Raw genomic sequence first — 57,671 nt, 5'->3', positions numbered from 1 at the left:
CAAGACCACCGTCAAGGAGCTGCTGGCCGCCATCCTGGGGCGGCGTGGCGCGACGCTGGCCACCCGGGGCAACCTCAACAACGATATCGGCGCGCCGCTGACGCTGCTCGAGCTGGCCCCCGAGCATCGCCAGGCGGTGGTGGAGCTGGGCGCCAACCATGTGGGTGAGATCGCCTGGACAGTGGCCCTGGCCGAGCCGGCGGTGGCGGTGATCACCAATGTCACCGGCGCCCATGTCGGCGAGTTCGGCGGCATGGGGCGCATCGCCCAGGCCAAGGCGGAGATCCTCGCCGGCCTGCCCGCCGACGGGGTGGCGGTGCTCAATCGTGACGATGCCTACTTCGCCACCTGGGCGTGCCTGGCCGCCCCCCGGGAGGTGCTCGACTTCGGCCTGGGCGAGGAGGCCAGGGTCGGCGCCCGGGCGCTGGCCTGCGATGCCCTCGGGCGCTATGCTTTCACGCTTGTCGTCGACGGCCACGAGCAGGGGCGCGTCGAACTCCGCCTGATGGGGCGCCACAACCTGGCCAATGCCCTGGCCGCCGCCGCCGCCGCCCTGGCCCTGGGCGTGCCTGCCGCCGAGGTGGTGGCGGGGCTGGAGGCGGTGGCGCCCATGCCGGGGCGCCTCGCCGTAGAGACGGGGGTCAAGGGCTCGCGGTTGCTGGACGATACCTATAACGCCAACCCCGGCGCGGTGAAGGCGGCGCTGGACCTGCTGGTCACGCTGCCCGGGCCGCACTGGTGCCTGCTGGGCGCCATGGGCGAGTTGGGAGAGGCGTCCGAGCGGTTGCATGCCGAGATCGGGCGCCACGCACGGGAATTGGGGATCGCTTTCCTGGGCACCCTCGGCGAGGCGGCGTGGCCCGCCAGCCGGGCCTTCGGCGAGGGTGGGTGCCACTTCGACGAGCGCGAGGCGCTGGTGCGCCACGTCCTCGACCATCTTCCCCGCGGGGCCAGCGTGCTGGTCAAGGGGTCGCGCAGCGCCGCCATGGAGCGCGTGGTGGCGGCGCTGCGCGAGGACACAACAGAGTGAACGCGATACATGCTCCTCTTTCTGGCTGACTTCCTGGCGCAGCACTTCAGCGCCTTCAACGTCTTCAACTACCTCACCCTGAGGATGATCCTGGGCACGCTCACCGCCCTGGTGCTCTGTCTGTGGCTGGGACCGGTGATGATCCGTCGCCTGGTCGAACGGCAGATCGGCCAGGCGGTGCGCGATGACGGCCCCCAGTCGCACCTCTCCAAGGCCGGCACCCCGACCATGGGCGGGGCCATGATCCTCATGGCCATCGCCGTGAGTAGCCTGCTGTGGGGCGACCTGGCCAACCACTACGTGTGGATCGTGCTGGCCGTGACCCTGGGCTTCGGCGCCATCGGCTGGGTCGACGACTATCGCAAGGTGGTGGAGAAGAACCCCCGTGGCCTGCCGGCGCGCTGGAAGTACTTCTGGCAGTCGCTGATCGGCCTGGTCGCCGCCGTGCTGCTCTACCTCACGGCGGCCTCGCCGGTGGAGACCAGCCTGATCGTGCCGCTGTTCAAGGACGTGGTGCTGCAACTGGGCGTCCTCTACGTGGTGCTCACCTACCTGGTGATCGTGGGCAGCTCCAACGCCGTGAACCTCACCGACGGCCTCGACGGCCTGGCGATCATGCCCACGGTGCTGGTGGCCATGGGCCTGGCGGTGTTCGCCTACGCCAGCGGCAACGCGGTGTTCGCCGACTACCTGCAGATCCCCAACATCCCCGGCGCCGGCGAGCTGGCGGTGTTCTGTGCCACCATCGCCGGCGCCGGGCTGGGCTTTTTGTGGTTCAACACCTACCCCGCCCAGGTGTTCATGGGCGACGTGGGGGCGCTCGCCCTGGGCGCGGCCCTGGGCGTGGTAGCGGTGATCGTGCGCCAGGAGATCGTGCTCTTCGTCATGGGCGGCATCTTCGTCATGGAGACCGTCTCGGTGATCCTCCAGGTGGGCTCCTACAAGCTCACCGGCCGGCGCATCTTCCGCATGGCCCCGCTGCATCACCACTACGAGCTCAAGGGCTGGCCGGAGCCGAGGGTCATCGTGCGCTTCTGGATCATCACCGTGGTGCTGGTGCTGATCGGCCTGGCCACCCTCAAGGTGCGCTGATGCATTCCGACGGCACGAGCGAGGCAGGGGGCATGGTCAGGATACCCGAAGGCATCACCCTGGTGGTGGGGCTGGGGCTCTCGGGGCGCGCCATCTGCCGCCACCTGGGGCGGCGAGGGGTGCCCTTCATGGTCGCCGATACCCGCGCGGCTCCCCCCGGGCTGGACGACTTCCGTGCCGCCCATCCCGGCGTGGCGGTGCACCTGGGACCGCTGACCGGGCTCGATCTCGCCACGGTGGAGGAGGTGGTGGTGAGCCCCGGGGTGGATCCGGGCACCCCGGGGCTCGAGGCACTGGCCGGACGCACCCGCGCGGCCACCGGCGAGCCCCTGGTGGTGGGCGAGATGGCGCTCTTCGTGCGCGAGGCCCGCGCGCCCATCGCCGCCATCACCGGGGCCAACGCCAAGTCCACTGTCACCACCCTGGTCGGCGAGATGGCCCGCGAGGCGGGGGTGCACGTGGCGGTGGGCGGCAACCTGGGGACCCCGGCCCTGGACCTGCTCGACGCGGCGCCCGACGCGGAGCTCTTCGTGCTCGAGCTCTCCAGCTTCCAGCTCGAGACCACGCCGCGGCTGGGCGCCGAGACGGCGGCCTTCCTCAACCTCTCCGAGGACCACCTGGACCGCCACGGCGACATGGCCGGCTACCGCGCCGCCAAGCTGGGCATCTTCCGCGGCGCCCGCCATGCCGTGGTCAACGCCGAGGATCCCATGACCTGGCCCGATGCCCCCGTGCCGGCCCTGGATCGCTTCACCACGGGCGCCCCCGCGGGCGACGACTGGGGCATCGCCGGCCGCGAGGGCCGCGATTGGCTGATGCACGGTACGACGCCGCTGATGCCGGCCGCCGAGGTGCGCCTGCCGGGACGCCACAACCAGGCCAATGCCCTGGCGGCCCTGGCCATGGGCCACCGCCTGGGCCTGCCGCTGGCGGCCATGTGCGCGGTGCTGCGATGCTTCCCGGGCCTGCCGCACCGCGGCGAGCTGGTGGCCGAGGCCGGCGGGGTGCGCTGGATCAACGACTCCAAGGGCACCAACGTGGGCGCGACCCTGGCCGCCATCGCCGGGCTCGGGCCCACCCTCGAGGGGCGACTGATCCTGCTGGCCGGGGGCGTGGGCAAGGGCGCCGACTTCACGCCGCTGGCCGCGCCCCTGGCGCGCTTCGGCCGCGAGGCGATCCTGTTCGGTGAGGATGCCGCGAGCCTGGAGGCCGCCCTGGTCGGGCAGCTGCCCCTGACGCGCGCCGATGACCTGGAAGCCGCCCTGCAGAGGGCGGCGGCCATCGCTGCGCCAGGCGACTGCGTGCTGCTCTCGCCGGCCTGCGCCAGCCTCGACCAGTTTCCCGGTTTCGCAGCGCGTGGCGATGCCTTCCGTCGCTGGGTGACCCGCCACCTGGCGGAGGAGGGCGCATGAGTCGTCTGGCCCGACTGCGCGAATCCCTCTCCACCCGCGACCAGCCCTGCGACGGCTGGCTGCTGGTGGCCGCCCTGGCGCTGATGCTGGTGGGCTGGGTAATGGTGACCTCGGCGTCCTCCGAGGTGGCGGCGAGCCTCACCGGCAACGCCTGGTACTTCAGTATCCGTCACGGCATCTTCCTGGTCGCGGCGCTGGTCGTGGCGGCCGGCGTATTGCGGGTGCCGCTGGCCTGGTGGAAGGCCAACGGCCCGCTGCTGCTGCTGACGGGCCTCGTCCTGCTGGCGCTGGTGCTGCTGGTGGGGCGCGAGATCAACGGCAGCAAGCGCTGGCTCTCCCTGCCCGGCGTGCCCTTCAACCTCCAGGCCTCCGAGCTGGCCAAGCTGTTCCTGATCGTCTACCTGGCCGGCTACCTGGAGCGCTTCCTGGCCGAGGTGCGCGGGCAGTGGGGGGCCTTCCTGCGTCCCCTGGTGGTACTCGGCCTGTTCGGCGTGCTGCTGATCCTCGAGCCCGACTATGGCGCCGTGGTGGTGATGACCGGCTGCGTGATGGGCATGCTGCTGATGGCCGGCGCGCCCTGGGGGCGCTTTTTGCTGCTGGCGCTGCTGGTGGCGGCGTGTGGCGCCCTGCTGGCGATCGCCGAACCCTATCGCCTGGCACGCCTGACCAGTTTCGTCGATCCCTGGGCCGACCAGTTCGCCAGCGGTTACCAGCTGACCCAGGCGCTGATTGCCTTCGGTCGCGGCAGCTGGCTGGGGATGGGCCTGGGCAACAGCGTCCAGAAGCTCTTCTACCTGCCCGAGGCGCATACCGACTTCGTGTTCGCCGTGCTGGCCGAGGAGCTGGGGCTGTTCGGCGCGGTGGGGGTGATCGGGCTGTTCGCCCTGCTGGTGTGGCGCGCCATGGCCGTGGGACGACGTGCCGAGCTGGCGGGGCTGCCCTTCGCCGCCTACCTCAGCTACGGCATCGCCCTGGTGATCGGTGCCCAGGCCTTCATCAACATCGCGGTGAGCAGCGGCATGCTGCCCACCAAGGGGCTGACCCTGCCGCTGCTCAGCTACGGCGGCTCGAGCCTGCTGGTGTGCGCCATCATGGTGGCGCTGCTGCTGCGCGCCGATATCGAGACCCGGCGCGCCGCGCGCCGCGCCCGACCCACCGCGTCCCGCAATCGGCCGGGCGGGCGTCCCGAACCTTCCGACAGCCGAGGAGCCGCCCCGTGAACCAGTCCCCCCCGCGACGCGCCCTGATCATGGCCGGCGGCACCGGCGGTCACGTCATTCCCGCGCTCTCCCTGGCCCGCGGCCTGCAGGCCCGTGGCGTCGAGGTGGCCTGGCTGGGCAGCCCGCGCGGCATCGAGAACCGCCTGGTGCCCGAGGCCGACATCCCGCTGCACCGCATCGCCGTGGCCGGCCTGCGCGGCAAGGGCGCCGCCGGCTGGCTGCTGGCCCCCTTCAACCTGACGCGGGCGGTGTGGCAGGCGTGGCGGGTGATCCGCACCTTCGATCCCCAGCTGGTGGTGGGATTGGGCGGCTTCGCCAGCGGTCCCGGGGGGCTCGCCGCCTGGCTGGCCAGGCGCCCGCTGGTGATCCACGAGCAGAACGCCGTGGCGGGGCTGACCAACCGCTCCCTGGCCCGGCTGGCGCGGCGGGTCTATGCCGCCTTTCCCCAGGCCTTCCCCGGGCGCTCGGAGGTGGTCGGCAACCCGGTGCGGATGGAGATCGCCGCCCTGGGCGAGGCGTCGCGGGGCGCCGCCGAGATGGCCGGGCGTCGCCTGCGCCTGCTGGTGGTGGGCGGCTCCCTGGGCGCCCAGGCGCTGAACGAGCGCCTGCCCGAGGCCCTGGCCCGACTCCCCGAGGCCGCGCGCCCCGAGGTGCGCCACCAGGCGGGCCGCGACAAGGACGCGACGACCCGGGAGGCCTATGAGCGGCACGGCCTCGAAGCGGACGTCACGGCCTTTATCGATGACATGGCCGGGGCCTACGCCTGGGCGGACCTGGTGGTGTGTCGCGCTGGGGCGCTGACCGTGGCGGAGCTGGCCGCCGCGGCCAAGCCGGCGCTCTTCGTGCCCTTCCCCCACGCCGTTGACGACCACCAGACCGCCAACGCCCGGGCCCTGGTGGAGGAGGGCGCCGCCGGGCTGCTGCCCCAGACGGATCTTACCGCGGCGACGCTGGCCGAGCGCCTGGCGACGCTGCTCGACCCCGACACACTCGCCACCATGGCGGCGCAGGCGCGGGCCTGTGCGCATCTCGACGCCGTCGAGCGCCTGGTGGCCGGCTGCATGGAGACAGGTTTTGAGCGATAGCAGATCACGCCCGGTGCCCGGCCAGGCCGTCCCGGCACCCAATGGCCGGGGCCTGGGCATGCGCCGCATCCGGCACATCCATTTCGTGGGCATCGGCGGTGCCGGCATGTGCGGCATCGCCGAGGTGCTCGCCAACCAGGGCTATGCCGTCAGCGGCAGCGACCTCCGCGAGTCGGCGGTGGTGGCGCGCCTGCGCCAGTGCGGCATCCGCGTGGCCATCGGCCACGCCGCCGAGCACGTCGCCGGCGCCGACGTGGTGGTGGTCTCCACCGCGGTGGACGAGGCCAATCCGGAGATCCGCTGGGCCCATGATCACCGCGTGCCGGTGGTGCGCCGCGCCGAAATGCTCGCCGAGCTGATGCGCTTCCGCCACGGCATCGCCGTGGCCGGCACCCACGGCAAGACCACCACCACCAGCCTCACCGCCACCCTGCTGGGCGAGGGTGGCCTCGACCCGACCTTCGTGATCGGCGGCCGGCTGACCAGCGCCGGCACCAACGCGCGCCTGGGCGAGGGCGACTACCTGGTGGCCGAGGCCGACGAGTCCGACGCCTCCTTCCTGCACCTCCAGCCCATGGTGGCCATCGTCACCAACATCGACGCCGACCACATGGCCACCTACGGCGGCGACTTCGAGAAGCTCAAGGGCACCTTCCTGGAGTTCCTGCACAACCTGCCGTTCTACGGCCTGGCGATCCTGTGCATCGACGACGACGACGTGCGCGGCCTGCTCGACCGGGTCAGCCGCCAGTTCGTCACCTATGGCTTCAGCGAGGACGCCGACTACCGGATCGAGGACTTCGTCCAGGCGGAAGGGGAGGTGCGCTTCACCGCCCGGCGGCCCGGCGACCTGGCGCCGTTGCCCGTGCGCCTGGCCATGCCCGGCCACCACAACGCCCTCAATGCCCTGGCCGCCATCGCCGTGGCCACGGATGCCGGGGTGGACGACGCCGCCATCCTGCACGGCCTGGCCGGCTTCCAGGGGGTGGGACGGCGTTTCCAGGTCCACGGCCACTTCGCGGCCCCGGGCGGGGCGGGCGAGGTGATGCTGGTGGACGACTACGGCCACCATCCCCGCGAGGTGGAGATGGTGATCCGGGCGGTGCGCGCCGGTTGGCCCGAGCGCCGCCTGGTGATGGTCTATCAGCCCCATCGCTACACCCGCACCCGCGACCTCTACGAGGACTTCGTGCGGGTGCTGGCCGGCGTCGACACCCTGCTGCTGCTCGACGTCTACAGCGCCGGCGAGGCGCCGATCCCCGGCGCCGAGGGGCGCAGCCTGGCGGGTTCGATCCGTCAGCGCGGCGGCGTCGACCCGATCTTCGTCCAGGACAAGGCCGAGCTGCCCGAGCTGCTGAGCAAGGTGCTGCGCCCCGACGACATCCTGATCACCCAGGGCGCCGGCGACGTCGGCGGCATCTCGCTGGCGCTGGCCGAGGCGGCGCTCAAGCTCGACGAGGTGACCCTATGAGCCTGGTGAACGACCTGGGACGCGTGGTGGTGCTCTATGGCGGCGACTCCGCCGAGCGTGAGGTGTCGCTGAAGAGCGGCCACGCCGTGCTCACGGCCCTGCGGGGCGCCGGCGTGGATGCCATCGGCTACGACCCCGCCGAGGGGGGACTGGTGGGGCTGGAGGCGCTGAATCCCGATCGGGTCTTCATTGCCCTGCACGGCCGCGGCGGCGAGGACGGTACCCTGCAGGGGGCGCTCGAGCTGCTCGGCATTCCCTATACCGGCAGCGGGGTGCTGGCCTCGGCGCTGGGCATGGACAAGCAGCGCACCAAGCTGGTCTGGCAGGCGCTGGGCCTGCCGACTCCCGAAGCGGAGATGCTCGGTCCCGATGCCGACTGGGGGGCGGTGGTGGCGCGGCTCGGCCTGCCGCTGATCGTCAAGCCGGTGCACGAGGGCTCGACCCTGGGCATCAGCATCGTCGAGGATGCCGAGGCGCTGGCGACGGCCTACCGCGAGGCGGCCCGCTTCGACGCTCGGGTGATGGCCGAGCGCTTCGTCCAGGGCGACGAGTACACGGTGTCGCTGCTCGGTGACGAAGTGCTGCCGGCGATCCGCGTCGAGGCGGCCGGCGGTTTCTATGACTACGCGGCCAAGTACCTTTCCGACGCTACCCGCTATCACCTGCCGTGCGGGCTCGGCGAGGCCGTGGAGGTCGAGCTCGGCGAGCTCTGCCGCCAGGCCTTCGCCGCGGTGGGCGGCGAGGGCTGGGGGCGCGTGGACGTGATGCGCGACGGCGAGGGGCGCTTCTGGCTGATCGAGGTCAATACCTCCCCGGGCATGACCGACCACAGCCTGGTGCCCCAGGCGGCGGCCCATGTGGGCATCGATTTCGCGGCCCTGGTGCTGCGCATCCTCGCCACCACCCTGGAGCCCCGCCGGGCATGAGGCGTCGCGGCGGCCTGCTCGGCGTGGTCCTGCTGCTGGTGCTGTTCGGCGCCGGCGGCAGGGCGCTGTGGCTGTGGCTCGATCGTCCCATCGAGCGGGTATCGATTCGCGGCGAGCTCGGCCATGTCAGTGCCGACTACCTGCGCGACCGGCTGGCGCCGCTGCTGCGCGGTCGCACCTGGTTGTCGGTGGACGTGGCCGAGCTGCGCGAGTCGGCGCTGGCCATCGACTGGATCGCCGAGGTGCGGGTCAGCCGCCAGTGGCCCGATGCCCTGACCTTCGAGCTGGTGGAGCAGGTGCCGGTGGCGCGCTGGAACGACGATCATCTGCTCAATCCCCGGGGCGAGCCCTTCGCCCTGGGGCCGGTGTCGCCTCCCGGCGACCTCCCCGATCTGGCCGGTCCCCCGGGCAGCGGCGCCGAGGTGCTGGCCTACCACGAACGCCTGGCCGCGCGCTTCGTCGAACTGGGGCTGGAACTCTCCCAGTTGCGTCTCGAGCCGCGCGGTGCCTGGCGCTTCCAATTGGACGACGGCGTCTGGGTGATGCTGGGGCGCAACGATCGCGAGGCGAGGCTGGCCAGGCTCACCGCGGCCTGGCGTCGACAACTCGGCGATCAGGCGTCGCATATTCGCTACATCGATCTGCGTTACCCCAACGGGGTGGCGGTCGCCTGGCACGGTGAAAGTGATCCGGACGGCCTCGACGAGGCGGAGGAGGGCTAGCTCCCTTTTCCCGGCGAAAGGCGCATGTCGAAGGGCATACGCCTGTTTCTTTCGCGACAAAATCACCGTATCGTGGAAGGGCTTTTTCGCGTCGGGGTGGAGGATCAACCCGTGTTGTTCCTATAATTGGCCCCAGGTTCATTTTTTGTGTTGCAGGCCCCAGATGCGGGCCAGTGTTCGAGGAGACTTCCCGACTCATGGCAGGCTCATCCAACGTGTCCAATATGGTAGTCGGGCTGGATATCGGAACGTCCAAGGTGGTGGCGATCGTGGGACAGCCCACCGATGACGGGGGTATCGAGATCGCCGGTATCGGCTCACACCCCTCCCGGGGCATGAAGAAGGGGGTGGTGATCAACATCGAGTCCACGGTGCAGTCGATCCAGCGCGCCGTGGAGGAAGCCGAACTCATGGCCGGCTGCGACATCCACTCCGTCTATGTGGGTGTCGCCGGCAGTCATATCAGTTCCATGAACTCCGACGGGGTGGTGGCGATCAAGGAGCGCGAGGTCACCCCCTCCGACATCGATCGCGTCATCGACTCCGCCCGGGCCCGGGCGATCTCCGAGGGGCAACGGGTGCTGCACGTGCTGCCCCAGGAGTTCGCCATCGATGCCCAGGGCGGCATCCGCGAACCGCTCGGCATGTCCGGCGTGCGCCTGGAGGCGCGGGTCCATCTGGTTACCGCGGCCCTCAACGCGGTGCAGAACATCGAGAAGTGCGTGCGCCGCTGCGGCCTGGAAGTGGATGCCATCATCCTCGAACAGCTCGCCTCCAGCATGGCGGTGCTCACCGAGGACGAGCGCGAACTCGGCGTGTGCATGGTCGACATCGGGGGCGGCACCACCGACATCGCGGTGTTCACCGAGGGGGCCATCCGCTACACCGCGGTGATTCCCATCGCCGGCGACCAGGTCACCAACGACATCGCCATGGCCTTGCGCACTCCGACCCAGCACGCCGAGGAGATCAAGGTCAAGTATGCCTGCGCGCTCACCCAGCTGGCCGCCAGCGACGAGATGATCAAGGTACCGAGCGTCGGCGACCGCCCCGCCCGGGACCTCTCCCGCCAGGCGCTGGCCGAGGTGGTGGAGCCGCGCTACGAGGAACTATTCACCCTGGTTCGCGACGAGCTGCGCCGCAGCGGCTACGAGGACCTGGTGGCCGCCGGGGTGGTGCTCACCGGCGGCACCGCGCGCATGGAGGGCGTGGTGGAGCTGGCCGAGGAGATCTTCCACATGCCGGTCCGCATCGCCTGCCCGCAGAACGTCCGCGGGCTGGCCGATGTGGTGCGCAACCCGATTTATTCGACCGGAGTCGGTTTGCTACATTACGCTCTGCAGGAGGCACGGCAGGGGCACGGTCGACAGGCACAGGGCAGCAGCGTGATGTCCGCACAGCCCAGGCGCGAGGACGCCGCTCGTCGCGGCGACAGGGACGGTTTCTCGGCGCTGGCACGGCTGAAGGGCTGGTTGAAAGGAAATTTCTGACAGGATCGCCAGCGGCGGTCCAGGAGACGGGGCAAATGTTCGAACTGGTAGATAGTGCACCCTCTAGCAGCGCGGTCATCAAGGTGATCGGTGTCGGCGGCGGTGGCGGTAATGCCGTCAACCACATGGTCGAGAGCAACATCGAGGGCGTCGAGTTCATCTGCGCCAATACCGATGCCCAGGCGCTCAAGCGAGTCGCGGCCAAGACCGTGCTGCAGCTCGGCAGCGATATCACCAAGGGGCTCGGTGCCGGCGCCAACCCCGACGTGGGGCGACAGGCGGCCATGGAGGACCGCGAGCGCATCGCCGAACTGATCAGCGGGGCCGACATGGTGTTCATCACCGCCGGCATGGGCGGTGGTACCGGCACCGGCGGCGCTCCGGTGGTGGCCCAGGTGGCCAAGGAGCTGGGCATCCTCACCGTGGCCGTGGTGACGCGCCCCTTCCCCTTCGAGGGCCCCAAGCGCATGCGCGCCGCCGAGGAGGGCATGAAGGAGCTCTCCGAGCACGTCGACTCCCTGATCACCATACCCAACGAGAAGCTGCTCTCGGTGCTGGGCAAGAGCGCCAGCCTGCTGTCCGCCTTCAGCGCCGCCAACGACGTCCTGCTGGGCGCCGTCCAGGGCATCGCCGAGCTGATCACCAGCCCCGGCATCATCAACGTCGACTTCGCCGATGTGCGTACCGTGATGTCCGAGATGGGCATGGCGATGATGGGCACCGGCGGTGCCACCGGCGAGAACCGCGCCCGCGAGGCCGCCGAGAAGGCGATCCGCAGCCCGCTGCTGGAGGACATCGACCTCCATGGCGCGCGTGGCATCCTGGTCAACATCACCGCCGGCCCTGACCTCTCCATCGGCGAGTTCAACGACGTGGGTGCCACCGTCCAGGAGTTCGCCTCTCAGGACGCTACCATCGTGGTGGGTACGTCCATCGACATGGAGATGAGCGACGAGCTGCGCGTCACCGTGGTGGCCGCCGGCCTCGACGGGCGCCAGCAGCAGAAGGCGACCAGCCGCGAGGGCGTCAAGCGTGCCGAGGTCGGTGACTATCGCCAGCGTCCGGCGGCGCAGCCAGCGGTCAGCCGCCAGCAGGCCGCCGCGGCACGTAGCCAGGAACCGGAGGAGGCCGCCAAACCGCGCCCCGAGAAGCGCCGTTCCCAGGAGCTCGACGACTACCTCGATATCCCGGCCTTCCTGCGTCGCCAGGCCGATTGAGGCAACCTATCGAGGCCATGCGTCTTGCCGGATGAGGTTTTTTTGTTGAAACGTCCGTTCGGTGTTATAGTGAACGGTGTTTGATAATCCGACAACAGCCCTGGCCACTGCCCATGATCAGACAACGCACCCTGAAGAACGTCATCCGCGCCACCGGCGTCGGCCTGCACTCCGGCAAGAAGGTCTACATGGCCCTGCGTCCGGCGCCCGTGGATACCGGCATCGTTTTCGTGCGCACCGATCTGGAGCCCGAGGTACAGGTTCCCGGCCGGGCGGAGCTGGTGACCGACACCACCCTGTGCACCGCCCTGACCCACGAAGGCGCCAAGGTGGCCACCGTCGAGCACCTGATGTCGGCGCTGGCCGGCCTCGGCATCGACAACGCCTATGTGGATCTGAGTGCCCCGGAGGTGCCGATCATGGATGGCAGCGCCGGCCCCTTCGTGTTCCTGATCCAGTCCGCGGGCATCAGCGAGCAGAACGCGGCGAAGAAGTTCATCCGCATCAAGCGCGAGGTGACGGTGCGCGACGGCGACAAGGAGGCCACCTTCCGCCCCCATCGGGGCTTCAAGGTGGCGTTCACCATCGACTTCGATCACCCCGTCTTCGAGGACCAGACCCAGACCGCGGTGGTGGACTTCTCCACCACCTCCTTCGTCAAGGAGGTCTCCCGCGCCCGCACCTTCGGTTTCATGCGCGACCTGGAGCACCTGCGCTCGAACAACCTGGCCCTGGGTGGCAGCCTGGACAACGCCATCGTCGTGGACGACTATCGCATCGTCAACGAGGGCGGCCTGCGCTACGACGACGAGTTCGTCAAGCACAAGGTGCTGGACGCCATCGGCGACCTCTACCAGCTGGGCCACAGCCTGATCGGCGAGTTCCACGGCGTGAAATCCGGTCATGCCCTGAACAACCAGCTGTGCCGGGCCCTGATGGCCCAGCCCGACGCCTACGAGATCGTCACCTTCGAGGAGGAGACCGCGGCCGCCCCGATCTCCTACGCCGCGCCGGCCATGGCCTGAACCCGGCTGCGCCGGGAGCTGTAAGCCATAAGCTTGAAGAGCGCCGCTTCGCGGCTGGAAGCTTGAAGAAAAACAACCCCGCTGGGTCTGCCAGCGGGGTTGTTTCATAACAGGCTGAGGCTATGCTGCGTTCCAGCTTCGAGCTTATGGCTCGCGCTCGGCGTGGGCCGCCAGCCGCTCCAGGGCCTGCCTGAGGCGCGGGTCCTCGACGTCGGCGGCGCAGCTGGAGAGCTCGTCGGCGGCATGGACGGGAAGGTGGCGCACCTGGCGTGGCGGGACCTTCACCGGGCGCACCGGGCGTACCTTGAAGTGGAAGCCGGTGACCGCCTCGAACCCCGGCAACTGGTGGAGCAGCTCGAGCAGGCGGGCCTGCTCGTAGCGCAGCCGGGTCAGCCACACCGCGCGGTCGGTGAGCAGGGTGAGGCGGCCGTCGCGATAGCCGCCCACGTGGAGATGCTCGGCGAACTCGGCCGGCAGATGGTCGCGCAGGTGGGCCTGGGCGCGCTCGATGAGCCGCGCCGAGCGCATCAGCGAGCCGAGCTCGCCACGCCCTTCCAGCAGGCGGGACATGGGCTGGGCGCGAAAGCGCTTAACCTTTATACTCATGGGCTTGTTTCTCGCGGCGCGACTCGAAGAGGGCGGGCCGTGATGCCGAACATTCGGGACCCTATGGGTCCGTCAGCCTAGCACGCCCGGGAGTCCGTCGACAGCATGTCCGCTATCGCCAGCCGCCAGCCCCTTCGCCCGGCCCGGTCCGCCTCGATGCGGCGGCCGGCGCGCTGGTGGCTGGCTGGCCTGCTGGTGGGCTGCCTGCTGCCGGCCGGCCTGGCCCAGGGGGATGCCCTGCGCCAGGCCGAGCGCCTGGTGCAGGTGTGCATCCTGGCCCCGGCGTTGATTCGCGCCAGCTCGCGGCTCCAGGCGCGCCGCCGCGCCTCTCGCCGCTGGCCCCCGCGGCGCTCTCCCCACACCCGCCAGCGCCTGTCGAGCCGCCGGCCCATTGCGCCGTGCCGGCGATCCGCCGCCGCCCATGATGTCCTGACCCGGCGTGGGCCGCCCCCTGCGTGGGCAAGCTGAATCCCGACCCATGGCCGGCCGCCGGATGGCGGCTGGCACGATGCCACACGCAGACCCAGGACCCTTCATGATCAATTCCCTGTTACGCAAGGTCGTCGGCTCCAAGAACGACCGCGAGGTCAAGCGCATGAGCCGGCTCGTCGAGCGCAGCACCGCCCTGGAGGCGGAGCTCGAGGCGCTGGACGATGCCGCCCTGCAGGCGCGCACCGACGACTTCCGCTCCCGCCTGGAGGCCGGCGGGACCCTGGACGACCTGCTCACCGAGGCCTTCGCCACGGTGCGCGAGGCGAGCAAGCGCGTCATGGGCATGCGCCACTTCGACGTCCAGTTGATCGGCGGCATGACCCTCCACAACGGGCGCATCGCCGAGATGAAGACCGGCGAGGGCAAGACCCTGGTGGCCACCCTGGCCGTCTACCTCAACGCCCTGCCGGGCAAGGGCGTCCACGTGGTCACCGTGAACGATTACCTGGCGAGTCGCGACGCCGAGTGGATGCGCCCCCTCTACGAGTTCCTGGGCCTCTCGGTGGGCGTGATCTTCGCCGGCCAGACGCCGGAGCAGAAGCGCGCCGCCTACGCCTGCGACATCACCTACGGCACCAACAACGAGTTCGGCTTCGACTACCTGCGCGACAACATGGCCTTCTCCCTTGAGGACAAGGTGCAGCGCGCCTTGAACTTCGCCATCGTCGATGAGGTGGACTCGATCCTCATCGACGAGGCGCGCACGCCGCTGATCATCTCCGGGGCGGTGGACGAGAATACCGAGCTCTATCGGGTGGTCGACCGCCTGGCAATGCATCTGGTCAAGGGGGAGGTGTCGGAAGACGCGGACGCCCCGGTCAACGGCGACTTCACCCTCGATGAGAAGCACAAGCAGGTGGAAATCACCGAGGCCGGACACAACAAGGTCGAGGAACTGATGCGCGGCGAAGGGCTGCTGGGCGAGGAGGACTCCCTCTACGCGGCCCAGAACCTCAACCTGCTGCAGCACATGCACTCGGCGCTGCGTGCCCGCCACCTCTACCACCGCGACGTCGACTACATCGTCAACGACGGCCAGGTGGTGATCGTCGACGAGCACACCGGTCGCAGCATGCCCGGCCGGCGCTGGTCCGAGGGCCTGCACCAGGCGGTGGAGGCCAAGGAGGGCGTGGCGGTACAGCGCGAGAGCCAGACCCTGGCCTCCACTACCTTCCAGAACTACTTTCGCCTCTACGACAAGCTGGCCGGCATGACCGGTACCGCCGATACCGAGGCCTTCGAGTTCCACCAGATCTATGGCCTGGACGTGGTGGTGATCCCCACCAACAAGCCGCTGATCCGCGAGGACCTCAACGACCTGGTCTACCTCACCGCCGAGGAGAAGTTCGAGGCGATCATCGAGGACGTGCAGGCCGAGACCGCCGCCGGCCGTCCGGTGCTGGTGGGTACTGCCTCCATCGAGACCTCCGAGTACCTGGCCGGGCTGATGCGCCAGGCGGGGATGACCTTCAACGTGCTCAACGCCAAGCAGCACCAGAGCGAGGCGGAGATCATCGCCCAGGCGGGACGTCCCGGGGCGATCACCATCGCCACCAACATGGCCGGCCGCGGCACCGACATCGTGCTGGGGGGCAACTGGGAGGCCGAGGCGGCCAAGCTGGAGGACCCGACCCCCGAACGGATCGAGCGGCTCAAGGCCGAGTGGCAGGCACGCCACGAGGCCGTGCTGGCCGCCGGGGGGCTGCACGTGGTCGGCTCGGAGCGCCATGAGTCGCGGCGCATCGACAACCAGCTGCGCGGTCGCGCCGGTCGTCAGGGCGACCCCGGCTCGACGCGCTTCTTCCTGTCGCTGGAAGACAACTTGATGCGTCTGTTCGGCTCCGACCGGGTGCAGCGCATGATGAAGGCGCTGGGCCTGGAGCGCGGCGAGGCGATCGAGCACAAGATGGTCTCCAACGCCGTGGAGCGCGCCCAGAAGAAGGTCGAGGGACGCAACTTCGACATCCGCAAGCAGCTGCTCGAGTACGACGACGTGGCCAACGACCAGCGCCGGGTGATCTACGAGCAGCGCAACGAGATCCTCGCCGCCGAAGAGGTCGCCGAGGCGGTGGCGGGCATCCGCGAGGAGGTACTGGACCTCGCCATCAGCGACTATGTGCCGCCCCAGAGCCTGCCGGAGCAGTGGGACCTGGCGGGCCTCCAGGACTACCTCCGCAGCGAGTTCAACTTGGATGCCCCGGTGGTGCAGTGGGCCGAGGAGGACGAGCGCTTTCACGAGGAGCAGCTACGCGAGCGCCTGCAGACCCTGCACCGCGAGGCCTACGAGGCCAAGGTGGAGCAGGCCGGCACCGAGCTGATGCGGCGCTTCGAGAAGCAGGTGATGCTGCAGGTGCTTGACACCCGCTGGAAGGAGCACCTGCAGTCCATGGATCACCTGCGTCGGGGCATCCATCTGCGCGGCTATGCGCAGAAGAACCCCAAGCAGGAGTACAAGCGCGAGTCCTTCGAGCTGTTCCAGGCGCTGCTGACCAACATCAAGGCCGACGTGACACGCATCCTCAGCCATGTGCAGGTGCGTCGCCCGGAGGAGGTCGAGGAGCTCGAGCGCAAGCGCCGCGAGGCGCTGGAGCGCGAGAGGGCCGCGGCAGCGAGCCGCCATGACGCCCCCGAGGCGGCCACCGCCGGGGAGGGCGAGCGTGGCGAGGCCCCGGTACCGCCCGGCGCCGACGGTCGCCCGCTGCGTCGCGAGGGGCCCAAGGTGGGGCGCAACGACCCCTGTCCCTGCGGTTCCGGCAAGAAATACAAGCAGTGCTGCGGCAAGCTGAGCTGATCGGCCCGCGCGAACCAGACAGGAGACGAGACGATGGCAGTGGGTGACGCGAGCTTTCCCGAGATGCCGGCGATTCCCGGGATCCGCCTGGGCACCGCCATGGCGGGGATCAAGAAGCCCGACCGCCGCGACCTGGTGGTGATCGAGATGCCCGAGGGCGCCCGGGTGGCGGGCACCTTTACCCGCAACGCCTTCTGCGCCGCGCCGGTGACGGTGGCCCGCGAGCACCTCGCGGCCGGCGTCGCCCGGGGCGAGGGTGCACGTTACCTGGTAATCAATACCGGCAACGCCAACGCCGGCACCGGCGAGGAGGGCCTGCGCGACGCCCGCGCCACCTGTGCCGAGCTGGCTCGCCTGGCCGGGGTGCCGGCGCAGGCCGTGCTGCCGTTCTCCACCGGGGTGATCGGCGAGACGCTGCCCATGCAGCGGCTGCTGGCCGGCCTGCCGGCGGCGCTGGAGGGGCTCGACGACGGCGCCGGGGCATGGCGGCTGGCGGGCGAGGGCATCCTCACCACCGATACCCGCCCCAAGGGCGCCAGCATCACCCTGGACCTGGGCGACGCGACGGTGACGATCAACGGCATCGCCAAGGGCTCGGGCATGATCCAGCCCAACATGGCTACCATGCTGGCCTTCGTGGCCACCGACGCCACCCTCGATCAGGGCCTGCTGCAGACGCTGCTGCGCGAGACGGTGGAGCGCTCCTTCAACTGCATCACCGTGGACGGTGACACTTCCACCAACGACGCCTGCATGCTGATCAGCACGGGCCAGGGGCCGGTGCTGGCCGACGAGGAGGCGATCGCGGTGTTTCGCGACGGCCTGCAGCGGGTGATGACCGAGCTGGCCCAGGCGATCATTCGCGACGCCGAGGGCGCCACCAAGTTCGTCACCCTGCAGGTCAACGGCGCCACCACGCGCCGCGAGGCCCTCGACGTGGCCTTCACCGTGGCCCATTCGCCGCTGGTCAAGACCGCCCTCTATGCCTCCGACGCCAACTGGGGGCGCATCCTGGCCGCGGTGGGACGGGCCCCGGTGGACGACTTCGACGTCTCCCGCGTGACCATCGATCTGGGCGAGGTGCGCCTGGTGGCGGGCGGCGGTCGCGCCCCCGGCTACACCGAGGAGGCGGGCAGCGCGGTGATGGCCAGGGATGAAATCACCATCCGCATCGACCTGGGGCGCGGCGAGGAGAGCGCCACGGTGTGGACCTCCGATCTCTCCCAGGACTACGTGAGCATCAACGCCGACTACCGCAGCTAGGAGCCCGTCGAACTTAACGCTGATCTACCGCGAAATCCGAATCTCTCGCGACGATCGCTCAAATCCGACAGGCTCCTTGGGGTCGGGCCGGCCGTACAGTTCCCGCGCGGCAGCGCGGTCAAGTTGGAAAGGTGAATGAACGCAATGGTGAAGAGAAGGGTGCATGTGGCGGCCGCCGCCATCATCGGCGCCGATGGTCGCGAGGTGCTGATCGCGCGTCGCCCGAGCAACGTCGACCACGGTGGCCTTTGGGAGTTTCCCGGCGGCAAGCTGGCGCCCTACGAGACGGGGCTGGGTGGCCTCAAGCGCGAGCTGCACGAGGAGCTGGGCGTGGAGATCCAGCGGGCGCAGCCGTTGATCCGCATCCACCATGAGTATCCCGACAAGCACATCCTGCTGGATGTCTGGCAGGTGCATGATTTCTCCGGCGAGCCCTTCGGCCGCGAGGGACAGGCGGTGCGCTGGGTGCCCATGCAGGAACTGGTCAACTACCCCTTCCCGGCCGCCAACCTGCCGATCCTGCGCGCGGTGATGCTGCCCACCGAGTACCTGATCACCGGCGAGGAAGAGGATGAGGCGCTCTTCGCCCGGCGCCTGGAGCGTGCCCTGGTGGAAGACGGCGTGCGCCTGGTGCAGCTGCGCGCCAAGCAGCTGGACGAGGCCGCCTACCTGGCCCGCGCCGAGGGTGCCGTGGCGATCTGCCACCGCCACGGCGCACGCCTGCTGCTCAACGGCGAGCCGGAACTGCTCGAGAGCGTCGATGCCGATGGCATCCATCTCACCAGCGAACGCCTGATGTCCCTGGAGCGGCGTCCCATCACCGACGGCAAGTGGCTATCGGCGTCCACCCATGACCGCAGGCAACTGGTCCAGGCGGGCCGCGTGGGTTGCGACTTCGTGACCCTCTCGCCGCTACGCACCACGCCGTCGCATCCGGAGGTGCCGCCCATGGGCTGGCATGACTTCCAGGAACTGGTGGAGCGTGCCGCCATGCCGGTGTTCGCCCTGGGCGGCATGACCCGCTTCGATGCCAACCATGCCCGGGCCGTGGGCGCCCAGGGCATCGCCTCGATCCGCGACTTCTGGAAATGAACCGCCCGGGCGCCGCCCGCCGGTCCCGACGCGACTCGCCCCGCCGATCGGCGGGGCGAGTCGTAGCGGGGAGGCAAAAAGCGGACGCCCGGGCAAGGCCCGGGCGTCATGCGCTGTGGCTGTGGGCCCGCGCTCAGTTGACCGCGGCGATGGCCTTGGCCAGGTAGGACAGGTTCTCCTGGGAGAAGCCGGCTACGTTGGCGCGGCCGGAACGCACCATGTAGATGCCGAACTCGTCGCGCAGGCGGTCGACCTGGTCGGGAGTCAGGCCGGTGTAGGAGAACATGCCGCGCTGCTCGGCCACGCAGTGATACTTCTGGTCGAGGCCATAGGGTTCCAGGGCCTCGACGAAGTCGCGGCGCAGGGTGTTGATGCGGTCGCGCATCTCGGTGAGTTCGTCGCGCCACACGGCGGCGAGCTCGGCGGAGCGCAGGATCTCGCTGACGATGGCGCCGCCGTGGGCCGGCGGGTTGGAGTAGTTCTCCCGGGCGACGATGGCGATCTGGGAGCGCACGTTCTCCATCTGCTCGGCGTCCTTGGCAACCAGGATCAGGCAGCCGGTGCGCTCGCAGTAGATGCCGAAGTTCTTGGAGCAGGAGCTGGTGATGATCACCTCGTCGAGGTTCTCGGCCAGCAGGCGCACCCCGTAGGCGTCCTCGTCCAGGCCCTCGCCGAAGCCCTGGTAGGCGAAGTCCACCAGCGGCAGCAGCTGGCGCTCCTGGATCACGCCCAGTACCCGTTGCCACTGCTCGCGGTTCAGGTCGAAGCCGGTGGGGTTGTGGCAGCAGGCATGCAGCACCACCACGTCGCCCTCGGGGATCTGCTTCAGCGCCGCGAGCATGCCGTCGAAGTCGAGGCGGTTCTCGGCGTCCACGTAGGGGTACTTGTGCAGCTCGATGCCGGCGGCGGTGAAGATGCCGTGGTGGTTCGGCCAGGTCGGGTCGCTGACCCAGATGCCCTTGCCGGGCAACTTCCTGGTGATGAAGTCGGCCGCCAGGCGCAGGGCGCCGGTGCCGCCCGGGGACTGGGTGGCGCTGGCGCGGCGCGCCTCGAGGATCGGCGAGCCCTCGCCCAGCACCATCGGCAGGATCACCTGGCCGTACTCCGGCGCCCCGTGGGAGCCGATGTAGGTCTTGGTGGTCTCGTTCTTGAGCAGCAGGGCCTCGGCCTCCTTGACGGCGCGCATCACCGGGGTGTTGCCCTGGGCGTCCTTGTAGACGCCGACGCCGAGATCGACCTTCTGGGGATTGGTGTCCTTCTTGAAGGCCTCGATCAGGCCGAGGATGGCATCCCCGGGCACCCGCTCAATGTGTTCGAACATTTATTTCGCTACCTCGTCGGTTCTGGCGGCAAGAATGAAGTCGTTGCTGTGCAGGCCCTTGATCTTGTGCGACCACCAGGTCACGGTGACCTTGCCCCATTCGGTCAGCAGGGCCGGATGGTGGTCCGCTTCCTCGGCGAGTTCGCCGACGCGGTCGGTGAAGGTCAGCGCCTGTCGAAAGTCGGGGAAGGTGAAGACCCGCTCCAGTTGCATGATGCCATCGCGCTCGACGATCTGCCACTCGGGCACCTCTCGGCGGTACTCCGCGATCTGCTCGTCGGTGAGCCTGGGGGAGTCGCTACGGCAGGCCTCGCACTGCTGTTGTGACAGTTGGCTCATTTGTCCTCCTCCATGTTGGTTCAGGAATGGGCGGCGCCCGACAGGGCGTCAACTCGCCCCGGCCTTCTGTGCGGCCGGCTCGAAACGCGGCGCATGGAGCCCGAGCGCCATGGCCCGGTGTACCAGGCCCATGATGTCCTGACGGGAAAGGTCGTGCAGGGTGGCGAGGTCGTCAAGCACATAGTAGAGCGGCTGCAGGATGTCGATGCGGTAGGGGGTGCGCATCGCTTCCACCGGGTCGAAGGGCAGGTGCTCCGGGACCTCGGAGAGGGCATGCAGGGTCTCCTTCGGCGAGGAGATGATGCCGCCGCCGTAGATGCGCCGTCCCGCGGGGGTGTCCACCAGGCCGAATTCCACGGTCAACCAGTAGAGCCGTGCCAGGTAGACCCGCTCCTTGTGCGTGGCCGCCTTGCCCAGGCGGCCGTAGGTGGCGGTGAACTCGGCGAAAGAGGGGTCAGTGAGCATCGGGCAGTGGCCGAAGAGCTCGTGGAAGATGTCCGGCTCCTTGAGGTAGTCCAGCTCCTCGGGGCTGCGGATGAAGGTGGCCACAGGAAAGCGGCGGCTGGCCAGCAGCTCGAAGAAGGTGTCGAAGGGGATCAGCGCCGGCACCTGGGCGGTGCGCCAGCCGCTGGTGGCCTCCAGTACCCGATCGATCTCGCCGAGCTGGGGGATGCGATCCTCGGGCAGCGCCAGGCGCTCCAGGCCGTCCAGATAGGCCTGGCAGACGCGACCCTCGATCATCGGTAGCTGACGGCGTATCAGGGTCTGCCAGGTGGCGTTCTCGGTGTCGCCGTAGGCGATATGCCCCCGGGCGTCGGGCAGCCGGGCGCGATAGCCGGTCTTGCTGACCTGGTCGCTCAGGGGGGAGGTGGGGACCTTCATGGGTTCTCCTCCGTGTCGCTGGGCTAGTTGGGCTATTTATTGAAGTCTAGGTGACGGCGGAGGAAGGCGGAGGGGCGAGTCGCCGCGGCCGGGCCGAAGCGTGCCGCTGTAAGGCTAACTTGACGGTCGTGGCGCAGGAGGCGGATCCGGGCGGCATGGGGCCGGGCCATGGGGGGTGGAGCCGACGCGGCTGTCACGTTATCTTGACACTGGAGTCACATCAGCGTGACGCCTTTTGCTTCATGAGGAGCCGACCCCGAGATGCGTCTGAGGTTTCACTGCCAGAACCGGGTGGGCATCCTGCGCGACATCGTCGCCCACTTCGCCGACTACGGCCTCAACGTGGCCCGCGGCGAGGTGGGGGGCGAGCACGGCAACGCCATCTACCTGCACGTGCCCCATCTGCTCCATGCCCAGCTCGCCACCCTCAAGCCGGAACTGGAGGCGGTGCCCGGGGTCTTCGGCGTGCGCCGGGTCAGCCTGATGCCCAGCGAGCGGCGCCACCTGGAGCTGGACGCGCTGCTCTCGTCGCTCTCCGACCCGGTGATGTCCATCGACATGGAGGGCCATATCGTCGCCGCCAACCGTGCCGCGGGGCAGCTGCTCGGGGTGCGCATCGACGAGGTGCCGGGGCTGTCGCTGGACCGTTACCTGCATGACCTGGACCTGCCGGAGCTGATCCGGCGCAACAACGCCCGGGTCAACGGCCTGCGCGTCAAGCTGCGCGACACCACCTTCCTGGCCGATATCGCTCCGCTGCACCGCGAGCATCACGACGACGTGGCGTCGCTGGCCGGGGCGGTGGTGACCCTGCACCGGGCCGAGCGCATCGGGGCGCGCATCTACCAGGTGCAGCGCCAGGAACTGCGCGGTTTCGAGGCGATCTTCCAGGCCAGCCCCAAGCTCGAGGCGTTGACCCGGGAGGCGCGGCGCATGGCGCCGCTGGACGCCCCGCTGCTGATCCAGGGCGAGACCGGTACCGGCAAGGAGCTGCTGGCGCGGGCCTGCCACCTGGCCAGCGCCCGGGGGCAGGCGCCCTTCATGGCGCTCAACTGTGCCGGCCTGCCGGAGTCCATGGCCGAGACCGAACTGTTCGGCTACGCCCCGGGGGCCTTCGAGGGGGCGCGGCCCGAGGGCAAGCTGGGCCTGCTGGAACTCACCGCCGGCGGCACCATCTTCCTCGACGAGGTGGGGGAGATGAGCCCGCGGCTGCAGGTCAAGCTGCTGCGTTTCCTGCAGGACGGTGGCTTCCGTCGGGTGGGCAGCGACGAGGAGACCTGGCTCGACGTGCGGGTGATCTGCGCCACCCAGCAGGACCTGCCGCGGCTGTGCGCCGAGGGGCGCTTCCGCCAGGACCTCTATCACCGCCTCAATGTGCTGTCGCTCACCGTGCCGCCGCTGCGCGAGTGCCGCGACGGCATTCCGGCGCTCGCCGAGCACTTCCTCGACCGCGCCGCCCGCCAGATCGGTTGCACCGTACCGACCCTCTCGCCGGCGGCGCTGGCGCGGCTCACCGCCTATCCCTGGCCCGGTAACGTACGCCAGTTGGAGAACGTGCTCTTCCAGGCGGTATCGCTGTGCGAGGGCGAGCGCCTCGAGCCGGCCCATTTGCGCCTGCCCGACGTGGGGGAGGCCGCGGAGCTCGCCGGCCTCGACCTGGAGGGGACCCTGGCCGAGATCATGGGCGCGGTGGAGCAGCGGGTGCTGGCCACCCTCTATCCGCGTCACCCCTCGAGCCGGCAACTGGCCAAGCGGCTCGGCGTCTCCCACACCACCATCGCCAACAAGCTCAAGCGCCATGGTATCGGCGGGGAAGGGAGTGAAGCATGAGGCGGGTGGCGGAATAAGCCCACCATGAGGAGGAGGAATGTCGGATACCGGATCGCCTGCACGCTTGCCACTGGGGCTGAAACTGGCCTTCACCGCCTGGATCCTGGGCTGGGCGCCCACCTACTGGGTGCTGCTGGGGCCGCAGAACTACTTCTGGCTGTGCAACCTGGCCAACTTCCTGATCCTGGTGGGCCTGTGGCGGGAACATCGCCTGCTGCTCTCCATGCAGTGGCTGGCGGTGGCCCTGGTGGGCAGCCTCTGGGCCGTGGACGTGGGCACGGCCTGGCTGACCGGCATTCATCCCATCGGCGGCACCGAGTACATGTTCGATCCCGAGCAGCCACCGCTGACCCGACTGATGTCGCTCTATCACCTGATCCTGCCGCCGGTGGCGGGCTTCGCGATCTGGCGGCTGGGCTATGATCGCCGGGCCCTGTGGTGGCAGAGCGGCCTCACCTGGCTGGTGATCCCGCTCAGTTACCTGTTGACGGATCCCGAGCGCAATATCAACTGGGTCCACGGCCCCTTCGGGCAGCATCAGGACTGGATGGCCCCCTTGCTCTATCTGGTGCTGCTGATGGGGCTCTGGCCCGTGGCGATCTACCTGCCGGTGCATCTGCTGATGATCGGCCTGCAGCATTGGCGCATCCGCCATCGCCATTGAACCTGCCGCGTTCACCCCCGGCACGCGCGAGTCGGTCTCGGGCCGTCTGCTATCGTCTGAGTTTGTGACGGTGCCGGCCCCATATGGCCTAGTATGAGCGAGAGTGCCACCAGGCAAGGGTAACGACATCCATGCGATACCCGGCAGGCAAATCCAGCAAGGCACGCCTTGACCCTCATGCCGGCTACGCCAGCTGCGGCGTTGGCGCGGTGGTCAACATGCGTGGCGAGGCGACACATGGGCTGATCGAAGACGGTCTGCGCATGCTGTGCAACCTCGATCATCGCGGGGCGCGGGGCGCCGAGGAAAACACCGGTGACGGTGCCGGCCTGCTGTTGCAGGTGCCGCACCGCTTTTTTGCCGCGGCCATCCCCGGCCTACCCGGTGCCGGCCGCTATGGCGTCGGCCAGCTCTTCCTCCCCCGGGACAAGGCGCAACGCTCCGCCATCAAGCGGCTGATGACGTCGGTCATCGAGACGCTGGGCTATCGGCTGCTCGCCTGGCGCCGTGTGCCCACCGACCATCGGGGACTGGGGCATACCGCTTTGGCCTCCGAGCCCATCGTCGAACAGTGCTTCGTGGCCCCCCGGCAGGCCATGTCGCCGGTGGCATTTGATGTTGGCCTCTACGTGCTGCGCTGCGAAATCCAGAATCGCGTGCGCGAGCGGGAACTGGGCGGCGAGGGGGCCAACCTGTTCTACATTTGCAGCCTGGACCGGCGACGCATCGTCTACAAGGGCCTGCTGACCTGTGCCCAACTGGCCAGCTACTACCCGGACCTGAGCGACTCACGGGTGGAAAGCGCGCTGGTGCTGGTGCACTCGCGTTTCTCTACCAACACTCTGGGGGCCTGGGAGTTGGCGCATCCCTATCGCAGCCTGGTCCACAACGGCGAGTTCAATACGCTCCTCGGCAATGTCAATTGGATGCGAGCACGGGAACCCCTTCTGGCAAGCGAACGCTTCGGTGCCGATATCGAGCGGATTCGTCCGGTCCTTGCCGAAGAGGGCCAGAGCGATTCCGCCGACTTCGACCATGTCCTGGAACTGCTGCTGGTCGGTGGCCGCTCGCTGCCCCATGCATTGCGCATGCTGATTCCCGAGGCCTGGGAGAAGGACCCGGCGATGGCCCCGGAACGCCGCGCCTTCTATGACTATCATTCCACCCTCATGGAGCCGTGGGATGGGCCGGCGCTGGTCGTGGCCTCGGACGGCGATGCGGTCGGCGCGGTCATCGACCGTAACGGCCTGCGCCCCTGTCGCTACTGCCTGACCCGCGACGACAAACTGATCATGGCCAGCGAAAGCGGCACCCTGGACGCCGACTTCGGCGAGATCGTGATGCAGGGACGGCTGCGCCCGGGCCAGCTCTTTTTCGCCGATACCCGCGAGGGGCGCATCGTGCCCGAGGCGGAGGTTTTCCAGCGCCTGACCGGTGCCGCTCCCTATGCCGACTGGCTGGCTCAGCACCGGCTCACGCTCGCCGACCTGGTCGCTGAAACTGCCGAGCCCGTCATCGATGCCCTCGATCCGGCCAGGCTCGCCGCCCATCAATGTGCCTTCGGCTACACGCTCGAGGGCCTGCGTGTGCTGCTGGCGCCGATGGCCGAGTCCGGCAAGGATCCACTGGGTGCGATGGGCAACGACACCCCGCTGGCGTCCCTGTCGGCGCAGCGCAAGCCGCTATTCGCCTACTTCCATCAGCTCTTCGCTCAGGTCACCAACCCGCCGCTGGACTACCTGCGCGAGGCGCTGGTCACCTCGCTGCGCTCCCACCTGGGTCATCAGCGCAATCTGTTGGGCGAGACGCCCGAGCACTGTCGCCAGTTGCTGGTCGAGAGTCCGATCCTGGATGACCGGGAATTTGCGACCCTGGCCGGGCTCGATGGCGACGGGCTGCGCGCACGGACGATCGATACCACCTATCCCCCGGGCCGGGGGATGGCCTCGGTCATCGAACGCCTGCGTCGCGCTGCCGAAGCCGCCGTCGATGCCGGTGCCACCCTCCTGGTCCTCGACGACCATCGGGTGGGACCGCAGCGGGTGGCCGTGCCCGCGCTGCTGGTGGTCGGTGCCGTCCACCATGGCCTGATTCGGGCCGGCAAACGCAGCCGAGCCTCGTTAGTGCTGTGCAGCGGCGAGCCCTATGCGGTGCATCACTACTGCACTCTGGTAGGGTATGGGGCCGATGCCATTTATCCGTGGCTGGCCTACCGCAGCCTCGAGCATCTGCACGCCGAGGGCGCACTCACTGGCGTCGAGGGCAGCGCCGCGGCGCGTCATGGCTATCGTCTCGCCATCGAGGACGGCCTGCTCAAGGTCATGGCCAAGATGGGCATTTCCAGCCTGGAGAGTTACAAGGGCGCGCAGATCTTCGAGTGCATCGGCCTGGACCAAGCGCTGGTCGATGAGTGTTTTGCCGGCACCCCGGTGCACATTCCGGGCGTCGGAATGGACATCATCGAGGACGAGACCGAGCAGGCCCATGCCGTCGCCTACAGCGACCGTATCGCCGGTAACCTGCAACTGTTGCAGGGTGGCGACTTCTACTGGCGGCGCGACGGTGAATGGCACCAGTGGAATCCCCGCACCATCGGCCATCTGCAGCAGGCGGCGCGGCACAACGACGCCGAGAGTTATCGGCGTTTCGCCGAAGCCGCCAACGACCAGAGCCGCTGTCTGCAGACGTTGCGCGGGCTGCTCGACTTCGATAGCGATTCGCAGCGCTCGATTCCGCTCGAGCGGGTCGAGCCGGTCGAGGCGATTCTCAAGCGTTTCGGCACCGGCTCGATGTCATTCGGCGCCCTGTCCCGGGAGGCCCACGAAGTCATGGCGATCGCCATGAATCGCATCGGCGGCAAGGCCGGCAGCGGCGAGGGCGGAGAACAGGTCGAGCGCTTCGGTACCGAGGCCGAGAACTCGATGAAGCAGTGTGCCTCGGGGCGCTTCGGGGTCACCGCGCACTACCTGGCGAGTGCCCGCCAGATCGAGATCAAGATGGCCCAGGGCGCCAAGCCGGGCGAGGGTGGCGAGTTGCCCGGTGGCAAGGTCGATGCGGCGATCGCCGAGGTGCGCTTCACGGTGCCCGGGGTCGGACTGATCTCGCCGCCGCCGCACCACGATATCTACTCGATCGAGGACCTGGCCCAGTTGATCCACGATCTCAAGTGCGCCAATCCCGAGGCCGAGATCCACGTCAAGCTGGTCTCCAAGGCCAATGTCGGCACCATCGCCGCCGGCGTCGCCAAGGCGCGGGCCGATGCGGTGCTGATCTCCGGCGACGCCGGCGGTACCGGGGCGGCCAAGAAGACCTCGATCAAGCATACCGGGACACCGTGGGAGCTGGGGCTGGCCGAGACCCATCGGGTGCTGATGGCCAACAACCTGCGTTCGCGCATCACCGTGCGTACCGACGGCGGCATGAAGACCGGCCGCGACGTGGCGATGGCCGCGCTACTGGGGGCCGAGGAGTTCGGCTTCGGCACCGCGCCGATGGTCGTGGTCGGTTGCCTGCTGCTGCGCAAGTGTCACTGCAATACCTGCTCGGTGGGCGTGGCGACCCAGGACCCACGACTACGTGAGCGTTTCGATGGCGAGGCCGAGCACATCATCAATTATCTGCGCTTCGTCGCCGAGGAACTGCGCGAGATCATGGCCACGCTGGGCTTCGCGTCGGTCCGCGAGATGGTGGGACGCGTCGACCGGCTACGCCCGCGGGAGGTGGCGCACCCTCGGGGCATCAGGCTGGATCCCGGTGAGTTGCTGGCCCGAGTGGAATCGACCGATACCCCCTACCAGACACGCGAGCAGAACCATCGGCTCGACGACAAGCTCGATCAACGCCTGATCGCCCAGGCCCGGCCGGCGCTCGAGCATGGCGAGCCGGTGCGTATCGACGCCAGGGTATGCAATCGCGATCGCAGCGTCGGCACCTTGCTGTCGTCGGCGCTGGTCAAGCGCCATGCGCCGACCATGCCGGCCGACGATACCCTGTGCATCCATCTGCAGGGAACGGCCGGCCAGAGCTTCGGCGCCTTCGTCGCCCGGGGCATCAGCCTGCACCTGACCGGCGACGCCAACGACTACCTCGGCAAGGGGTTGTCGGGCGGCCGGATCAGCGTGCGCACCCCGCCGGAGGCCGGCTACGTCGCCGCCGACAACGTCATCATCGGCAATGTCGCGCTGTTCGGTGCCACCAGCGGCGAGGCCTACATCAACGGTCTGGCCGGCGAGCGCTTCTGCGTGCGCAATTCCGGGGCGCTCGCCGTGGTCGAGGGCGTCGGCGACCACGGTTGCGAGTACATGACCGGCGGCGTGGCGTTGATTCTCGGCCCGTGCGGCAAGAATTTCGCCGCCGGCATGAGTGGTGGCGAGGCCTACCTGCTCGACGAGCAGGGCGACCTGGCCGAGCGGGTCAATGCCGAGCGGGTGGGGCTGGAAACCGTGGAAGACGAGCGGGACATCGCCCTGGTGAGGCGCCTGCTGGAAAATCACCATGCCTACACCGGCAGCCATCGCGCTCGGACCCTGCTCGATGACTGGCCCGCCACCCTGGCAAGGCTGGTCAAGGTCGTGCCCGAGGCCTATGCCGAGGTGGTAAGCCGTGCGCTGGCCGAGGGGCGGGACATTCGCGTCGCACCGCCGACCGCGGCCCAGGAGGTGGCCTGATGGACGAGAACCATCCCGACGGTTTCCTCAGACATCCACGCGAGCCGATCGGCAAGCGCGACCCGCACGAGCGCATTGGCGACTATCGCGAGATCTATGCGCCGAGCTGGCAGGAGGATCACCTGCGTCGACAGGGCGAGCGTTGCATGGATTGCGGCGTGCCCACCTGCATGGGCGGCTGCCCGATCGGCAACCTGATCCCGGAATGGAATGACCTGGTGGTGCGTGGCCGCTGGCGCGAGGCCCTGGCGCGGCTGCATGCCACCAACAACTTCCCCGAATTCACCGGCTATACCTGTCCGGCGCCCTGCGAGCCGGCCTGCACGCTGGCCTACAACGCCGATGCCGTGGCCATCAAGAGCCTCGAGCGGGCGATCGTCGACCGCGGCTGGGAAAGGGGCTGGATCCGCCCCGAGCCGCCGACGCGACGCACCGGCAAGCGGGTGGCGGTGGTCGGTAGCGGCCCGGCGGGGCTGGCGTGCGCCCAACAGCTCAACCGCGCCGGGCACAAGGTGACGGTATTCGAACGCGACGAGGCGCTCGGCGGGCTGATGACCCTGGGCATCCCCGACTTCAAGTTCGCCAAGCATCAGGTCGAACGGCGCCTCGACCAACTTCGTGGGGAAGGCATCGAATTCCGCACCGGGGTCGAGATCGGCCCTGCGATGGCATTGGCCCAGTTGCGCGAACGTTTCGATGCGGTGTGCCTGGCGATCGGCGCCCAGCAGCATCGCGATGTCACGGTGCCGGGGCGCGAGCTGGGGGGAATCCATTTCGGCATGCCCTACCTGACCGCCGAGAATCACCGCCAGGCGGGCCGCGATAGCCTGGCGATCGATGCCCGGGGCAAGCGAGTGGTGGTACTGGGCGGGGGCGATACCGGCGCCGACTGCGTGGCCACTGCCCATCGCCAGGGCGCCGCGGAGGTGGCGCAGATCAGCGTGCGCGAGCCACCGCCGGTGACACGCCCGGCCGACAACCCCTGGCCGTGGCAGCCGCGCACTTACGAACAGACCTATGCCTTGGAGGAGGGCGGCCGGGCGCTGTTTGCGCTCAATGTCACCGCCTTCGTCGATGACGACGGTGATGGCGTTGTGGATGCCCTGGTCGTCGAACGCGTCAAGTGGACCCTCGATAGCCAGGGACGGCGCGTGGACAAGACGGTGCTCGAGGAGAATATCCGCATGGCCACCGACCTGGTGCTGATCGCCATCGGCTTCCAGGGTGCCCAGGCCCGGGCGTTCGTCGACCAGGGGCTGACGCTTGCCGACAATGGCGGACTTGCCACCGACGAGACCATGATGACCGATCTGGAGGGGGTCTTCGCCAGCGGCGATGCTCGCCGAGGGGCGTCGCTGGTGGTATGGGCGATCGGCGAGGGACGCGACGCGGCACGCCATATCGACACCTACCTGATGGGGGCATCACGGTTGCCGCCGAGCCTTCAGACCCTGGCGCCGCCCACCGACGACTGACCTTCCAGCCAACCCTGCACCTCGGCGTAGGGGTAACCCTCCAGGGCGGCGAAGCCGGGCAACTGCCGTGCCTTGAGGCGTGAGAACAGCGGCGTGGTGATGCCGCAGAGGAAGCGCGCCAGCAGGTCGGGGGTGGCGGGGTGACCATCGCCCGCCGCCTCGAGGCGCTCGAGCAGACCACCCAGCAGGGCTTCCGTGTCCTGGTCCTCCAGCGGTGGCAGCGGGGCGGCGTCGGGCAGTCGGGCCGGGTGTCCGCGACAGGCCGAGCAGTGGCCGCAGCGCTCGGGGGCGCGATCGTCGCCGAACCACTCGGCGAGCCGGCGGGAGAGGCAGCGGTCGCTCTCGAACAGCGCGAGCATGGCGTGCAGGCGTTCGACCTCGGCGCGCTCCTTGTCGCGAAAGTAGCCGTGCAGCTCGTCGGCCAGGCGGTCCGGGTCGAAGGCGGTCTCGGTGACCCGGTAGACCTCGGTGAGCTGCTTGCTCTCCAGCGTCATCCAGCCCTTGTCGACGAAGTACTCCAGGGCGGTGAGTACCCGGCCGCGACGGGTGTCCAGGCCCCGCTCGGCACCCAGTCGCTCCAGGGCCGAGAAGTCCAGGGCGTGCCAGGTGCGGGCCCGGGGCGCGGCGTCGAGGATGGCCTGGACGAAGGCGCCGCGCTTGCCCGGGAAACGGGCGACCAGCGACTCGGGCGCTTCGTGGAGGCGGAAGCGGTAGTCGGCGAAGTAGCTGTGGCGCGGGGCGATGATGCCGCGCAGCTCCAGTTGCACCAGCAGGGTCTTGAGCGGCAGCGGGCGGATGTCGGTCTGCTGGGAGAGGGCGTTCAGGGTGAGCTCCCACTCCTCGCCGTCGGCACCCGCCGCCTGCCCCAGCGCCTCGATCACCCGGCGGATGCCGTGGCGTTCGGGGGTGTCACCGTAGACGAAGTTCTCCAGCACGCTGAGGTTGTCGCGTCCGGCCAGCATCAGGCAGTCGGCGGGCCCGCCGTCGCGTCCGGCCCGGCCGATCTCCTGAGAGTAGTTTTCGATGGACTTGGGCAGGTCGAAGTGCACCACGCCCCGGATATCGGCCTTGTCGATACCCATGCCGAAGGCGATGGTGGCGACGATGCAGGGGGCCCGGCCGGCCATGAAGTCGCGCTGGATGGCGTCGCGACGCTCGCCGTCGAGGCCGGCGTGGTAGGCCACCGCGGGCAGCCCGGCCTTGCCCAGGTAGGCGGCCAGGCGCTCGGCGGTCTGCTGCAGGGTGACGTAGACGATGCTGGACTGGGGTGCGTCGCCGGCCAGCCGCGGTCGCAGCCACTCCACCAGGGTGCGGGGACGCGCCCCGGCGGGTACCGGCGCCACCTCGAGGTCCAGGTTCTGGCGATAGAAGCCGGTGGCCGTCACATCCCCGGGCTCGATGTCGAAGCGTTCGGACATGTCCGCGATCACCCGGGGCGTGGCCGTGGCGGTGAGCAGCAGCACCTGGGGAATGTCGAACTCCCGTCGATAGGCGGGCAGCTTCAGGTAGTCGGGACGAAAGTTGTGGCCCCACTCGGAGATGCAGTGGGCCTCGTCCACCACCAGCAGCGAGATTGGCACCCGGCGGATGAAGGCGCGGAAGCGTTCGTTCTTGAGCCGCTCCACCGAGACCATCAGGATGCGGATCTCGCCGCGGGTGACGCTCTCCATCACCGCGCCGGCCTCCTCGCGACTCTGGCCTGAGTCCAGGCTGGCGGCGGGAATGCCGTGCCGGGCGAGGAAGGCCAACTGGTCCTGCATCAGCGCCAGCAGCGGCGAGATCACCAGGGTGAGATGAGGCAGGTGCAGGGCGGGCAGCTGGTAGCAGAGCGACTTGCCCGAGCCGGTGGGAAAGATCGCCGCCGCCGAGCGCCCGGCGGCGATGGCCTCGATCACCGGGCGCTGGCCGGGGCGGAAGTCGGGGTAGTCGAAGACACGCTGCAGGGTCTGGTCGAGGGTGTGCATCTCAAGGTTCCTGATCCATGGAACCTCACAGGATACACCGCCCGGCGGCACGGTTCACCGCGCTACCGGTGAGCGCGCCGGGCTACACTCAAGTCAGAGGAGGAGCGGACTGGCCCCGGTCGTCCAGAGTCGGCTGGGGCTGCCGATCCGAGGCATTACGAGGAGGAGTTCGTCATGGCCGCTTCCCACTCCGCCATCGAGCTGCAGGCCGCCGGGGTGGCCCTGGAGGGAGACCTGATCCTGCCCGACGGCGCCAGCGGTCTCGTGGTGTTCGCTCACGGCAGTGGCAGCAGTCGGTTCAGCACCCGCAACCGTCGGGTGGCGCGCTACCTCAGCGAACAGGGGCTGGCCACCCTGCTGTTCGATCTGCTCACCGCCGAGGAGAACCTCATCGATGAGTGGACCCGCGAGCTGCGCTTCGACATACCGCTGATCGGGTCACGCATGACCGGCGCCGTCGACTGGGTCGCCCGGGCCGCTCAGACCCGCGACCTGCGCCTCGGCCTGTTCGGCGCCAGTACCGGAGCGGCGGCGGCGTTGATCGCCGCGGCCCGGCGGCCGGACGAGGTCGCCGCCGTGGTCTCGCGGGGCGGACGACCGGACCTGGCCGGTGACGACCTGGCGGCCGTCCGGGCACCGACGCTGCTGCTGGTCGGCGGCGAGGACGCTCCGGTGATCGCGCTCAACGAGCAGACCAGGGCGCGCATGCCGGCGCCCTGCGAACTGATCATCGTGCCCGGCGCCACCCACCTGTTCGAGGAGCCCGGCAAGCTCGAGGAAGTCCAGGCCCACGCCGCGCGCTGGTTTCTCGACCACCTGTGACGGTCCCCCATGACCCCCGAGGCCTCGCTTGGCATGCCGTAGTCGGGACCGACCGTGGTTGTGTTAGCTCGGTCATCGCGGCGCATCGTAACGCCCGCGGCGCCCGCGGGAGAAGACCACCTGCCAGAGCTGCAGGTCGCGGGAGCGGAAGGCGCCGGCACACACCGAGAGGTAATAGCGGAACATGCGCCGGGTGCGCTCGTTGTAGCGGTGGGCGATCTCGTGCCAGTGGGCGTCGAAGTTCTCGAGCCAGGCCATCAGGGTAGGGTCGTAGTCGGGGCCGAAGTTCTGCCAGTCCTCCATCAGCAGATGCGCCCCCTCGCTGGCCCGGGCGATATGCATCACCGAGGGCAGCACCCCGTTGGGGAAGATGTACTTGTTGATCCAGGGGTCGGCGCTCACCTCGGAGCTGTTGGAGCCGATGGTGTGGAGCAGGAAGAGGCCGTCCTCGTCCAGCAGCCGTTCCACGGTATGGAAGTAGGCGGGGTAGTTGCGGTGGCCGACGTGCTCGAACATGCCGATGGAGACGATACGGTCGTAATGCCCCTCCAGGTCGCGGTAGTCCTGCAGCCGAATCTCCACCGGCAGCCCCGCGCAGCGCCGCCGGGCGAGTTCGGCCTGTTCCCGGGAGATGGTGATGCCGGTGACCTCGACGCCGTGGTGGCGGGCGGCGTGTTCGGCGAAACTGCCCCAGCCGCAGCCGATGTCGAGCACCTTCATGCCCGGGGCGAGGTCGAGCTTGCGGCAGGCCAGTTCCAGCTTGGCGCGCTGCGCCTCGTGCAGGGTGTCGGCCTCCTTCCAGTAGCCGCAGGAGTAGCACATGGTGGGGTCGAGCATGCGCTCGAAGAGGTCGTTGCCCAGGTCATAGTGGGCCTCGCCGACGATGTAGGCGCGAGCCTTGCTCTGCAGGTTGAAGAAGCCGGATTGCAGGCGGTACATCAACCGCTCGGAGCGGGTGTGGGCACGCTCGCCCAGGCCGTGGCGCAGCAGTCGACAGGCCATCTCGTCGATCCGTTCGCACTCCCACCAGCCATCCATGTAGGCCTCGCCGAGCCCCAGGGTGCCCTGGTGCAGCGCCCGGGAGAAGAAATCGGGATGGAAGATCTGCAGGTCCTGGGGGGCATCGCCGTTGAGGGCGACACCGGACCCCTCCAGCAGCTTCTCGACGACGCGCCGGGCACGGGTATCGGGCAGGGCGATGGGGCCGATTCGGGAATCACTGGTCATGGAGTCCTCCTGATCCAGACGTGGTGGCGGCATCATGAGCGGCGCGGCTCGCCGAGCGCCGGCGAGAAAGTCCTACTGCGAACCTTTGAAATGAGCATAGACCAGCTACCCAATGGCGTGAAAAGTCAGGCGGTTGTGGTGAGCCGGCGCCGTCAACGCTGGGAGGTGGACAAGCCAGGGACCCGCATCGACCGGGAGCAGGGCATGGACGATGTCGAGGCCCCGCTCGAGGGGAAGTGAGCGCGGGCGGTGCCGGAGTGTAAGGTTTTCCTTACGGCCTGTCATGTCTTCGCACCATCCCGGGGGCAGAGAAGGCGGGCAGGCCGTGTGTGTAAGGATTTCGTGACGGCGCGGTGGCAGAGGAGGGCCACAGAGGCCTGACGACGGGCGTCCCGGCGGTTCCGGGGGCTGCGGGCCTGCACTAGGCTTGGCCACAGCAGTCACGGAGACCCCGGCGCCGGTTCGGGGCCCGCTCCCGCAACCCCTGGAGGTCATGATGAACGCACCCGCACAGCAACCCGGTTCTTCCCTCGGCAAGGCCAACCCTATCGGCACCCACGGCTTCGAGTTCGTCGAGTTCACGGCGCCCACCGCCGAGGGGATCGAGGCGCTGCGTCGCCTGTTCGTCCGGTTGGGCTTCACCGAGACCCGCCAGCATCGTTCCAAGCAGGTGACCCTCTTCCAGCAGGAAGGCGTCAACTTCGTGCTCAACGCCGAGCCGGGAAGCCATGCCGCCGAGTTCGCGCGCGTCCATGGCCCCAGCGCCTGCGCCATGGCCTGGAAGGTCGCCGACGCCCGCCAGGCTTTCGAGCATGCCCTGGCCCATGGTGCCGAGGCGATGGAGAACCCGGTCGGGCCCGGCGAGGTGGGGATCCCGGCGATCAAGGGCATCGGCGGCTCGCTGCTCTACTTCGTCGATGACCAGGTGGACGGCGAGGGGCGCACCATCTATGACATCGACTTCGAGCCGATCCCCGGTCGCGGCGCCAACGATCACAGCGTTGGGCTCAAGGTGCTCGACCACCTGACCCACAACGTGGATCGCGGGCAGATGGACGCCTGGGCCGACTTCTACACCCGCATCGCCAACTTCCGCGAGATCCGCTACTTCGACATCGAGGGCAAGAAGACCGGGCTCCACTCCCGGGCGATGACCGCCCCCTGCGGCAAGATGCACATACCGATCAACGAGTCCGCCGATGACAGCTCCCAGATCGCCGAGTTCCTGCGCGAGTACAACGGGGAGGGGATCCAGCACCTGGCCCTGGCCACCGACGACATCTATGCCACGGTGCGGGCGCTGCGTGCCAACGGGGTCACGTTCATGACCACCCCGGATACCTACTACGAGCGGGTCGACGAGCGGGTGCCCAACCACGAGGAGGACCTGGAGGCCCTGCGCGAGTTCAACCTGCTGGTGGACGGCGGACCCGACGAGGGGGTGCTGCTGCAGATCTTCACCGAGACGGTGATCGGCCCCATCTTCTTCGAGATCATCCAGCGCAAGGGCAACGAGGGCTTCGGCGAGGGCAACTTCAAGGCGCTCTTCGAATCCATCGAGGAAGACCAGATCCGTCGCGGCGTGCTCGAGTGAGGCCGCGGCGCCCCCGGCTGCCCGTCCAGATCGAATCAGAATAATCCATTGGACGAGTGCCAAATCACGGCAATATCCATCACAATGTCGGGTCTGGATGGCCCGACATCGTGATGGCCTACCATAACAGCAACGTGATCCCCCTGGTGTGACATGACAGCGAACCCGCAATCCCGTACCCAGTGGCTGGGCCGCTGGGGCTTCGTCCTGGCGGCCACCGGTTCCGCGGTGGGCCTGGGCAATATCTGGAAGTTTCCCTACATGACCGGCGAGCACGGCGGTGCCGCCTTCGTGCTGGTCTACCTGGCCTGCATCCTCGCCGTGGGCGTGCCGGTGATGATGACCGAGATCGCCTTCGGGCGGCGCGGCCGCGGCAGTCCCATCGATGCGGTGCGGCGGGTGGCGGCCGAGTCCGGGGGCTCATCGCTGTGGTCGCTGCTGGGCTGGATGGCCATGCTCTGCGGCTTCATGATCCTGTCGTTCTACGTGGTGGTGGCCGGCTGGTCCTTCGCCTACCTGTGGAAGCTGCTCAGTGGCGGCCTGGCCGGCGGCAGCGTCGACGACATGGTGGCGATCTTCGCGGCCAACAACGAGAACCCCTGGAACCTCGGGTTCTGGAGCACCCTGGTGACGCTCGCCACTATGGCCATCGTCGGCAAGGGCGTGCAGGCGGGCATCGAGCGCAGCGTGAGCTGGATGATGCCCGGCCTGGTGGTGATGCTCGGGGTGTTGATCGTCTATGGCCTCTTCTCCGGCGGCTTCGGCGAGGCGCTGCGTTTCCTGTTCGCCTTCGATGCCGGCAGCCTCTCCAGCGACGGCATGCTGGCGGCCCTGGGCCATGCCTTCTTCACCCTGTCGCTGGCCTCCGGCGCCATCCTCACCTACGGCAGCTACCTGCCGGCGCGGGCCTCCATTGCCCGCACTACCCTGACCGTGGCCGTCGCCGATACCCTGGTGGCGCTGATGGCGGGGCTGGCGATCTTCCCGGTGATCTTCGCCAACGGCATGGACCCGGGGGAGGGGCCGGGGCTGATCTTCATGAGCCTGCCGCTGGCCTTCCAGGCGATGCCGCTGGGGACCCTGTTCGGCATCCTCTTCTTCGTCATGCTCTCCATGGCCGCCCTGACCTCGTCGATCTCCATGGTCGAGGCCACCGTCTCCTGGCTTACCGACAATCGGGGGATCTCGCGGCGGACCGCGGCCTGGGGCACCGGTAGCGTGCTGTGGCTGGTCAGCACCCTGGCCATGCTGTCGTTCAACCTGGGCGCCGACTGGACGCTCGCCGGTCGGCATTTTTTCGACTGGCTCGATTATCTCACCTCGCGCTGGATGATGCCGTTGGGCGGCCTGGGCATGGTGCTGCTGGCCGGCTTCGTGCTGAAGAGCGAGAGCCTGCGCGACGAGCTGGGCCTGTCGCCGCGCTGGCATGCCCTGTGGCTGTTCATGGCGCGCTACGTGAGCCCGCTCGGTATCCTGGTGATCTTCGTCGACGCCCTGGGCATCGCCCGGGTGGAGTTCGGCGTGCACTGGCCCTGGCTGCTGGCGGCGCTGGTGGCGATCGCCCTGGTCGGCGAGCTGGTCAGCCCGCGGCTCAGGCGCGTGCTGTATAATGAATCGTGATTGCTGGAGGTAATGGAATATGAGCGCCGGTCGATTCCCAGACAGGACCGAGGGTGCGCAGGGGGAGGCGCGTGGCGGCGTCAGCCTGGTTGGCGCCGGGCCCGGTGACCCCGAGCTGCTGACCCTCAAGGCGCTCAGACGCCTCGAGGCGGCGGAGGTGATCCTCCACGATCGCCTGGTGAGCCGCGAGGTGCTGGCCCTGGCCAATCCGGCGGCGCAGCGCCTCTACGTGGGCAAGGCCCGCTCCGACCACAGCCTGCCCCAGGAGGAGATCAACCAGGCGCTGGTGGACTGGGCGCGGGCGGGCCGGCGCGTGGTGCGCCTCAAGGGCGGCGATCCCTTCATCTTCGGGCGTGGCGGCGAGGAGCTCGAGGCCCTGGCGGAGGCCGGCGTCGACTTCGAGGTGATCCCCGGCATCACCGCCGCCTCGGGCTGCGCCGCCTATGCGGGCATCCCGCTCACCCACCGTGACCACGCCCAGTCGGTGCACTTCATCACCGGCCACCTCAAGGACGGCAGCGCCGACCTGGACTGGCCGGCGCTGGCCCGCCCGGGCCAGACCCTGGTGTTCTACATGGGCCTGCACGGCCTGCCGGAGATCTGCCGGCAACTGGTCGCCCATGGCCTGCCCGGCGAGACGCCGGTGGCGCTGATCGAGCAGGGCTCCACGGCCCGCCAGCGGGTGCATCGCGCCAGCCTGGCGACCCTGCCGGCGGGCCTCGCCGAGGCGGCCCTGCATCCTCCCACCCTGACCATCGTGGGCGGCGTGGTGGCGCTGCACGATCGCCTGGCCTGGTTCGAGGCGGCGCGGGCCGGCGCCGCCGGCTGGGAGACCGCTGAGCGCCGCACCCGCTAGTCGGCGGCGGGTGCCGCGGCACTGTCGGCGTCCCCGGGGTCGCGGCGAAACTCGCGTTGCCAGCGCGCCAGCAGGGCGCGTCGCTTGAGCCGGTCCAGGGCGGCGAGCAGGCCCGGCCCCAGGCCGGGCGGCCGAAGCGCGTCACCGAGGCGCCCGCGCAGCTCAGCGGCGGTGCCCGGTCCGTCCAGCCCCGGATGGATGGCTCCCAGCGAGGTGCGCTCGGCCAGGGTGCGCTGTCCCTCCACGCTCAACAGGTAGTCCACGAACAGGGTGGCGGTATCCGGGTGCGGGGCCCGGCGGGGCACGAAGGCCAGGCGCTGGGTGACCAGGGCGTAGTCGTCGGGGATCACCAACTCGAGCTGCGGGTTTGCCTCGACGATGGGAGCGGCATAGCTGCCCAGCAGGTTGTAGCCGATCAGGAAGCGGCCCTCGACCAGGCCGTCGAGCATCGCCCCGGTGGTCTCCACCAGCTCGGCCTCGGCGGCGCCCAGCGCGGCCACCAGGTCCCAGTAGCGCGGCGACAGTCGCGACTCCTCCATGGCATAGCCGTAGCCCGCGCCGCTGCGCACCGGGTCATAGCTGGCCACGCGCCCCGCCAGCGCCTGGCGATGGCCGTTCAGCAGTGCCAGCAGCTCGGCGTGGTTGCGTGGCGGCTCGGCGAGTTCGGCCAGGTCGCGGTGGACCACCATGACGATGGGTTCGAAGGTGAAGGCGACCAGCTCGTCGCGCCAGCGTGCCCAGGCGGGCCAGGCGTCGAGGATGGGGCCGCCCAGCGGACGGGCGTGCCCCTCGTTGGCCAGGGCGAACTGCCAGGGCATGGCCGAGGAGATCATCACGTCGGCCTCGTCGGGCCGCTCTAGGAAGCGCTCGTGCAGGGCCAGGGTGGTGAGGTTGCGGTAGGTCAGGTCGATCTGCGGGTGGCGGCGGTGAAAGTCCTCCAGCAGCGGGCGCGCCTGGGGCAGGTCCAGGGCGGCGTGGATCACCAGGGGGCGCATCGGACCGGCCGAGGCCTCGGCCGGCAGGTGCAGCGTCTCCTCGGCGTAAACCGCGAAGGGCAGCAGGCAGAGCGTGGCGAGGGACGCCAGGCGGGCGAGACGGCGCAGGGTCATGGGGAGGCCTCCGGGAAGCGCAGTTCCACCCGCAACCCGCGGCCCTGCTCGCCCTCGCCGAGGGTCAGGCGGGCGCCGTGGTTGCGGGCGATGCCGTCGACGATGGCCAGTCCCAGGCCCGAGCCCTCGCCGTCGTCGCGGCCGCGGTGGAAGGGCCGCAGCACCAGCAGGCGACGCTCGCGCGGGATTCCCGGACCATCGTCTTCCACGACCAGCCGGGGCGGCGCACGCCGGGTGGCCAGGGTGATGTGGCGGGCGCCGTAGCGCCGCGCATTGTCCACCAGGTTGCCCAGCGCCTCGGCGAGCTGCCAGTCGGTGCCGGCCACGCTCACCTCGCCCTCGGCGCAGTCGGCGCCCAGGTCGACCCCGGCCTGGTGGCAGGTCACCCAGTGGTCGCGCACCGTCTGGCGCACGCAGGCGTTGAGGTCGAGCGGCCGGTGTTCGGGCCGGTACTCGGGATTGTCGAGGCGGGTCAGGGAGAGCAGCTGCATGGCCAGGCGGGTGGTGCGCTCGCTGGTGGCATGGATCGTCTCCAGGGCCGCGCGCCACTCATCGGGCGACTGGCGGCGCAGGGCCAGCTCGGCCCGGGCGGAGATGCCCGCCAGGGGGGTGCGCAGCTGGTGGGAGGCGTCGCCGATGAAGCGCTCCTGGTTGGCGCGCACCCGGCGCATGCGCGCCAGCAGCTCGTTGAGTGCCTCGCGCAGCTCGGCGAGCTCCCGGGGCAGGGCCAGGTCGAGGGAGGCCAGGGTGCGTGGGTCCCGGGCGCGGATGGCGTGACGCAGGCGGGTCAGGGGCACCAGCGCCACGCGCACCGCCAGCAGCAGGGTCACCACCGCCAGGGCGCCCATGCCCAGGATGCCGGCCAGGTTGCCGCGCAGCAGCTCGATCCTCAGGGCGTCGCGCCCCTCGCGGGTATGGGCGACCCGCACCTCGAAGCGCTCGCGGCTGCGCCAGTCCTCGAGCCGCGAGCGGCGTACGCCCTGTCGCAGCGGCATGCCGTGCCACTCGATGTCGCCGTAGAGGAGGGTGTCGCCACTCGCCGCGTCGTCACCGGGATGGGCGGGCAGCCGGGCATTGCCGGTGATGTAGTGGCCCTGCTGGTCCACCAGGGTGTAGAAGACGCGCTCCTGGGCATCGCTGGCCAGCATTTCCAGGGCGGCGGGGGGCAGGTCGAGCCACAGCCGCTCGTCCTGCCACTGCACCTGCTCGGCGATCGCCAGGGTGGCAGCGTCGAGCAGGCGGTCGTAGGCGCGGTCGGCGGTATCGCGGGCCTCGAACCAGGCCTGCAGCAGCAGCAGGGCGCCCAGCGCCAGCAGCGGCAGGGCCAGCCAGGCGAGCAGGCGTCCGTAGAGGCTGCCGGCCAGCGTCACGACTCGGCTTCCAGCAGGTACCCCAGGCCGCGCACCGTCCTCAGCGCCAGTTGGCCTGCGGGCAGGCGCTTGCGCAGGCGATGCACATAGACCTCGATGGCGTTGTCGCCCATCGGCTCGCCGCCGAAGGCCTCCTCGGCGAGCCGCGCCTTCTCCACCGGCTGCCCGGCGTGGCGCAGCAGGCAGGCCAGCAAGCGCTGCTCGCGCGGCGGCAGGGGGAAGGGCTCGCCGTCCAGGGTGAAGCTCAGGGTGGCGGCGTCCAGGCCGAGCGGTCCCAGGGCGAGCTGGGTGGCGCGGGCGTGGCGACGCAGCAGGGCACGCACCCTGGCCTCCAACTCGTCCAGGGCGAACGGCTTGGCGAGGTAGTCGTCGGCGCCCAGGTCGAGGCCGCGCACGCGGTCCTCGACGGCGCCGCGGGCGGTCAGTACCAGCACCGGCGTCTCGCGGTCGTGACCGCGCAGCGCCGCGAGCACCTCGAGGCCGCCGCGCCCCGGCAGGTTGAGGTCCAGCAGCAGCAGGTCGACGCCGTGGCCGGGCCGCGACAGCCGGGCCAGGGCCTCGCCGCCATCGGCCAGGTGCTCGACCTCCTGGTCGCCGCCGCTCAGCAGCCCCAGCAGGGAGCCGGCCAGCAGCGGATCGTCCTCCACCAGCAATAGCCTCATGGGGTCACCTCCGGGATGGGGGTGTCGCGGCGCTGTGCCTCGAGCCGGGCGCTGGCCTCGGCCAGGGCCAGGGTCGCGTCGGCGGCCACCAGGCGGCCCTCGGGGCCCGACACGGCCAGCCAGCGTAGCGGTGCCCCCGGCGTGGTGGGCAGTGGGTGGGCGACCATGCGGCCGCCGGCGAGCGCAGGACAGGGCGTGTCGTCGGTGGCCGGCGACCAGGCCATGCCGGGGCGCAGGTCATGGCGCAGCGTGGCGGCCGGCAGGGCCACCAGCCGGCACTCGATGCCCTCGCGGGTCTGCTCGAGCAGGGAAGCCGTCTCGTCGAGCCGTGCGGCCAGATCGTCGAGCAGCGGCTGGACCCGCGTCGCGAGCAGGCGGTGGGGGTCCTGCCGACGGGCCAGGCGCCGGGGGCTTTCGCCCAGGTGCCAGAGGCCCGCCTTGTCGCGCCTGACATAGTCGAAGCGCGCCAGCGAGCCCAGCAGGCGCAGCAGGGTGCTCTTGTAGAAACCAGTGGCCTGGGCCAACTCGGCGAGGCTGAAGGCCTGCTGGTCGGAGTCGAAGGCCTCCAGCACGGTCAACGCCCGTTCCACGGCTTCCACGCGATCTTGAGCCATACTGACAAGACTCCTTCCGGGTGTGGCATCCCGGTATGAAACTTTGGTCGTAATTTGCCGGATCGTCGTTGACTCGAACGACGCCGCCCCCTAACTTTCCATCCTGAAGAACGTTGTTCTGCCTTACAGAATTGTAAGGAAGTCGACAACGCCTGGCAAGGCCGATTCGCCTTGCCGATCTCCCACAGCGCAAGAGGACAGAACAATGTCGATGAAAACGCCGCTCAAGCTGTTTGCCGTTACCGTCTTCGCCGTGGGCGCCGGTGGCGCCCAGGCCTTCGAGCCCGAGGGCAAGGTGGAGTGCCTGGCACCCGCCGACCCGGGCGGCGGCTGGGACTTCACCTGCCGCAGTGTCGGCAAGGTGATGGAGGACCTGGATATCGTCCCGCGCAGCGTCCAGACCATCAACATGGCCGGTGCCGGCGGCGGTGTGGCCTTCGGTCATACCGTCAGCAAGCGTGCCGGCGACGAGCAGTTGCTGGTGGCGGCCTCCACCGCCACCACCACGCGACTGGCCCAGGGGCAGTTCCCGAACATGAACGCCGACATGGTCAACTGGATCGGGGCCCTGGGTGCCGACTACGGCATCATCGCCGTGTCGGTGGATTCCGAGTACGAAGATCTCAATGAGCTGATGGATGCCCTCAAGGAAGACCCACGCAGCGTCAAGTTCGCCGGGGGCAGCGCCAAGGGCGGCTGGGATCACCTCAAGGTGCTGATCGCCGCCCAGGCCGCCGATGTCGAGAACCTGCCGAGGGTGCCTTACCTGTCGTACAACAACGGCGGCGAGGCCCTGACCCAGGTGATCGGGGGTCACGTGGACGCCTTCACCGGCGACATCACCGAGGCCCAGGGCTTCATGGAATCCGGCGACCTGCGCGTCCTGGCCGTGCTCTCAGAGGAGCGCCTGCCCGGCGAGTTCTCGGAGATCCCCACCGCCATGGAGCAGGGTATCGATGCCCTCGGCCCCAACTGGCGCGGCTTCTACATGCCGGCCGACATCTCCGACGAGGCCAAAGGGTACTGGGTCGACGCCATGGACACCATCTACGAAAGCGAGGAGTGGCAGAGCGTCATGACCCAGAACGGCCTGATGCCGTTCCACATGAGCGCCGGTGAGTTCGAGACCTTCGTCAAGGACCAGATCGCCGAGATCGAAACCCTCTCCAAGGACATCGGGCTGATTCAGTAATGACCTTCAACGACCGCATCTTCGGGGTCCTGATGATTGTCCTGGCCGTCGCGTACGGCTGGGGCACCACCCAGTTCCCCGAGCCGTTCGGGGGGACCGAAGCCGTCGGTCCCGAGACCTTTCCACGCCTGCTGGCCGTCGTGCTGGCACTCTCCAGCCTCTACATGGTCGTGCGGCCGGATCCGGATAACGCCTGGCCGTGGAGCCGCACCGGTGTCGAGCTGATCATCGCCGTGGTGGTGCTGATCCTCTACGCCATGCTGCTGCAGCCGCTGGGCTTCATCATCAGCACCACCCTGGCGGTGGGCACCCTGTGCTGGCGCATGGGCTCCGCCCCGGTGCGAGCCTTCGCCACCGGCGCGGCGTCGGGTGTGGTGGTCTTCCTGCTGTTCAACTTCGCCCTCGACCTGGCGCTGCCGCTGGGCCTGCTCTCGTTCCTGGAGGTGAGCTGATGGAGACCCTTGGCTTCCTGATCGACGGCTTCGGCGTCGCCCTGGCCCCGCACAACCTGATGTTCGCGCTGCTGGGGGCCTTCCTCGGCACCCTGATCGGCGCCCTGCCGGGACTCGGCCCGGCCAATGGCGTGGCCATCCTGATCCCGCTGGCCTTCACCCTGGGGCTGCGCCCCGAGACCGCGATGATCATGCTCACCGCGGTCTATGCCGGCGCCATGTACGGCGGGCGCATCTCGTCGATCCTGCTCAACATTCCTGGCGACGAGCCGGCGATGATGACCTGCCTCGACGGCTATCCCATGGCCCAGCAGGGCAAGGCCTCCGAGGCCCTGGCGATCTCCGCCGTGGCCTCCTTCATCGGCAGCCTGATCGCCACCATCGGGTTGATCCTGCTGGCACCCTTGCTCGCCGACTTCGCCCTGACCTTCGGCCCGGCGGAGTACTTCGCGCTCTTCCTGCTGGCCTTCGCCACCCTCGGCGGGATCACCGGCAAGAACCCCATGAAGACCGTGGTGGCCGCCGCCATCGGGTTGATGATCGCCACCGTGGGCATCGACAACACCGGCGTGCAGCGCTACACCTTCGGCACCCTGGAGCTCTACGAGGGCGTGGACTTCATCATCGCCATCGTCGGGCTGTTCGCCATCTCCGAGCTGCTGTTCTTCATCGAGGAGAAGGCCGGCGGCGGCAAGGCGAAGATGGCCGTCAACAAGCTCACGCTGAAATGGAAGGACATCCGCTTCATTCTGCCCTCCAGCTTCCGGGGCGGCATCCTCGGCTTCATTGCGGGGGTGCTCCCTGGTGCAGGCGCTTCCTTGGGCAGCTTTATCGGCTATACCCTCGAGAAGAAGATCGTGGGCAAGAAGGGCTACTTCGGCCAGGGCGACCCGCGCGGCGTGGCCGGCCCCGAGGCCGGCAACAACGGCGCCTCCAGCGGGGCGCTGGTGCCCATGCTGACCCTCGGCGTGCCGGGCAGCGGCACCACGGCGGTGCTGCTGGCGCTGCTGATCTCGCTGAACATCACCCCCGGGCCGCTGATGTTCACCCAGAACGCCGACATCGTCTGGGGCGTGATCGCCGCACTGCTGATCGGCAACTTCCTGCTGCTGGTGCTGAACATCCCGCTGGTGGGCATCTTCGTCAAGCTGCTGTCGGTGCCGCCGATGTTCCTGCTGCCGGTGGTGACCATGATCGCCTTCGTGGGCATCTACTCGATCAGCAACACCACCTTCGACCTCTACTTCATGGTGGCCTTCGGCGTGGCCGGGTACATCTTCCGCAAGTTGGAGATCCCCCTGGTGCCGATCATCCTCGGTCTGCTGCTGGGCCCGGAGATGGAGAAGAACCTGCGCCACGCCATGGACATTTCCGACGGTGACTGGACCATCCTGTGGGACAGCGGCCTGGCCATCGGCCTGTGGGTGTTCGCCGGACTGGGTCTGATCCTGCCCTATATCGTGGGGCCGATCCTGCGCCGACGCATGCAGACCGCCGCCGGTGGCCCCGAAGGCGACTGAGAGTGCTCCCTCTACAGTGACTTGTCGATTCCGGCAAGCATACAGAGCTCAACCAACGATTCGGGGTGTCAACTTGTTCGACACCCCTTTTTTTACGCCAGCCATGACTCGCCGTGCTCGATGGGCGGGTGGAAGCTCGATGCAATTCAGCAGACTTACATAACGACAGCTGAAGGCATCCCTGTTGACGACCTTGTCATTAGCCGTAGATCGAAGAGGAGGGCTCCAGGAAAGCCGATAGAAATAGCGGTTTTGTCTTTCCTGTCGGTTGCTTGACTCTTTCACCGGATAACAGCGGTCTATTGGAGGAAATAGTATGCAGCTTACCGGAATGCTACACGGGGCAAGACTCCTCACTCATGTCGGGTTTCCGACCTCGGAGGTGCTTGGTCCCGATGCGACTGAGGATCAGATTCAGGATTTGATCTCTCGCCATGGTCTGATCTTCATAAAGCCGCTGTTCCGCGGTGGGATAGGCAAGAAGGGCAAGGCGGGGCTTATCGGCAAGGCGAGCGATCTGCGTACCGCCCTGGCCGAGAAGGAGCGGCTCTATTTCGCCGAGCATCGTCACGGCAATGCCTACGCCAAGGCGAACGGGGTGACATTCGAGGCCGGCGTGCCGGCCGAGCACGAGGTCTATTTTGCCATCTCCGACGACAGCCGCTTCCGGGCGCCGACCATGACGCTGACCCACCGCGGCGGTATCGATATCGAGGAGCTGGACAAGTCCGAGATCGCCACCGTGCCGTTCGAGGCGCTGACGGGCCTCAAGGCCTTCGTGGTGGCCAATGCGCTGAGCGACATCGGTGCGCCCAAGGAGATCATCTCACCGCTGGTGCAGCACCTGCCCAAGCTCTGGGAGTTGATGCATCACTATGGCATGACCACCCTGGAACTGAACCCCATCCGCATGCGCCCCGGGCGCGACGGCCGGCTGATGCCGATCGCCTGCGACTTCAAGTGTGGCTTCGATCGCGATGATCCCCGGGTGGGACGGTTGGGCCTGCCCGAACAGCTCTTCGCCGCCGACGTCTCGGCCTTCGAGCAGGAAGTGAATCGGCTGCGTACCCACCAGGGCCAGTCGGATGTCTTCGTGATCAACGACAATGGCACCATTCTGGCACCAACCTTCGGCGGTGGTGCCAATAGCCTGGTGACCGAGGTGCTGGGGGACGCCGCGATCATCTCCTCGGATTTCGGCGGCAATCCCCCCTATGAAAAGATGAAGTCGGTCGCCGCGATCTGCTACCGGCATTTCCTGGCCCAGACCAATGTGCTGTTCATCATCGGGGGGAAGTCGAACAACACGGATATCCTCGAGACCTTCCGGGGCATGGGCGACGCGCTGCGCGAATATTTTGCGGAAGTTGGCCCGACTCCCCTCTATGTCGTCGTGGGGCGCGGGGGGCCGAACCTGGTACGTGGCATGGGCAACCTCGGCGATACGCTGGACAGCCTCGGCGTGCCCTACCGCTTCTTCGGCTTCGACAGCGCTATCTCCGAAGTGGTGAGCTACGCGAAGAATCTCGATCAGTGGATGCGTGACGGAGGCCGTGCCGAGATCGCCCGGCATCTCGGCATCAAGACACCGGCTTAAGGGGAGAAGCATCATGTATCTTCAGGGTATTGCGGACTTTCCATACTATCTCGGCATTCGCTCGCTGGCCGATGTGGCGAGACGCGAGGATCGCGTCTGTGTTCTCAACATCATGGGTGGCGAGTCACGCACGGTGACCCCGGTGAGTCATGCCTATTCGGGGGGCAACGTGGTCTTCGGTACCTCGCCGGGGCGTGCCGGACAGAAGCTCAAGACGCCCGCGGGCGACATTCCGGTCTTCAATAATGTGCGCGAGGGTCTGGATGCGGGACACACCTTCAATGTAGGCGTTATCTACCTCCCGCCCCCCAGCGTACGCGATGGGGTGGCGGAACTCATTCGTGTCAACGACGATCTGGAAAAGATCGTCATCATTACCGAAAAGATTGCCGTGCACGATGCGCGCGAGATCCGCGCCATGGGGCAGGCCAATGGCGTCGACATCATCGGTGGCAATTGCCTCGGTGTGGCCGACAGCTGGAACCAGGTCCGCATTGGCGGTGCGCTCGGCGGCGACAGTCCCGAGGAGTCCCTGCGCAAGGGCTCGGTCGCGATCTTCTCGAATTCGGGGGGCTTCACCACCACCATCGCGCAGTACCTCGCGACCGAAGGCTGGGGCACCACAACGCTCGTCTCGAGCGGAAAGGATGTCTATATCCATTACAACGCACGTGATTTCTCCCATGCGCTGGTGAACGACGACCGCTCGAAAGCCGCGGTGCTCTATGTCGAACCTGGCGGCTATCACGAGCACGGCGTCGATTTCGGCAAGCCGACGGTTGCCTGTGTCGTCGGCCGCTGGAAGTCGAAGCTCAGCCGTGCCGTCGGCCATGCCGGTGCGATGGCCGGCTCGGGCGACCGGGCGGAAGACAAGGAGGGCTGGTTGATGGAGGCCTTTGGGGTTGACGGCCTCTACACGCCCGACAGCCCGGTGGTCTCGGCCAAGGGCGCGGTGGTGACCAATATCGCCGACATTCCCATGGCACTGACCGCGGTGATGAAGCTGAATGGCGTTTCGCCCGATTTCGCCTCGACGGGCAGCCTCGCGCTCAAGCCCTGGATCGCCAACGACCAGGGCCTGGCGCTGCCATCCGAACTCGCCATGCCCCCGGTGACGCCGAGAGAGCCCTATGCGACCCAGCTCGCCGTGCTCAAGCGCCAGGTTGGCGCGGTGATCGCCCGCCAGACCATGAAGGACAAATCCGGTGCTTCGGTGATGGACCCCACCACCCAGGTGACCAGCGTGCACGGCTTTTCAGTGCTCGACCTGGCGCTCGATCCGCTGGAGGCCAACTTCGCACTGCCTCTCGTCCACGAGATCGCCGGCGAGAACGACCGTGCCATGCTTGACGTGGCCGTGGCGGCGGAGGTGAACCTGGTCGGTGACCCGATCCTCGTGGCTGCCGACGCCGCGCGGGACGCGGGCAATGCGCCCAACTCCATCATGGCGGCGGCCGCCGCGATCGTCGGGCCGAAGCGGGTCGAACGCGCGTTGGCCTGCACCAGCGCGCTGATCGACCTCTTTGCGCATTCCGGCCTGCGCGACGGTCGTAGCGAGGAGTTCGACATCTCGGCGATCACCATGGACGCTGCTACTCGCGAGCTCTTTCTCGCTTCCGAGGACGAGGCCGACGACCCCCGCCCCGAGGCGATGCTCGCCGCCGTCAAGGCGCGCGGTGGCAAGTCGGTCTTCCTCAGATACCTCGCCACCCTGAACGGCCGCCTCTCCCGGGATGCCATCCTCGCCGCGATCAGTCTGACCATCGCCTGGGCTCCCCTCATGCGTAAACGCATCTCGCGCCTGACCGCGGAGACGTTGCCCTGGTATTTACGCCTCTACGGCGTGATGGTCGGCGCGACGATCCCGGGTTCCCACCACCAGCCCGGTTCGCTGTGTGGCATTCCGCGCGACGAGCGCTTTGGCCAGTGGACCATGGCGGACCTCTGCTTCCTCGCCATGACCGGCAAGAAGCCGACCCGCGACGAGGCGTTGCCGCTCCAGATCCTCGTCGGCCTGCTGATCTCCAACGGCCCAGGCTCGATCTCGGCCCAGGGCGCCAAGGGGGCGGTTGCGGCCGACGGACCGCAGACCCCGAAACGCGTGCAGATCAACAAGGCCATGGTCGGATTTCTCACCCATACCGGCTACAGCCACGGCGGCAACGGCTTCGAGGGGATGGCCTTCCTGCTTGACCAGTTCAAGGACAAGGGGCTCATCGACCCCACCGACCCGAACCACGGCATCGACCTCAAGGCCATGGCCACCGACTTCGCCCGCGCCTATAAGCGTGAGAAGGCCGAGGCCAAGGAGAGCGGGACCGAGGTCCGCGCCTTGCCCGGCGTCCACCACCCGATCTTCAAGGGCAAGCCGGTCAACTACGATCCACGCGAGCGCTTCATCGCGGAGTTCATGGCGGAGCGCGGCGACTACAACATCTTCCATGCCTTCTACCGCGAACTGGTGCAGGCGCTGTATGACGTGGGCGCCAGCCGCTACGTCTTCTGCGTCAACGTCGACGCAGTGATCGCGGCGCTGCTGCTTGCGCTGCTGTGGAAGGATTACCAGTCTGGCGAGCTGACCGAGCGGGACCTCGAGACGGCAGCCTTCAGCGTCTTCCTCTACGGCCGCATGATCGGCTCCGCGGCCGAGATCGATGACCACCTGAACCGGGGGCGCAACATGGACACCCGCACGCCCGCTTCGGCGTGCTTCCATGTTGTCTGAGCAAGCCTGACTGGCGCTGCTGCCACCTCGCCAGTCTGCTGGCATGCATCAGGAATGAGTTGGATACGTGGGAGAGGGGGCGTCGACCGAGTCGGCGCCCCCTTTAGTCATCCGAGCACCGCTGCGGTGCGCTGCGCCATGGGGGCGTGTCACCGAGGGGCAGGACGGTAGCCCTGTTGCACCATGCCGATGCATTGGTCGTTGGTGCCGGGGCGTGGAGAGAATGGATTCCTCATTGAAATTCTTGAATAAAATAAAGAAGTTCACGGTATGGGCATGACCCTTGCGTTGGGTGAGTTGCATCCATGACAACAATCCCATCGCAAGGAGATCACCATGACCCCATGTCGTCCCGCCATGCGTCCCCACTGGCTCGCCGCCCCGCTGCTGAGCCTGGCCGTCGCCACCCCCGCCCTGGCCCAGGAAGACCCCATCAAGGTCGGCATCCTGCACTCGCTGTCCGGCACCATGGCGATCAGCGAGACGGTGCTCAAGGACACCGTGGAGATGCTCATCGAGCAGCAGAACGAGCAGGGCGGCCTGCTGGGTCGCGAGCTGGAGGCGGTGGTGGTCGACCCCGCCTCCGACTGGCCGCTGTTCGCCGAGAAGGCGCGCGAGCTGCTCGCCCAGGAGGAGGTCGACGTCATCTTCGGCAACTGGACCTCGGTGTCGCGCAAGTCGGTGCTGCCGGTGGTCGAGGAGCTCAACGGCCTGCTCTTCTACCCGGTGCAGTACGAGGGCGAGGAGTCCTCCGAGAACGTTTTCTATACCGGCGCCGCCCCCAACCAGCAGGCGATTCCCGCCGTCGACTACCTGATGAACAACGTCGGCGTGGAGCGTTGGGTGCTGGCCGGCACCGACTATGTCTATCCGCGTACCACCAACAAGATCCTCGAGGCCTACTTGAAGTCGCACGGGGTCGGTGACGACGACATCATGGTCAACTACACCCCCTTCGGCCACTCCGACTGGCAGAACATCGTCTCCGAGATCAAGGCGTTCGGCAGCCAGGGCAAGAAGACCGCGGTGGTTTCCACCATCAACGGCGATGCCAACGTGCCCTTCTACCGGGAGCTCGGCAACCAGGGCATCGATGCCGCCGACATCCCGGTGGTGGCCTTCTCGGTGGGCGAGCAGGAACTCACCGGCATCGATACCGCGCCCCTGGTGGGCCACTTGGCGGCCTGGAACTACTTCATGAGCGTCGACACCGACGCCAACTACGACTTCATCGACGCCTGGATCGAACACACCGGCGATGAGATGGCGGTCACCAACGATCCCATGGAGGCCCACTACATCGGCTTCAACATGTGGACCGAGGCGGTGCGCAAGGCCGGCACCACCGACGTGGATGCGGTCAAGGACGCCATCATCGGCGTCTCGGTGCCCAATCTCTCCGGCGGCCATGCGGCCATGATGCCCAACCACCACATCACCAAGCCGGTGCTGATCGGCGAGATCCAGGACAACGGCCAGTTCTCCATCGTCTGGGAGACGCCCTCCACCGTGGCCGGCGATGCCTGGTCCGACTACCTGGAAGGCTCCAGGGACCTGATCAGCGACTGGCGAGCGCCCATGGAGTGCGGCAACTACAACGTGGTGCGCGGCAGCTGCGGCGGCAACCAGGCCGAAGAGGTGGCCGCAGAATAAGCCCCGCCGATGTCCCAGCGGGCCGGCGCTCGCCAGGGCTATCGCTATTGCCCAAAGCGAGGGGCGCCGGGGACAAGCCGAAGAGGAGGTCCTACGCCAGGGATGGCGTCGGTAGCGCCCAGGGATGGGTTCACAGCGCCTCCTCGCAGGCTTGTCGACGGAACAGCCCCGAGCGATACCGCTGACTTCGATAGCCCTGGCACGCGCCGGCCCGGTGGGCCCCGTGACACGCCATCTCCCCATTGCCTACAGGACACGCCCATGAGGATGCTCCCACGCTTCCTGTCGGGCCTGCTGTGCCTCTGCCTGCTGCTCGGTCTGCCGCTGGCCGCCCAGGCGCAGGACGATCCCGGCCAGGCCCTGCTGGACCCCCTCGATACCGCCTCCTACGCCGACAAGGGCGAGGCCATCGAGGCCATCATCGCCAGCGGCGACGCGCGCAGCCGCCGCTGGCTCGAGGCGCTGCTCGGCGGCAAGCTGCAGCGTCACAAGGACACCGGCCGCTTCGTCGTGGTCGTCGAGAACCGCGGCCGCAGCTGGCCGGTAGTCGATGCGTTGAGCTTCGAGGACGCCGGCGAGATGTCGCGCCGCGAGCTGGACCGCATCGGCATCAACAACGCCCTGCGCGGTCAGCTGCAGGGGGCGCTGGCGGTGCTCGACCTGCACGCCGACGAGGTTCGCGAGCGCCGCGAGGCGGCCAGAGCGCTGCTCGGCGACGTCGATGCCAGCCTGGCCGAGCCGCTCCGGGCGGTCATCGACGGCGAGGAGGACGCCGAGGTGCGTCGCCTGCTCGAGCAGGCGCTGGCCATCCACCGCCTGGAGGAGGGCGAGGCCGAGGCGGTGGACGCCCTGGCCGGCAGCCTCAACTCCCGGGTGCGCTCGGCGCTGAATGCCGCCAGCCGCAGCGAGGATCCCGAGCTGGCCGCCGCCGCGACCTCGGCGCTGGCCGACATCGAGCAGAAGATGAAGCTCAACCGCGGCCTGGAGACGTTGTACTTCGGCCTTTCGCTGGGTTCGGTGCTGGTGCTGGCGGCCATCGGCCTGGCGATCACCTTCGGCGTCATGGGGGTCATCAACATGGCCCACGGCGAGCTGATCATGCTTGGCGCCTACACCACCTGGGCCATGCAGCAGCTGCTGCCCGGCCAGCCCGGCCTGGCGCTGCTGCTGGCGATCCCCGCCGGCTTCCTGGTGGCGGCGCTGGCTGGGGTGGCCATCGAGCGTGGCGTCATCCAGTTCCTCAAGGGGCGCCCGCTCGAGACCCTGCTGGCCACCTTCGGCGTCAGCCTGATTCTGCAGCAGCTGGTGCGCACGGTCATCTCCCCGCAGAACCGCACCGTGGTCTCGCCGGAGTGGATGAGTGGCTCGCTGATGCTCAACGAGGGTCTCTCGCTGACCCTCAACCGCCTCTACGTGCTGGGCTTCGCCCTGGTGGTGTTCGCCGGCCTGATGCTGGTGATGCGCCGCACCCGGCTGGGCCTGGAGGTGCGGGCGGTGACCCAGAACCGCGCCATGGCACGCGCCATGGGCATCCGTGCCACCCGGGTCGACATCCTGACCTTCGCCCTGGGCGCCGGGGTGGCGGGACTGGCCGGCGTGGCGCTCTCCCAGCTCACCAACGTGGGGCCCAACCTGGGCCAGAGCTACATCATCGACTCCTTCATGGTGGTGGTGTTCGGCGGCGTGGGTAACCTCTGGGGCACCCTGGTGGCGGGCCTGTCGCTGGGCGTCATCAACCAGGTCCTCGAGCCCTGGGCCGGTGCGGTGCTGGCCAAGATCGTGGTGCTCGTGTTCATCATCCTGTTCATCCAGAAGCGCCCCCGCGGACTCTTCCCGCAGAAGGGCCGGGCGGCGGAGGGCTAGACCATCATGTGGCTGACACGACCTTTCTCCGAACGCTCGACCCGGCTCTTCCTGGGTATCCTGCTGGCCGCCCTGGCGCTGGTCACCCTGCTCAACCTGGCCGTGCCGGCGGGCCATCCGCTGCACGTTTCCACCTATACGGTGACCCTGCTCGGCAAGTACCTGAGCTATGCGCTGCTGGCGGTGGCCGTCGACCTGGTGTGGGGCTACCTGGGCATCCTCAGCCTGGGGCATGGCGCCTTCTTCGCCCTGGGCGGCTATGCCATGGGCATGTACCTGATGCGCCAGATCGGCGATCGCGGCGTCTACGGCGACCCGGTGCTACCGGACTTTATGGTGTTCCTGGACTGGGACAGCCTGCCCTGGTACTGGCTGGGTTTCGACATGCCGTGGTTCGCCTTCCCGATGGTGTTGCTGGCGCCGGGCCTGCTGGCCCTGGTGTTCGGCTTCCTGGCGTTTCGTTCGCGGGTCACCGGGGTCTATCTGTCGATCATCACCCAGGCCATGACCTTCGCCCTGATGCTGGCCTTCTTCCGCAACGAGATGGGCTTCGGTGGCAACAACGGCCTCACCGACTTCCGCGAGCTGCTGGGCTTCGACCTGAGAAGCGATGCCACCCGGCTGGGGCTGTTCCTCGCCACCGGCATCGCCCTGGCGCTGGGCTATGTGCTGTGCCGGGCGATCGTCGCCAGCAAGCTGGGCCGGGTCAGCGTGGCCTGTCGCGACGCCGAGGCGCGCACCCGCTTCCTGGGTTACCGGGTCGAGCGCTTCCAGCTGTTCGTCTTCGTGGTCTCGGCGATGCTCGCCGGGGTGGCCGGCGCCCTCTACGTGCCCCAGGTGGGCATCATCAACCCCAGCGAGTTCTCGCCGATCTTCTCCATCGAAGTGGTGCTGTGGGTGGCCCTGGGTGGCCGCGCGACCCTCTACGGCGCGGTGATCGGCGCGCTGCTGGTCAACTACGCCAAGACGGTGTTCACCGGGGTGATGCCCGATGCCTGGCTGTTCGCCCTGGGCGGCATGTTCGTGCTGGTCACCGTCTTCCTGCCCAGGGGCATCGCCGGCCTGCTGGGCCAGCGCCCCAGGCGCCGCGCGAGCCACGCCCAGACATCCCAACCGACCGCGGGGGAGAGCGCCGCATGAGCATCCTGAGATCCCTGGCCGACCGGGAACGCGTCTTCGATTTCCTGGTCCCGGCGCAGTCCCCGGTGGACGTGCGCCACGGCCCCATCCTCTACCTGGAGGACGTCAGCGTCAGCTTCGACGGCTTCAAGGCCATCGATGCCCTCGACCTGACCATCGACGACGGCGAGCTGCGCTGCATCATCGGCCCCAACGGCGCCGGCAAGACCACCATGATGGACATCATCACCGGCAAGACCCGGCCCGACAGCGGCTCGGTGTGGTTCGGCAGCCGCCACGACCTGCTGACGCTGAACGAGCCGGAGATCGCCAGCCTCGGCATCGGCCGCAAGTTCCAGAAGCCCACGGTCTTCGAGGCGCTGACGGTGTTCGAGAACCTGGAGCTGGCCATGGCCGCCGACAAGCGGGTCCTGCCCACGCTGACCGCGCGCCTGACCGGCGAGGGGCGCGACCGCATCGAGGAAGTGCTCGCGACCATCGGCCTCGTCGAGTTGCGCCATGGTCCGGCGGGCATCCTCTCCCACGGCCAGAAGCAGTGGCTGGAGATCGGCATGCTGCTGATGCAGCGGCCGCGGCTGCTGCTGGTGGACGAACCGGTGGCCGGCATGACCGAGCAGGAGATGGAGCGCACCGCCGAGCTGCTTACCGGCCTGGCCGGCAAGGGCAAGCAGTCGGTGGTGGTCGTCGAGCATGACATGGGCTTCGTGCGCTCCATCGCCCGCACCGTGACGGTGCTTCACCAGGGCAGCGTGCTGGCCGAGGGCAGCATGGACCGGGTGTCCAATGATCCGAAGGTGATCGAGGTCTACCTGGGTGCCGAGGAGGAGGCCGCCTGATGCTGAGCGTCGACAAGCTGAACCAGTACTACGGCGAGAGCCATACCCTCTGGGACCTGGACCTGGAGGTGCCGACGGGGCAGTGCACCTGCGTGATGGGCCGTAACGGGGTGGGCAAGACCACCCTGATGAAGGCGGTCATGGGCGAGGTGGCGGTGGCCTCCGGGGGCATCCACTACGCCGACGACGTGGAACTGACCCGTCGGCGGGTGGAGGAGCGCTCGCGGCTGGGCATCGGCTATGTGCCCCAGGGCCGGCAGATCTTCCCGCTGCTCACGGTGGAGGAGAACCTGCGCACCGGCCTGGCCGCTCGCGGCGATGGCCGGCGTACCATTCCCGAGCGCGTCTATGAGCTGTTTCCGGTGCTCGAGGAGATGCGTCACCGGCGCGGCGGCGACCTCTCCGGCGGTCAGCAGCAGCAGCTGGCCATCGGTCGCGCCCTGGTGCTGGAGCCGCGCCTGCTGATCCTCGACGAGCCGGGGGAGGGCATCCAGCCCAATATCGTCACCCAGATCGGCGAGGTGATCCGCCGGCTGATCGCCGAGGACGGCCTGACCGTGCTGCTGGTGGAGCAGAAGCTGCCCTTCGCCCGCCGCTACGCCGACCGCTTCGCGATCCTGGATCGCGGCCGGCCGGTGGCCAAGGGCGAGATCGGCGAACTCTCCGACGAACTGATCAAGGAGCACCTGACGGTGTAGGCTCCGCCCGCGCCCAGCGCCCAGCGCCCAGCGCCCAGCGCCCAGCGCCCATCGCCCGCTTCGGTCTCGGCCGGAGCGGGCGCCTTGCCTTTTATCGGTGCATTCCGTCCTGGGGTGCCCAGAAATGGTGCGGCGGAGCAGTGCCTCGAGAGCGGGATTGGTGCATTCAGGGCATCGAATGCCGGATTGTGTACAAAATAATCCATTGATTTAAAGATATTTCTTTCTTTTTTCACCAAGTTGGTACGTGGCTTGCTGAGGGAGAGGCAATAGCCACCGGACGCACAGGACCCTTGTCATGACGGCCATCCCGCGCGCCATCCCTTCCCATCTCGAGTCGGGCCACCGTTTCGATGCCGGCCGCCACTGGGCGGCGTCGCTGGATCTCGGCTTCTCGGTCCGGGAGGGCGTGACCCGTCTGTCCCGGGCGCGTCACCAGGGCCCATTGCGGGTCCAGCGGCCCTTCTATCCGGAGGGACGCGATGCGGAAGGCCGCTCCGGCGCCTGCCATGTCTACCTGCTGCATCCGCCCGGCGGCCTGGTCAGCGGCGATGCCCTGGCCATCTCGGCCCGGGTCGAGGCGGGCGCCCAGGCGCTGCTGACCACGCCGGCCGCCAACAAGCTCTACCGTGCCGACAGCCATGGCGTGGCCTGGCGGCAGGACACCCACCTCGAGGTCGCCGATGGCGGCCTGCTGGAGTGGCTGCCCCAGGAAACCATCGCCTTCGATGGCTCGCGGGGCGAGCAGGCCACCACCATCGAACTCACCGGCAACGCCCGCTGCCTGGGCTGGGAGGTATTGGCCCTGGGGCGGCCGGCGAGCCGCTTGCCCTATGTCAGCGGACGCATCGACCAGCGCTTCCGCCTGACCCGCGATGGCCGGCCGCTATGGCTGGAGCGACAGCCGCTGGACCCGACCCACCCGCGCTTCCTCGGGCGCTGGGGGCAGGGCGGCGCCAGCGTCCAGGCGACCCTCTGGGCGGTGGGCCTGGCCGACGGGCGCGAGGCCATCGAGGCGCTGCGCGAGGCCCTGCCGGCCTCGCCTCGCTGGGCGGTCACGCTGCGCCACGGCGTCTTGCTGCTGCGCTACCTGGGTAACGAACGTAACGAGGCCTGGGCGCTGTGCGAGGCGGCCTGGACGGTATTGCGGCCACGGCTGGTGGGTCGCGAGGCGCAGGCGCCGCGGATCTGGCGAACATGACCAGGCAGGACGCTTGAACAGAACACCGTAGGAGGCCGGCTCCGCCGGGCGACTGGCGCCGTCAGGCGCCTTGGCAGCGTGACCTACGCCCGGCAAATGCCGCCAGGTGCCTGGCGGCACCAGTCGCGATGCAAAGCATCCCTCCTACGCGACATTCATCCGACATCGCGAGGGCACCATGGAACTGACCCCCAGAGACAAGGACAAGCTGCTGCTGTTCTCGGCGGCGCAGCTGGCCGAGCGCCGCCGGGCGCGCGGGCTGAAGCTCAACTATCCCGAGGCGGTGGCGCTGATCAGCTTCGAGATCCTGGAGGGCGCCCGGGACGGCAGGAGCGTCGCCGAGCTGATGAGCGTCGGTCGCGAGATCCTGACCCGTGATGACGTCATGGAAGGCGTGGCCGAGATGGTCGACGAGGTGCAGGTGGAGGCCACCTTCCCCGACGGCACCAAGCTGGTGACCGTCCACGACCCCATCGTCTAGGAGCCCCCTTATGATTCCCGGTGAATATCAGCTTCAGGACGGCGAGATCGCGCTCTGCGAAGGGCGGCAGCGGATCACCGTCGAGGTCGCCAACACCGGCGACCGGCCGATCCAGGTCGGTTCCCACTACCATTTCGCCGAGGCCAACCCGGCGCTGGTCTTCGATCGTGAGAAGGCACGCGGCCACCGGCTGGACGTGGCCGCCGGCACGGCGATCCGCTTCGAGCCGGGCCAGACCCGCGAGGTGACGCTGATTCCCTTCGTCGGCCGTCGCCATATCTACGGCTTCCGCGGCGAGGTGATGGGCGCGCTGGATGGCAACACAGGAGGCAAGCCATGAAGATCACTCGCCAGGCCTATGCC

47 protein-coding genes (2 of these 47 cut by a window edge) are annotated in these 57,671 nt (G+C 68.6%); 37 read left to right on the top strand and 10 right to left on the bottom strand.

Annotated elements, in window-relative coordinates:
- The 11 genes from QWY80_RS12675 to lpxC form a co-directional block, all read left to right on the top strand.
- On the top strand, positions 1–1,030 hold the 3' portion of the coding sequence (locus QWY80_RS12675; protein WP_290232010.1) for a UDP-N-acetylmuramoyl-tripeptide--D-alanyl-D-alanine ligase. 338 nt of this gene lie to the left of the window's left edge; the window shows 1,030 of its 1,368 coding nt (coding positions 339–1,368); its start codon lies off the left edge, out of view; its stop codon occupies positions 1,028–1,030.
- 9 nt (positions 1,031–1,039) lie between these two features.
- A complete protein-coding gene (mraY, locus tag QWY80_RS12670; RefSeq protein WP_290232009.1) occupies positions 1,040–2,122 on the top strand; it encodes a phospho-N-acetylmuramoyl-pentapeptide-transferase in 1,083 nt (360 codons plus the stop codon).
- 32 nt (positions 2,123–2,154) lie between these two features.
- On the top strand, positions 2,155–3,534 hold the full coding sequence (gene murD / locus QWY80_RS12665; protein WP_290232008.1) for a UDP-N-acetylmuramoyl-L-alanine--D-glutamate ligase: 1,380 nt from the start codon (positions 2,155–2,157) through the stop codon (positions 3,532–3,534).
- Positions 3,531–4,754 carry a putative lipid II flippase FtsW gene (gene ftsW, locus QWY80_RS12660; RefSeq protein WP_290232006.1) on the top strand — a complete coding sequence of 408 codons (1,224 nt, stop codon included), beginning with the start codon at positions 3,531–3,533 and terminating at the stop codon, positions 4,752–4,754. Before murD ends, ftsW begins: the two co-directional genes overlap by 4 nt.
- A gap of 29 nt (positions 4,755–4,783) precedes the next feature.
- A complete protein-coding gene (gene murG, locus QWY80_RS12655) occupies positions 4,784–5,839 on the top strand; it encodes an undecaprenyldiphospho-muramoylpentapeptide beta-N-acetylglucosaminyltransferase (RefSeq protein ID WP_290232601.1) in 1,056 nt (351 codons plus the stop codon).
- 58 nt (positions 5,840–5,897) lie between these two features.
- Complete coding sequence (murC, locus tag QWY80_RS12650; protein ID WP_290232599.1) at positions 5,898–7,310, top strand: UDP-N-acetylmuramate--L-alanine ligase; 1,413 nt, start codon at positions 5,898–5,900, stop codon at positions 7,308–7,310.
- The gene (locus tag QWY80_RS12645) at positions 7,307–8,236 is read left to right on the top strand and encodes a D-alanine--D-alanine ligase (RefSeq protein ID WP_290232004.1); all 930 of its coding nucleotides are present in this window, start codon (positions 7,307–7,309) and stop codon (positions 8,234–8,236) included. Before murC ends, QWY80_RS12645 begins: the two co-directional genes overlap by 4 nt.
- The gene (locus QWY80_RS12640) at positions 8,233–8,958 is read left to right on the top strand and encodes a cell division protein FtsQ/DivIB (RefSeq protein ID WP_290232002.1); all 726 of its coding nucleotides are present in this window, start codon (positions 8,233–8,235) and stop codon (positions 8,956–8,958) included. Before QWY80_RS12645 ends, QWY80_RS12640 begins: the two co-directional genes overlap by 4 nt.
- 197 nt (positions 8,959–9,155) lie before the next feature.
- Positions 9,156–10,448: a cell division protein FtsA gene (ftsA, locus tag QWY80_RS12635; protein ID WP_290232000.1), complete on the top strand. Its 1,293-nt coding sequence runs from the start codon at positions 9,156–9,158 to the stop codon at positions 10,446–10,448.
- Between the two features lie 35 nt (positions 10,449–10,483).
- On the top strand, positions 10,484–11,665 hold the full coding sequence (ftsZ, locus tag QWY80_RS12630) for a cell division protein FtsZ (protein ID WP_290231997.1): 1,182 nt from the start codon (positions 10,484–10,486) through the stop codon (positions 11,663–11,665).
- A gap of 113 nt (positions 11,666–11,778) precedes the next feature.
- A complete protein-coding gene (gene lpxC / locus QWY80_RS12625; protein ID WP_290231995.1) occupies positions 11,779–12,690 on the top strand; it encodes a UDP-3-O-acyl-N-acetylglucosamine deacetylase in 912 nt (303 codons plus the stop codon).
- A gap of 144 nt (positions 12,691–12,834) precedes the next feature.
- Here lpxC and QWY80_RS12620 read toward each other — a convergent pair whose 3' ends face one another.
- The gene (locus QWY80_RS12620) at positions 12,835–13,296 is read right to left on the bottom strand and encodes a DUF721 domain-containing protein (RefSeq protein WP_290231993.1); all 462 of its coding nucleotides are present in this window, start codon (positions 13,294–13,296) and stop codon (positions 12,835–12,837) included.
- A gap of 105 nt (positions 13,297–13,401) precedes the next feature.
- Here QWY80_RS12620 and QWY80_RS12615 point away from each other — a divergent pair, with 105 nt between their 5' ends.
- From QWY80_RS12615 to QWY80_RS12600, 4 genes are all read left to right on the top strand, one after another.
- Positions 13,402–13,764, top strand: coding sequence for a hypothetical protein (locus QWY80_RS12615; protein ID WP_290231991.1), 363 nt, complete (start codon positions 13,402–13,404; stop codon positions 13,762–13,764).
- A 67-nt stretch (positions 13,765–13,831) separates the two neighbouring features.
- Positions 13,832–16,579, top strand: coding sequence for a preprotein translocase subunit SecA (gene secA, locus QWY80_RS12610; RefSeq protein ID WP_290231989.1), 2,748 nt, complete (start codon positions 13,832–13,834; stop codon positions 16,577–16,579).
- Between the two features lie 33 nt (positions 16,580–16,612).
- The gene (gene argJ, locus QWY80_RS12605) at positions 16,613–17,842 is read left to right on the top strand and encodes a bifunctional glutamate N-acetyltransferase/amino-acid acetyltransferase ArgJ (protein WP_290231986.1); all 1,230 of its coding nucleotides are present in this window, start codon (positions 16,613–16,615) and stop codon (positions 17,840–17,842) included.
- Positions 17,843–17,986: 144 nt separating this feature from the next.
- Complete coding sequence (locus QWY80_RS12600) at positions 17,987–18,934, top strand: Nudix family hydrolase (protein WP_290232597.1); 948 nt, start codon at positions 17,987–17,989, stop codon at positions 18,932–18,934.
- Between the two features lie 133 nt (positions 18,935–19,067).
- Here the strand turns inward: QWY80_RS12600 and QWY80_RS12595 are convergent, their stop codons facing one another.
- From QWY80_RS12595 to phhA, 3 genes are read right to left on the bottom strand one after another with little or no spacing between them, the layout of a single operon-like run.
- Positions 19,068–20,255 (bottom strand): amino acid aminotransferase, encoded by a 1,188-nt coding sequence (locus tag QWY80_RS12595; protein ID WP_290231984.1) that lies wholly within the window; start codon positions 20,253–20,255, stop codon positions 19,068–19,070.
- The gene (locus QWY80_RS12590) at positions 20,256–20,594 is read right to left on the bottom strand and encodes a 4a-hydroxytetrahydrobiopterin dehydratase (protein ID WP_290231981.1); all 339 of its coding nucleotides are present in this window, start codon (positions 20,592–20,594) and stop codon (positions 20,256–20,258) included.
- A gap of 48 nt (positions 20,595–20,642) precedes the next feature.
- Entirely contained in the window at positions 20,643–21,476 is an 834-nt protein-coding gene (phhA, locus tag QWY80_RS12585) for a phenylalanine 4-monooxygenase (RefSeq protein ID WP_290231979.1), read from the bottom strand.
- A gap of 261 nt (positions 21,477–21,737) precedes the next feature.
- On the opposite strand from phhA, the gene QWY80_RS12580 reads away from it, so the two are divergent.
- From QWY80_RS12580 to QWY80_RS12565, 4 genes are all read left to right on the top strand, one after another.
- Complete coding sequence (locus QWY80_RS12580) at positions 21,738–23,306, top strand: sigma-54-dependent transcriptional regulator (protein WP_290231977.1); 1,569 nt, start codon at positions 21,738–21,740, stop codon at positions 23,304–23,306.
- 37 nt (positions 23,307–23,343) lie between these two features.
- Positions 23,344–23,970, top strand: coding sequence for a hypothetical protein (locus QWY80_RS12575; protein ID WP_290231975.1), 627 nt, complete (start codon positions 23,344–23,346; stop codon positions 23,968–23,970).
- Between the two features lie 131 nt (positions 23,971–24,101).
- Positions 24,102–28,637 (top strand): glutamate synthase large subunit, encoded by a 4,536-nt coding sequence (gltB, locus tag QWY80_RS12570; RefSeq protein ID WP_290231973.1) that lies wholly within the window; start codon positions 24,102–24,104, stop codon positions 28,635–28,637.
- Entirely contained in the window at positions 28,637–30,112 is a 1,476-nt protein-coding gene (locus QWY80_RS12565; RefSeq protein ID WP_290231971.1) for a glutamate synthase subunit beta, read from the top strand. The genes gltB and QWY80_RS12565 overlap by 1 nt, the downstream gene beginning before the upstream one ends.
- Here QWY80_RS12565 and QWY80_RS12560 read toward each other — a convergent pair.
- The gene (locus QWY80_RS12560; protein ID WP_290231969.1) at positions 30,082–32,076 is read right to left on the bottom strand and encodes a RecQ family ATP-dependent DNA helicase; all 1,995 of its coding nucleotides are present in this window, start codon (positions 32,074–32,076) and stop codon (positions 30,082–30,084) included. The two genes, QWY80_RS12565 and QWY80_RS12560, sit on opposite strands and share 31 nt — an antisense overlap.
- Before the next feature lie 174 nt (positions 32,077–32,250).
- On the opposite strand from QWY80_RS12560, the gene QWY80_RS12555 reads away from it, so the two are divergent.
- The gene (locus QWY80_RS12555) at positions 32,251–32,898 is read left to right on the top strand and encodes a dienelactone hydrolase family protein (RefSeq protein ID WP_290231967.1); all 648 of its coding nucleotides are present in this window, start codon (positions 32,251–32,253) and stop codon (positions 32,896–32,898) included.
- A gap of 72 nt (positions 32,899–32,970) precedes the next feature.
- Here QWY80_RS12555 and cfa read toward each other — a convergent pair whose 3' ends face one another.
- Positions 32,971–34,125: a cyclopropane fatty acyl phospholipid synthase gene (gene cfa / locus QWY80_RS12550; RefSeq protein WP_290231965.1), complete on the bottom strand. Its 1,155-nt coding sequence runs from the start codon at positions 34,123–34,125 to the stop codon at positions 32,971–32,973.
- 496 nt (positions 34,126–34,621) lie between these two features.
- Here cfa and hppD point away from each other — a divergent pair, with 496 nt between their 5' ends.
- The 3 genes from hppD (at position 34,622) to cobA (ending at position 38,195) form a co-directional block, all read left to right on the top strand.
- Positions 34,622–35,719, top strand: coding sequence for a 4-hydroxyphenylpyruvate dioxygenase (gene hppD / locus QWY80_RS12545; protein ID WP_290231964.1), 1,098 nt, complete (start codon positions 34,622–34,624; stop codon positions 35,717–35,719).
- A 153-nt stretch (positions 35,720–35,872) separates the two neighbouring features.
- Positions 35,873–37,339, top strand: coding sequence for a sodium-dependent transporter (locus tag QWY80_RS12540; protein WP_290231962.1), 1,467 nt, complete (start codon positions 35,873–35,875; stop codon positions 37,337–37,339).
- Positions 37,340–37,358: 19 nt separating this feature from the next.
- Positions 37,359–38,195, top strand: a complete 837-nt coding sequence (cobA, locus tag QWY80_RS12535) for a uroporphyrinogen-III C-methyltransferase (RefSeq protein ID WP_290231959.1) — start codon at positions 37,359–37,361, stop codon at positions 38,193–38,195.
- Here cobA and QWY80_RS12530 read toward each other — a convergent pair.
- Genes QWY80_RS12530 through QWY80_RS12515 form a run of 4 tightly spaced genes read right to left on the bottom strand, consistent with a single transcriptional unit; the run spans position 38,192 to position 41,950 of the window.
- A complete protein-coding gene (locus QWY80_RS12530) occupies positions 38,192–39,304 on the bottom strand; it encodes an ABC transporter substrate-binding protein (protein ID WP_290231957.1) in 1,113 nt (370 codons plus the stop codon). The genes cobA and QWY80_RS12530 overlap by 4 nt on opposite strands.
- Positions 39,301–40,674, bottom strand: a complete 1,374-nt coding sequence (locus QWY80_RS12525; protein WP_290231955.1) for a sensor histidine kinase — start codon at positions 40,672–40,674, stop codon at positions 39,301–39,303. Before QWY80_RS12525 ends, QWY80_RS12530 begins: the two co-directional genes overlap by 4 nt.
- Complete coding sequence (locus QWY80_RS12520; protein ID WP_290231954.1) at positions 40,671–41,336, bottom strand: response regulator transcription factor; 666 nt, start codon at positions 41,334–41,336, stop codon at positions 40,671–40,673. The genes QWY80_RS12525 and QWY80_RS12520 overlap by 4 nt, the downstream gene beginning before the upstream one ends.
- Positions 41,333–41,950, bottom strand: a complete 618-nt coding sequence (locus QWY80_RS12515; protein ID WP_290231952.1) for a helix-turn-helix domain-containing protein — start codon at positions 41,948–41,950, stop codon at positions 41,333–41,335. The genes QWY80_RS12520 and QWY80_RS12515 overlap by 4 nt, the downstream gene beginning before the upstream one ends.
- Positions 41,951–42,155: 205 nt before the next feature.
- Here QWY80_RS12515 and QWY80_RS12510 point away from each other — a divergent pair, with 205 nt between their 5' ends.
- From QWY80_RS12510 to ureC, 14 genes are all read left to right on the top strand, one after another.
- Positions 42,156–43,142, top strand: coding sequence for a Bug family tripartite tricarboxylate transporter substrate binding protein (locus QWY80_RS12510; protein WP_290231950.1), 987 nt, complete (start codon positions 42,156–42,158; stop codon positions 43,140–43,142).
- Positions 43,142–43,594 (top strand): tripartite tricarboxylate transporter TctB family protein, encoded by a 453-nt coding sequence (locus tag QWY80_RS12505; protein WP_290231949.1) that lies wholly within the window; start codon positions 43,142–43,144, stop codon positions 43,592–43,594. Before QWY80_RS12510 ends, QWY80_RS12505 begins: the two co-directional genes overlap by 1 nt.
- Positions 43,594–45,114, top strand: a complete 1,521-nt coding sequence (locus tag QWY80_RS12500) for a tripartite tricarboxylate transporter permease (protein ID WP_290231948.1) — start codon at positions 43,594–43,596, stop codon at positions 45,112–45,114. The genes QWY80_RS12505 and QWY80_RS12500 overlap by 1 nt, the downstream gene beginning before the upstream one ends.
- 316 nt (positions 45,115–45,430) lie before the next feature.
- Positions 45,431–46,711: an ATP citrate lyase citrate-binding domain-containing protein gene (locus QWY80_RS12495; protein WP_290231947.1), complete on the top strand. Its 1,281-nt coding sequence runs from the start codon at positions 45,431–45,433 to the stop codon at positions 46,709–46,711.
- A gap of 13 nt (positions 46,712–46,724) precedes the next feature.
- Positions 46,725–49,436 (top strand): hypothetical protein, encoded by a 2,712-nt coding sequence (locus QWY80_RS12490; protein ID WP_290231945.1) that lies wholly within the window; start codon positions 46,725–46,727, stop codon positions 49,434–49,436.
- 357 nt (positions 49,437–49,793) lie between these two features.
- A complete protein-coding gene (urtA, locus tag QWY80_RS12485; RefSeq protein WP_435389372.1) occupies positions 49,794–51,089 on the top strand; it encodes an urea ABC transporter substrate-binding protein in 1,296 nt (431 codons plus the stop codon).
- 261 nt (positions 51,090–51,350) lie between these two features.
- Positions 51,351–52,952: an urea ABC transporter permease subunit UrtB gene (gene urtB, locus QWY80_RS12480; RefSeq protein WP_290231941.1), complete on the top strand. Its 1,602-nt coding sequence runs from the start codon at positions 51,351–51,353 to the stop codon at positions 52,950–52,952.
- Between the two features lie 6 nt (positions 52,953–52,958).
- Entirely contained in the window at positions 52,959–54,092 is a 1,134-nt protein-coding gene (gene urtC, locus QWY80_RS12475; RefSeq protein ID WP_290231939.1) for an urea ABC transporter permease subunit UrtC, read from the top strand.
- Positions 54,089–54,928: an urea ABC transporter ATP-binding protein UrtD gene (gene urtD / locus QWY80_RS12470; protein ID WP_290231936.1), complete on the top strand. Its 840-nt coding sequence runs from the start codon at positions 54,089–54,091 to the stop codon at positions 54,926–54,928. Before urtC ends, urtD begins: the two co-directional genes overlap by 4 nt.
- Positions 54,928–55,626, top strand: coding sequence for an urea ABC transporter ATP-binding subunit UrtE (urtE, locus tag QWY80_RS12465; protein ID WP_290231934.1), 699 nt, complete (start codon positions 54,928–54,930; stop codon positions 55,624–55,626). Before urtD ends, urtE begins: the two co-directional genes overlap by 1 nt.
- A gap of 298 nt (positions 55,627–55,924) precedes the next feature.
- Positions 55,925–56,827, top strand: a complete 903-nt coding sequence (locus QWY80_RS12460; protein WP_290231931.1) for an urease accessory protein UreD — start codon at positions 55,925–55,927, stop codon at positions 56,825–56,827.
- Positions 56,828–57,005: 178 nt separating this feature from the next.
- Positions 57,006–57,308: an urease subunit gamma gene (locus QWY80_RS12455; protein WP_290231929.1), complete on the top strand. Its 303-nt coding sequence runs from the start codon at positions 57,006–57,008 to the stop codon at positions 57,306–57,308.
- A 10-nt stretch (positions 57,309–57,318) separates the two neighbouring features.
- Positions 57,319–57,648, top strand: coding sequence for an urease subunit beta (locus tag QWY80_RS12450; RefSeq protein ID WP_290231927.1), 330 nt, complete (start codon positions 57,319–57,321; stop codon positions 57,646–57,648).
- Positions 57,645–57,671, top strand: partial view of an urease subunit alpha gene (ureC, locus tag QWY80_RS12445; RefSeq protein WP_290231924.1) — the 5' portion only. Its footprint extends 1,677 nt past the window's final position; the window shows 27 of its 1,704 coding nt (coding positions 1–27); the start codon lies at positions 57,645–57,647; its stop codon lies beyond the right edge, outside the window. Before QWY80_RS12450 ends, ureC begins: the two co-directional genes overlap by 4 nt.

This window comes from Halomonas ramblicola (assembly GCF_030409215.1).
Taxonomy (GTDB): domain Bacteria; phylum Pseudomonadota; class Gammaproteobacteria; order Pseudomonadales; family Halomonadaceae; genus Halomonas; species Halomonas ramblicola.
This window is presented reverse-complemented; position numbering and strand designations above follow the sequence as displayed.

Excerpts from the sequence above, each read along its gene's own strand:
- ftsA (WP_290232000.1), top strand. The coding sequence starts at position 9,156 with ATGGCAGGCTCATCCAACGTGTCCAATATGGTAGTCGGGCTGGATATC.
- secA (WP_290231989.1), top strand. The coding sequence starts at position 13,832 with ATGATCAATTCCCTGTTACGCAAGGTCGTCGGCTCCAAGAACGACCGC.
- phhA (WP_290231979.1), bottom strand. The coding sequence starts at position 21,476 with ATGAAGGTCCCCACCTCCCCCCTGAGCGACCAGGTCAGCAAGACCGGC.
- QWY80_RS12600 (WP_290232597.1), top strand. The coding sequence starts at position 17,987 with ATGGTGAAGAGAAGGGTGCATGTGGCGGCCGCCGCCATCATCGGCGCC.
- urtD (WP_290231936.1), top strand. The coding sequence starts at position 54,089 with ATGAGCATCCTGAGATCCCTGGCCGACCGGGAACGCGTCTTCGATTTC.
- QWY80_RS12615 (WP_290231991.1), top strand. The coding sequence starts at position 13,402 with ATGTCCGCTATCGCCAGCCGCCAGCCCCTTCGCCCGGCCCGGTCCGCC.
- lpxC (WP_290231995.1), top strand. The coding sequence starts at position 11,779 with ATGATCAGACAACGCACCCTGAAGAACGTCATCCGCGCCACCGGCGTC.
- QWY80_RS12530 (WP_290231957.1), bottom strand. The coding sequence starts at position 39,304 with ATGACCCTGCGCCGTCTCGCCCGCCTGGCGTCCCTCGCCACGCTCTGC.
- urtE (WP_290231934.1), top strand. The coding sequence starts at position 54,928 with ATGCTGAGCGTCGACAAGCTGAACCAGTACTACGGCGAGAGCCATACC.
- QWY80_RS12510 (WP_290231950.1), top strand. The coding sequence starts at position 42,156 with ATGTCGATGAAAACGCCGCTCAAGCTGTTTGCCGTTACCGTCTTCGCC.
- gltB (WP_290231973.1), top strand. The coding sequence starts at position 24,102 with ATGCGATACCCGGCAGGCAAATCCAGCAAGGCACGCCTTGACCCTCAT.
- hppD (WP_290231964.1), top strand. The coding sequence starts at position 34,622 with ATGAACGCACCCGCACAGCAACCCGGTTCTTCCCTCGGCAAGGCCAAC.
- QWY80_RS12580 (WP_290231977.1), top strand. The coding sequence starts at position 21,738 with ATGCGTCTGAGGTTTCACTGCCAGAACCGGGTGGGCATCCTGCGCGAC.
- urtC (WP_290231939.1), top strand. The coding sequence starts at position 52,959 with ATGTGGCTGACACGACCTTTCTCCGAACGCTCGACCCGGCTCTTCCTG.
- QWY80_RS12640 (WP_290232002.1), top strand. The coding sequence starts at position 8,233 with ATGAGGCGTCGCGGCGGCCTGCTCGGCGTGGTCCTGCTGCTGGTGCTG.
- QWY80_RS12590 (WP_290231981.1), bottom strand. The coding sequence starts at position 20,594 with ATGAGCCAACTGTCACAACAGCAGTGCGAGGCCTGCCGTAGCGACTCC.
- argJ (WP_290231986.1), top strand. The coding sequence starts at position 16,613 with ATGGCAGTGGGTGACGCGAGCTTTCCCGAGATGCCGGCGATTCCCGGG.
- murG (WP_290232601.1), top strand. The coding sequence starts at position 4,784 with ATGGCCGGCGGCACCGGCGGTCACGTCATTCCCGCGCTCTCCCTGGCC.
- QWY80_RS12455 (WP_290231929.1), top strand. The coding sequence starts at position 57,006 with ATGGAACTGACCCCCAGAGACAAGGACAAGCTGCTGCTGTTCTCGGCG.
- ftsW (WP_290232006.1), top strand. The coding sequence starts at position 3,531 with ATGAGTCGTCTGGCCCGACTGCGCGAATCCCTCTCCACCCGCGACCAG.
- murD (WP_290232008.1), top strand. The coding sequence starts at position 2,155 with ATGGTCAGGATACCCGAAGGCATCACCCTGGTGGTGGGGCTGGGGCTC.
- QWY80_RS12495 (WP_290231947.1), top strand. The coding sequence starts at position 45,431 with ATGCAGCTTACCGGAATGCTACACGGGGCAAGACTCCTCACTCATGTC.
- QWY80_RS12520 (WP_290231954.1), bottom strand. The coding sequence starts at position 41,336 with ATGAGGCTATTGCTGGTGGAGGACGATCCGCTGCTGGCCGGCTCCCTG.
- urtA (WP_435389372.1), top strand. The coding sequence starts at position 49,794 with ATGCGTCCCCACTGGCTCGCCGCCCCGCTGCTGAGCCTGGCCGTCGCC.
- QWY80_RS12460 (WP_290231931.1), top strand. The coding sequence starts at position 55,925 with ATGACGGCCATCCCGCGCGCCATCCCTTCCCATCTCGAGTCGGGCCAC.
- QWY80_RS12505 (WP_290231949.1), top strand. The coding sequence starts at position 43,142 with ATGACCTTCAACGACCGCATCTTCGGGGTCCTGATGATTGTCCTGGCC.
- QWY80_RS12620 (WP_290231993.1), bottom strand. The coding sequence starts at position 13,296 with ATGAGTATAAAGGTTAAGCGCTTTCGCGCCCAGCCCATGTCCCGCCTG.
- QWY80_RS12540 (WP_290231962.1), top strand. The coding sequence starts at position 35,873 with ATGACAGCGAACCCGCAATCCCGTACCCAGTGGCTGGGCCGCTGGGGC.
- QWY80_RS12500 (WP_290231948.1), top strand. The coding sequence starts at position 43,594 with ATGGAGACCCTTGGCTTCCTGATCGACGGCTTCGGCGTCGCCCTGGCC.
- urtB (WP_290231941.1), top strand. The coding sequence starts at position 51,351 with ATGAGGATGCTCCCACGCTTCCTGTCGGGCCTGCTGTGCCTCTGCCTG.
- mraY (WP_290232009.1), top strand. The coding sequence starts at position 1,040 with ATGCTCCTCTTTCTGGCTGACTTCCTGGCGCAGCACTTCAGCGCCTTC.
- ftsZ (WP_290231997.1), top strand. The coding sequence starts at position 10,484 with ATGTTCGAACTGGTAGATAGTGCACCCTCTAGCAGCGCGGTCATCAAG.
- QWY80_RS12555 (WP_290231967.1), top strand. The coding sequence starts at position 32,251 with ATGGCCGCTTCCCACTCCGCCATCGAGCTGCAGGCCGCCGGGGTGGCC.
- QWY80_RS12560 (WP_290231969.1), bottom strand. The coding sequence starts at position 32,076 with ATGCACACCCTCGACCAGACCCTGCAGCGTGTCTTCGACTACCCCGAC.
- QWY80_RS12575 (WP_290231975.1), top strand. The coding sequence starts at position 23,344 with ATGTCGGATACCGGATCGCCTGCACGCTTGCCACTGGGGCTGAAACTG.
- QWY80_RS12450 (WP_290231927.1), top strand. The coding sequence starts at position 57,319 with ATGATTCCCGGTGAATATCAGCTTCAGGACGGCGAGATCGCGCTCTGC.
- QWY80_RS12515 (WP_290231952.1), bottom strand. The coding sequence starts at position 41,950 with ATGGCTCAAGATCGCGTGGAAGCCGTGGAACGGGCGTTGACCGTGCTG.
- QWY80_RS12645 (WP_290232004.1), top strand. The coding sequence starts at position 7,307 with ATGAGCCTGGTGAACGACCTGGGACGCGTGGTGGTGCTCTATGGCGGC.
- murC (WP_290232599.1), top strand. The coding sequence starts at position 5,898 with ATGCGCCGCATCCGGCACATCCATTTCGTGGGCATCGGCGGTGCCGGC.
- QWY80_RS12565 (WP_290231971.1), top strand. The coding sequence starts at position 28,637 with ATGGACGAGAACCATCCCGACGGTTTCCTCAGACATCCACGCGAGCCG.
- QWY80_RS12490 (WP_290231945.1), top strand. The coding sequence starts at position 46,725 with ATGTATCTTCAGGGTATTGCGGACTTTCCATACTATCTCGGCATTCGC.
- cfa (WP_290231965.1), bottom strand. The coding sequence starts at position 34,125 with ATGACCAGTGATTCCCGAATCGGCCCCATCGCCCTGCCCGATACCCGT.
- cobA (WP_290231959.1), top strand. The coding sequence starts at position 37,359 with ATGAGCGCCGGTCGATTCCCAGACAGGACCGAGGGTGCGCAGGGGGAG.
- QWY80_RS12595 (WP_290231984.1), bottom strand. The coding sequence starts at position 20,255 with ATGTTCGAACACATTGAGCGGGTGCCCGGGGATGCCATCCTCGGCCTG.